This window comes from Polynucleobacter sp. MWH-Berg-3C6 (assembly GCF_018881855.1).
In the GTDB taxonomy this organism is placed as follows: domain Bacteria; phylum Pseudomonadota; class Gammaproteobacteria; order Burkholderiales; family Burkholderiaceae; genus Polynucleobacter.
Window position 1 is genome coordinate 57672 of sequence record NZ_JACVPN010000002.1, and the last position, 55995, is coordinate 113666.

Below are 55995 nucleotides of genomic sequence, written 5' to 3' on the forward strand. Positions count from 1 at the left end.
TTAGCCAAAGGCATGAGATTCATTGGGATAGCTGCATTTTGTCCAAGACCACCGCCTTGCAAGAGCAAAATTTCGTAGTTACTCGGAATATTCATCAAGGTGCGCAGATCCTGCACCACCTCTTCGTAAACTTCCATGAATTCTTTGCTGCGATGGCTAATCTCCATCACACTTGTGCCGAGTCCCCGCCAATTGAGCATTTCATCAGCAGCTTGCTTCAATACCTCTTCAGGCAAAGTAGCCGGCCCCGCAGCGAAATTAAAGATGCGGCGGTCGAAGCTCATAGTCTTAGCTCATTAATGGTGACGCCTTACGCGTCACCTGCCGCATCAGGAGTTGCATCAGTCGCTGAATCGGAAGATACGTCTCCCTCTTCTACCTCATCGCCCTCATCATCCGAATCACTCTCAGCAATTCGTTGCAAGCCAGATAAACGAGTACCTTCATCAACGTTAATCAAGGTAACACCTTGCGTTGCGCGACCCATCTCACGAATTTCGGATACACGGGTACGCACCAAGACACCACCAGTGGTGATCAACATGATTTGATCTTCTGGAGATACCAATGCAGCAGCAACTACTTTGCCATTACGCTCAGAGGTTTGAATCGCAATCATTCCTTTGGTGCCACGACCATGACGGGTGTACTCAGTAATTGGCGTACGCTTACCGTAACCATTTTCAGTTGCGGTTAAGACGCTACTTGGAATTGCAATGCCATTCGCATCAACGACTGCAGCTTCAGCGCCCTCAGCAGCTTCTGCTGGAGCAACCAACATCGCAATGACCTGATGACCATCGCCAAGATTCATACCGCGGACACCGCGTGCAGTACGGCCCATTGGACGAACATCGTTCTCATCAAAACGAACTGCTTTACCAGCATCCGAGAAAAGCATCACATCGTGCTGACCATCGGTAATCGCTGCACCAACTAGGAAGTCATTCTCATTGAGATCAACAGCAATAATGCCGGCCTTACGTGGATTAGAGAAGTCAGACAAACGGGTCTTCTTCACTGTACCCAGGCTGGTTGCCATAAAGACGTAATGATCATCTTGGTATCCCTTAATCGGGAGAATCACAGTGATCTTTTCGCCTTCAATCAATGGGAACATATTGACGATTGGCTTACCGCGTGAAGTACGACTACCTTGTGGCACTTCCCAAACTTTGAGCCAATACATGCGGCCACGGTCAGAGAAGCACAGAATCGTATCGTGCGTATTTGCTACGAATAAAGTGTCAATCCAATCTTCATCCTTAGTAGCAGCTGCTTGCTTGCCACGACCACCGCGTTTTTGCGCACGGTATTCGCTGAGCGGTTGACTCTTCATGTAACCAGTGTGAGAAAGTGTCACCACCATATCTTGCGGCGTAATCAAATCTTCCGTAAAGAGTTCAGTAGCATTCATTTCAATGAATGAGCGACGGCCACTATCACCGCCAGCTTTGCCAAACTCTGCTTGAACTTCTTTGAGCTCGCTTTCGATCACTTGAGTGACGCGCTCTGGCTTTGCTAGCAAATCTAACAAGTCAGAAATTTCTGCCATCACTTCTTTGTATTCGTTAACAATCTTGTCTTGTTCAAGACCTGTCAAACGTTGCAAACGCATTTGCAAAATTTCTTGCGCTTGACTATCGGAGAGACGATACAAGCCAGTAGTCTGCATGCCGTACTCAGGCAGTAAGCCCTCAGGGCGGTAAGCATTTCGGCCACCCGGTGTATCCGTCTCAGCACGCGCCAACATCTCACGCACCATCGAGGAATCCCAAGCCTTGCCCATCAACTCTTGCTTAGCGATCACAGGATTTGCGGCAGCTTTAATAATCGCGATGAACTCATCGATGTTTGCTAGTGCAACAGCCAAGCCTTCTAAGACGTGGCCACGCTCACGTGCTTTACGCAATTCAAAAATGGTGCGACGTGTCACTACTTCACGACGATGCTGCAAGAAGTACTCGAGCATTTGCTTCAAATTGAGCAAGCGTGGTTGGTTATCGACCAATGCCACCATGTTCATACCGAAGTTATCTTGTAGCTGAGTGCTCTTATACAAATTATTCAAAACGACTTCTGGCACTTCGCCGCGTTTCAATTCAATCACAACGCGCATACCGGATTTATCTGATTCATCACGCAAATCAGAAATGCCCTCTACTTTTTTCTCATTCACCAACTCAGCAATACGCTCGAGTAAGTTCTTTTTGTTAACTTGATATGGCAACTCATCAACGATGATCGCTTGACGCGCACCCTTGTCGATATCTTCAAAGTGAGTCTTGGCGCGCATCACAACGCGACCACGACCAGTGCGGTAGCCCTCGCGAACACCTTGAACGCCGTAAATAATGCCGGCAGTCGGGAAATCAGGCGCCGGAATGATCTCAATGAGCTCGTCAATCGAGCATTCTGGGTTGTGGAGGACGTGTAAACAGGCTGTAACTACCTCATCTAGGTTATGAGGGGGGATATTGGTCGCCATGCCTACAGCGATGCCAGAACTGCCATTAATCAGCAAATTAGGCACTTTGGCAGGCAGAATCAGGGGTTCTTTCTCGCTACCGTCGTAATTTGGCCCAAAATCGACGGTTTCCTTGTCCAAATCAGCCAGTAGCTCATGAGCTATCTTGCGCAGGCGGATTTCGGTATACCGCATTGCAGCAGCGTTATCGCCGTCTACGGAGCCAAAGTTGCCCTGGCCGTCAACAAGCATATAGCGCAGGGAGAAATCCTGGGCCATACGAACAATGGTGTCATAGACCGCAGAATCACCGTGCGGATGGTATTTACCGATTACATCGCCAACTATACGGGCAGATTTTTTGTAAGCTCGGTTCCAATCGTTGTTTAATTCATACATCGCGAATAAGACCCGGCGGTGAACCGGCTTGAGACCGTCACGCACGTCTGGCAGGGCTCTGCCGACGATCACGCTCATTGCGTAGTCCAAATAGGACCGCCGCATTTCGTCTTCGAGGGATATTGGTAGTGTTTCTTTAGCGGCTTGTTCCATCCATAAATAATATCATTTTGATGACAGGTAGCCCCTATGCTAAGATTCTGTCAGTTTGTACGAAATTGAGATGTGTCGCTTTGCGGTTTTTTGCTTCAAAGTAGGGCGAATTACATTTAAGTTTGACTTTAATTAAAAAAGAGATTTTTGAGGACTAAAAATGAACAAAACCCTAAAACTGATGCTTGCTGGTGTAATTACTGTTGCTGCTTCTGCTGCTTCTGCTCAAAACGTTGACAACTGGACCAACGGTTCTGGTACAGCATGGAAAAACGGCGACGGCACATTGTGCTGGCGTGATGCTAGCTGGACTCCTGCAACAGCTGCTAAAGGTTGCGACGGCGCATTGACTGCTGCTGCTCCTGCTGCTTCTGGCGTTAGCCAAAGCAAGATCACTTTGCAAGCTGACACACTCTATGACTTTGACAAAGCTACATTGAAGCCAGAAGGCCAAGCTACTTTGGACAAGATCGCTAGAGATTTAAGCAAGATCAAATTAGAAGTAATTATTGCTGTTGGTAACACCGACAGCGTTGGTTCAGATGCATACAACATGGCCCTCGGTCAGCGTCGTGCGCAATCCGTAAAAGCATACTTGGTAAGCAAGGGTGTTGACGGTAGCCGCATCTACACAGAATCAAAAGGCAAGAGCAATCCAGTTGCAAGCAATGCAACTGCTGAAGGCCGCGCTAAGAACCGCCGTACCGACATCGAAGTTGTTGGTACAGCTGCTAAGTAATTCTCCTTACTTGTAAAAAAGCCCGCTTCTTGCGGGCTTTTTTATTTCCGCTATATTCGTAGAATCCTTCAATAGCCTTATACAAAGTCCATCCACCATGAACGTCGACCAATCTGAAATTGCTAAATTTAGCGCCCTAGCCCATCGTTGGTGGGATCCTAATAGCGAATTCAAGCCACTTCATGCTATCAATCCATTGCGCCTCAATTGGATTAAATCCTTCGTGAATCTAGAAGGTAAAAAAGTAGTGGATATTGGTTGCGGCGGTGGCATCCTTGCCGAATCCATTTCTCAATCCGGTGCTGACACTACTGGTATCGATCTCTCTGAAAAAGCACTCAAGGTAGCTGAGTTGCATGCATTAGAAGTAGGTGCAAACCTAACTTACCGATCTATCTCTGCTGAAGAATTAGCTGAAGAACAGCCAGAGCAATACGATGTGGTCACTTGCATGGAGATGCTTGAGCATGTACCAGACCCCATGTCGGTAGTTCGTGCCTGCGCTAAGCTTTGCAAACCAGGCGGCACTCTTTTTTTCAGCACCCTAAATCGCAATCCGAAGTCCTACTTATTTGCCATTATTGGGGCGGAATATATCCTCAGGCTGCTCCCCAAAGGCACTCACGAATACGCCAAATTCATTAAGCCATCAGAACTTGTTGCTTTTACCCGCAATGCAGGTCTAGAGATGATCGGCATTAAAGGCCTTGGTTACAACCCACTTACCCAGGTCTATAGCCTCAGTGATGATGTCACCGTCAATTACATGATTGCCGTTCGGAAGTGACCCTAAGTGTGAGCAACACATCTAGCCCCTATCACGGCGTCTTTTTTGACTTAGATGGCACCTTAGCCGATACGGCACCTGATTTGGTTGCTGCCACCAATCAACTACTGGTGGCCCGCAATCTCGCGCCCAAGCCTTATGAACTTCTGCGCCCCCATGCCTCCGCTGGAGCGCGTGGTCTTCTAGAGGGTGCTTTTGGGATCACCCCTGATCACCCTGACTTCATCTCACTACGGGATGAGTTTTATGAAAACTATGAAAAAGCAATTCTTGTCCACAGCAAATTATTTGATGGAACAGAACATTTGTTAGAGCAAATGGAAAAAGCCAGCCTTCCCTGGGGAATCGTTACTAACAAAAGCGAGCGTTTCACAAATCCACTCACTGATCTGATGGGTTTGCGACAAAGAGCCGTTTCAACGGTTTCTGGCGATACAACACCACATTCAAAACCACATCCAGAACCAATTTTGCACGCCGCCAGAATTGCTAATATTGATCCCACAAAATCAGTTTATGTAGGCGATGACATTCGCGATGTGCTTGCAGGCAAAGCTGCGGGCATGCTCACAGTTGCTGCCGCATACGGTTATTGCGGCTGTAAAGAGCCTCCTGCGCTCTGGGGAGCGGATTACATCATTAACCATCCTCTCGATTTATTGCAAATCATCTTCCCCAATAGGGGATAACAACACTTCCAAAAGATATTGGGCAATTTAAGGCTGGCGGCTTTAAAATAGAGATTCCTATGCATGAACTCCGGGGTCGACATGGTTTCGACGTGGATTACAAAGCATCAAGGGCATACCGAGGACCCGTTATCTCGTAAATCAATGGGAATGTAATAACTGCTAACGACGAACGTTACGCACTAGCCGCTTAATTGCGGTTGCCCCTGAACTGATTCTCTCTTGGGTCAGGTAGCGCAAGCTACATCAGGGTCATATACAAGAGATAAGACTATTTCGTGTCACGAGGGATAGTACGAAAACTTAGTGAATCGTCAGCGAGGAACGTGTCAATCTGTGCCTAACTGATTAAATTAAATGATATGACTAAGTATGTAGAACTTGTTGTGGAGGATTTGCGGACGCGGGTTCGATTCCCGCCGACTCCACCATATAAAGCAAACCCCTCTGAATTTTGGAGGGGTTTTGTTTTTGATCTTTTGCTTTTGATCTTTTATTACTTCATTTTATTTGGCGCTCAAACGCCACAGTGAGGTAGTTTCTTTCGATCTCGCAGCATAGAGCGCATCCGCTTTATCAAACACTTTTTTGTGCTGCGGCTTGGTATCCAAACGAGCAATAACTTTTAAGTCAGCAGCTTCAAACCAGGAGAGTAATTCTTCTCTCGATCTCAAGCCTAAATGTTCAGCTAAATCTGAAAGAATGAGCCAGCCTTCACCGCCAGGCAATAAATGATCTTTTAATTTACTCAGAAATCCTTTCAGCATCTGGCTTTCTGGGTCATATACCGCATGCTCGAGAGAGGAGCTAGGCCTAGCTGGTAACCAGGGTGGGTTACAAACAATCAGCGCTGCTTTTTCTGCTGGGAATAAATTGGTTTTCTGAATTTCAATCTGATCACTTAAGCGCAGCCGCTCAATGTTTTCTTTAGCACAAGCAATCGCACGATCATCCTGATCGGTTGCAATAATCTTTTTGATTTCTCGCATTGCTAGCACCACTGAGAGTACGCCAGTACCGACACCAATATCAAACGCCATTGAATTTTTCTGGATAGCGGTAGGTAGTGGCGCCTTGAGAACTAGCTCAATATATTCTCCACGAATTGGCGAGAACACACCGTAATGCGGATGAATACGAATCTCCTCCTCATCTCTTGCAAGAACTGGTACACCCTTCTTGCGCCACTCATGAGCACTGATAACACCAAGTAATTCCCTTAAGGAGACAAGATACGGTTCAGTCTGCTCCCCATAAGCCTCAAAACATGCCTTGGCAACATCAGGTGCACGTCTTAATGAAATGCTGTGATCAGCGTTAATCGGAATCAGTACCATGCCTAAAATACGTGCTCTTTGAGATTGCGCTAAACGATGCAAATTGAAAATATCTAAGGGGGTTTTAGTTTTCTCTTTTGCGACTCTATCGGCTCGAGTAGATTTCTTCGATGGCTTATCAACCCTTCTCACCAAAGCTTGTAAAAGCTGCCTAGCATTCTGAAAGTCGCCCTTGTACAGCATTGCAGTGCCTTCACAAGCTAAACGATAAGCAATGTCAGCGGTTAAGGTGTCGTCAGCGATTTGGATCTTTTGATGTGGTGCGATGCCATTTTCTGAATGCCACTTTGCTAAGTGGATTTGACCACCATCATCCCATTGGATCATCACTTGAGTGGCACCTAGGCAAATACAAAGCGATTATTTTGATAATCACTGATCGCCTGTTCAATCTCAGCGCGGGTGTTCATCACAAAAGGGCCGTATTGCACAATCGGTTCGTGCAAAGGCAATGCTGCTAGTACGATAAATTCAGCGCCCGAATCTCCCGCCTTGGCTTTGAAGCGATCCCCATCACCAAGAACAATGGCTGCTTGCTTGGGAACCATCTGTATAGGTTCACCCACCTCAAGATCGCCTTCATACACATAGACAAATGCATTGAGCTCTTGAGGAATGCGATGCTCGAACTCTGCATTTGGGGGTAGATGGACATCCAGGAATAATGGTGCAGTTGTAATCCCCTGAATTGGGCCGTGAACTTCGTTGCCTTCATGTTCATAAGAGCCTGCAATCACTTTGACAGATCCACTATTAGCCAAAGATACGCTGGGAATATCTTCTACTTGGATATCTTTGTATCCAGCAGGCTTCATCTTTTCTACTGCGGGTAAATTAATCCACAACTGAAAGCCACGCATTGCACCGCTCACTTGTTGCGGCATCTCTGAATGAATAATGCCGCGTCCGGCTGTCATCCACTGCACGCCACCCGTTTTTAAATGGCCTTGATTGCCTAAATGATCCTCATGCAGCATATGGCCTTCCAGCATATAGGTCACAGTCTCAAACCCACGATGTGGATGAGCCGGAAAGCCCGCAACATAGTCATTTGGATCATTAGATGAAAACTCATCGAGCATCAAAAATGGATCTAATCTGACTTGTTGCTGACCACCCAGACTGCGGCGCAGTTTAACGCCTGCGCCATCTGAAGTGGCAACACCAGGAATAATGGTTTGAATGTTACGGATCATCTCTTAGATATTCAATTAAGCAGGAGGATGGCCTTCAGGATTAACATCTAATGCAATCAAGAAACGTGAGACCATGTTGTAAGCGGCAATTACTGTTACCAACTCAACCGTATCAGTGCTTCCCAATTCTTTTTGCAGACGTTTCATTAATTCAGAATCCACTTTGATATTGCGAGTCATCTGAAAAGTTAAATCAGCAGCATCATTTTCAACTTGGGTAAACAGATTTCTGGGGAAGCTTGCTTGACCAATCAGTCGAAGTCCTTGTACTTGCTCTTCGGTACCGCCAGCCTTCTTAAAAGGAGGTGCATGATGAAAGAACTCGTACTCAGCGCCATTGAGAACGGCTACACCACACATTGCTAGCTCTCGCAGCTTAGGGTCCAATGAAAGGTTGTTGCGAATTTCACCAATGAAATGATTCCAACCCTCTGCAATTGGAACGCTATGAAGAAGCATTCGGTCCAAATTAATAAACTGGCCGCCACGTCTTTTGCGAATAGCAGCAACCAGCTCAGCCGGCTCTGCTAAATCCATTGGTTGATAAGGAATTAAACGTTCAGACATATCTTCTTTCTACTGAGCAGTTTCTTTAATGTTGTTCTCAATCACGAACTTGCCCCAGATACCAATTTGTTTGCCGATAAATTCACGGGCAGTTTCAGGAGTGCCGCCAATAATCTCAATCCCTTGGGATTTAAATTTCTCAGCAACTGCTGGGGTTTTCAAAGCTTTGTTTAAAGCCTTATTCATCGCATCCACAATTGCAGTTGGCGTTTTTCCTGGTGCTAATACTGCCCACCATGCTGGTGCGCTAAAGCCTGGGAAGCCACTTTCAGAAACCGTAGGCACATTAGGTAAGCCCGGTACTCGCTTGGCTGTAGTGATTACCAAGGGAATCACACCGCCACTATCCACATGGGGCTTAACCAAAAACTCTGAACCAACTGCTAACTGTACTTGTCCGCCTAAAGCATCTTGCATCAAAGGGCCGCCGCCACGATAAGGAATGTGATTCCAGTCAAAGCCTGCTTGCTTGGCAAGACGCGCCATTGATAAATGGCCTAAGCTACCAATACCAATCGAGCCATAACTAAATGGCTTACCCGCCTTAGACATCTCTGTGAGCTGTTTGAAACTGGTGATGCCTGAGTTTTTACTTGCCACTAAAACCATTGGTGAAGTGCCCACCAAAATAACAGGCGCGATATCTTTAATCGTATCGTAGGGAAGCTTATCTTTCAGACTTGGATTAACGCCGTGCGTATCAAATACCACGGCAAAGGTATAACCATCTGCATCAGCCCTTGTCAAAGCTGCTGTCCCAATGACCCCAGAAGCGCCACCAATATTTTCCACAATGACGTTTTGTTTTAATTCAGCTTGCAAAGCTGGAGCTAACACACGAGCCACTTGGTCAACCGAACCACCGGGCGGGAATACTGCAATCATCCGAATGGGTTTTTGGGTAGGCCAAGACCCCACTCCGGTCGTCTGGGCAACTGCTACGCTGACCGCCCCCAAGGCGAAGAAGGCTGAAAATAGGGCTCTTTTGGCCATTTTGGCTAGATACAGCATGGGTTGTCTCCTTTGAATAAGGCCTCAAGATTACCACCCCTAAGGCCTATTTGCTCGATAATATCGGGGTAGCTTGAAGAGAGAAAAAATGAAGTTGATTTTGAATATTGCCGCATATTTATTTGTCAGCCTTGATGGCCTGCCAGACTTGCGCACCAAAATGCTGAACGAATGCAACAGCCGTGGGCTGAAAGGCACCATTTTGCTTACGGGCGAGGGTATCAATATGTTTCTAGCCGGCAAAGAGATGGAGTTGCGTGGCTTTTTGGATTGGTTACGTGAAGATCCACGCTTTCAACCGCTTCAAGCAAAAGAAAGTTGGTCAGATGAGCAGCCGTTTAAAAAGATGCTGATCAAGCTGAAGAATGAAATTATTCGGATGAACCACCCTGCGATTCGTCCTGAAGAAGGTCGCGCCAATTTCATTACCCCAAAGAAACTACAAGAGTGGTTAGATCGCGGTACTGATGACCTGGGGCGTCCGGTGGTAATGGTCGACACTCGCAATGCATTTGAAGTTGACTATGGCACCTTTGAAAATGCACTGCACTTCAATATTGAAAAGTTCACAGAGTTTCCGCAAGCAATTGCGGCCCACAAAGATGAGCTTGCAGATAAAACCTTAGTGAGTTTTTGTACTGGCGGAATTCGTTGTGAAAAGTCAGGACTTTATATGCGTGAGATTGGTATGGAACATAGTTACCAACTCGAAGGCGGCATTCTCAAATATTTTGAGGAAGTTGGCTCCGCGCACTACCAAGGAAGTTGCTTTGTCTTTGATGAACGCGAAGCCCTTGAGCCTAACCTAGACTCTATCCCCATCGAGCACTCGGTCAGGAAGAAGCTAAAAGTAGGCTAAATAACCTAAGCTGACTTTCCAACCAAAGTCATATGTTCGACATGGGGTGGCTTAGCAAAGTAGGGACCAACAATGGCGCGCCAATCAGCGAAGGCTGCAGACCCCCGAAAATCCACTGTATGGTTCTCCAGAGTGTCCCAATAAATCATTAACAAGTAGCGGGATGGGGTTTCTATGCTGTGATTTACTTTATAGCCCTGAAAGCCCTTTGCCTTCGAAATCACGGTCTCCACTCCCCGCACAATGGCTTCCTCGAAGTCTTTCTGCTTGGATGGGTCAATTTCTAGGTCGCAATGCTCCAAAATCATATGGTTTCCTTCATAAAAGAGATGTCTTATCAATAGTAAACTTACTCCATCAGATTGTATTCATACGCAACAATAATCCGGATTTAAGACATGTCTAACGCTATTAATCGGCCAATGCCGATTTTTTTATCCTTCATTACCGCCATTGTGGGCTTGTGTATATGCCTGGGGGCTCAAGCACAAAGCGCTACTGCCTACCCTGTTAAACCGATCAAGCTCATTGCTCCTGTTGCAGCTGGCGGAGGACTGGATAACATTGCACGAGCTGTAGCAGAAAAACTCTCTCGCTCACTTGGTCAGACTGTCGTAGTGGAAAACATGGGTGGCGGTGGTGGCTCGATCGCATCTCAGGCAACTGCTAAAGCGCCGGCCGATGGTTACACACTGATGATCGCCTACGTCGGCACCCATGGAACTAACCCTGCAGTTCGCAGACTCCCTTACGACGCTCTTAAAGACTTCACGCCAATTGGCATGATTGGCGCAACCCCTAATGTCTTGATCATTAACCCAGAGCTAGCGATCAAAAACTTTAAAGAGTTCGTGGATTACGCCAAGAAGAATCCCACTAAATTAAGTTACGGTTCAGCAGGTCCTGGCACTCTCACCCATCTAGGTATGGAACAGTTGAAACTCGCCGCAGGAATATTTATGGTTCACGTACCCTACCGTGGTGTAGGTCCTGCCTATACTGATTTACTTGCAGGTCAAACTCAAGCGATGTTCCCCACCCTATTTGCAGCGCTACCTTATATCAATACCAATCGAGTTAGAGGCCTGGCAATTACTGGCTCTAAGCGTAGTTCAGCGGCACCAACGATTCCAACCTTTAAGGAGTTAGGCTATAACGGCTTTGATGGTCAACAATGGTATGGCTTAGTTGGTCCAGCGAATCTACCGCCTGCAATCGTCGCAAAATTAAATACCGAACTCAATCAGGTACTCGCTTTACCTGACTTCTCAGAAAAAATGACGAGTGAGGCAATGACATTAATGCCAATGACTCCTTCGCAGTTTGGAAATTACATCAAAGAGGATATCGCGCGCTGGGCCAAAGTGGCTAAAGATCGCCATATTGAAATTGACTAATTCGATACATACCCAATCAATCTCACTATTTATAGGAAATAATATGTCTCACGCTATTGCTGCTGCAGCTGATCTCAATGCACCGCCAGTTACTAAAATTCTGGCGGAATTTGTTACCTCTCATCCAAGCCAAGGGTGGACGCCTGAAGTTGATCATGAGGCACATCGCACTTTCTTGAACTGGTTAGGTTGCGCTATTGGTGCCGCAAACCATGAGAGCGTCGAATCCTCTTTAGCAGCTATTCGAGAATTTCAGCCGGCTGCACAAGCAAGCATCTTAGGGCGCAAGGACAAGGTAGATATGGGCGGTGCCGCTTTAATTAACGGCATTAGTTCCCATACCTTTGACTTTGATGACACTCACCTCAAGACGGTGATTCATCCTGCAGGTCCAGTCGCTTCTGCGATCTTGGCATTGGGTGAGCATATCAATGCCAATGGCCGCCAGATCATTGATTCGCTTGTCCTAGGTATTGACGTTGCCTGCCGCGTTGGCAATGCAATGTATCCAGATCACTACCATCGTGGTTGGCACATCACCGGCTCTACCGGAATGTTGGGCTCTGCAGCAGCATGTTCACGCCTGCTGGGCTTAGACGCTCATAAAACTACTATGGCCCTCGGTATCGCTGCTTCACAACCGGTTGGTATGCGTGAACAATTTGGCACTATGACCAAACCCTTTCACCCAGGTGGCGCTGCGCGTGCAGGTCAACTCTCCGCACTATTAGCCAAGCACGGCTTTACTGCCAGTCCAAAAGCACTCGAAGCAGGTCGCGGCTATATGCAAACCGTTTCCACTAAATGTGACTGGGCAGAAATTGATCGCGCATTAGGCAAATCCTTTGAGATTTCATTAAATACCTATAAACCTTTTGCTTGCGGTATCGTGATTCACCCAGCAATTGATGCTTGCGCACAATTACGTGCTCAAGGGGTTAAAGCAGAAGATGTAGAGCGCATTGAATTACGTGCCCATCCACTCGTATTAGAGTTAACTGGCAAGAAAACACCTAAGGATGGCCTAGAAGGTAAGTTCAGTGTGTACCACGGTTGCGCCGTTGGTTTGATCTTTGGTCAAGCTGGTGAAGGTGAGTATGCTGACGACATCGTCAATCGCGCTGATGTTGTGGCCTTGCGTGCCAAGGTCAACGCCACTACAGATACTTCAATCGACGAAGCTTCTGTTGATGTCAAGGCTTTCCTGAAGAACGGAAAAGAAGTGCATATCTTTGTGAAGAATGCGATTGGTTCAGTAGAGAACCCAATGACCGATGAAAATTTAGAGCAGAAGTTCACAAGCCTTGCTGAGCCAGTCATTGGCGCAGAAAAGACTCGTCAACTTATTTCTGCACTCTGGAAATTAGGTCAAACATCCGATCTCAAGCAGATTATCAATCTCTGCACCCCAAATTAATTCACCAGAAAGCATTGCTATGGCTTCATTACCAAATATTGTCATCCTAGGAGATTACGAACGCGCCCTGCGTCGCTTTTCAAGCTGGGATCATCTGGAACAAAAAGCAAAGTTGACCATTCATCATGAACCTATGCGTGAAGAGGCTTTGTATGAAGTGATTAAAGATGCGGATGCAATTGCGATTGTGCGCGATCGCGCGCCAATCAATGAAGCCATGATTGCGCGCCTACCAAAGCTTAAATTTTTAATGTTTACTGGGGAGCGCAATGGCACGCTTGATGCAGCTGCCCTGGTATCTCGCAATATTCCGATGGCTTGTACACCAGGCGGCCCTTCTAAAGAAACCACTGCAGAACTTACTTGGGGTTTAATTTTGGGAGCCTCTAAACGTCTAATTGAACAAAACAAACTCATCGCCTCTGGCGGTTGGCGCGATTCACTCTCAGTACTACCGATGCTTTCTGGAGAGCGATTGGGCGTCATGGGGCTTGGTGCGATTGGTAGTCGTGTAGCTCGCGTAGGTGCAGCCTTTGGCATGGAAGTGGTTACCTGGAGTCCACGTATGACAGCAGAACGCGCTGCTGTCGAGAATGCTAAATCCGTCAGCATGGAAGAGTTACTTAAAACTTCCAAAGTTGTCACCATGCACTTGGTAGCAGGGCCCGGAACTAAAGGCTTGATCAGCGCCGATCAATTGGCCCTAATGCGTCCAGATTCTATCCTGGTAAATACATCACGCTCCGCACTCATCAATATGACAGATTTACAAAAAGCTCTTGCCGCAGGTAGACCTGGCCAGGCTGCAGTAGATGTATTTGATATTGAGCCGTTGCCTGAAAAAGATCCACTGCGCAACACACCCAACTTACTCGTGACGCCGCACCTCGGTTTTATCGCTGAGCCTATTTTTGCCGCCTTCTCTAAAGGGATTACTGAAACTTTAGAGGCATGGTTAGAACAAAAACCAGTGCCTCATCCATTTAAGCCTCAGTAAACTTCGCTCATTTTGAAAACACTCACGCCCAAACAGCTTTTCATCAGCTTTAGCAAGATCGGAATGTCTGGCTTTGGGGGCGTCCTTCCCTGGGCTAGACGAACTTTAGTAGAGCGCGACAAAGTTCTAACCTCTGAAGAATTCAGTGCAATTTTAGGAATATGCCAAATTGTTCCAGGACCAAACATCATGAATCTAGCGGTGTGTGTTGGATCTAGATTTGCTGGTGCAAGAGGTGCCTTAGCCGCCACTCTCGGCCTATCTTTAGGACCTATTGCAATCGTATTATGTTTAGCAGCCCTCTATGAGCACTTCAGTTACCTCGAATCCGTTAAAGGACTCCTGCGCGGTATTTCAGCGGTAGGAGTTGGCTTAATAGCCTCGACTGGCTTCAAGATGCTACGGGATGAATTCCGTTACCCAGCAATGCTGCTGGTTGTGATCCTCACCATCATTGCGGCCACAGTATTTCATCTTGGTTTGGGTTATGTTGTCCTGCTGGTTTCCCCCATTGCTATCTTCTTGGCGAGAAAAAGGGCTCAAGCCCTATGAGTATCTTGCTAAGCCTTTTCCTAAAACTATCCGCCTTTTCGCTAGTTGCCTTTGGTGGCGTCAATGCTTTATTGCCCGTCTTATTTAATCTGGCTGTTAAGCAGGAGCAATGGATTGATGTCCAGACATTTTCTGACTACTTTGCGATAGCCCAGGCTGCACCAGGCCCCAACTTTATGACTGTCACCCTCATTGGTTGGCATGTTGATGGCGTGATTGGGGCGCTTATTGCTACAGTTGCAATAGCCTGGCCATCATCAATTCTGATTTTTTTCTTACAACGCTTCATCATGGGAATGAAAAACCCATTAAGTAAAAAAACGATTCAATATGCTGCAGCAGCGCTTGCAATTGGCCTAGTCCTCTCTTCCGCATGGGAAATTTCTTTACAAATTCACCAGGGTCTGACAGCGTACCTATTGACGATCAGTACAATCGCCATTACCTTCTTTACACGTTGGCATCCGCTATATCTAATTGCACTTGGTGGAGCACTCGGAGTTTTAGACTTTATTTAAATTTGAATTGGGATATACGTATGCGATTCATTCAAAAACTTTTTGTTTACGCGCTCAGTCTTGGAGCACTTTTCGCCTCAGCTGCTTTTGCGCAGAATAACTATCCAAGTAAACCAATTAATTTCATTGTGCCTTACGGCGCTGGTGGAAGTGCAGACTCTCGTAGCCGACAGATCGCGCAAAAAATGAGCCTCATCCTCAAGCAGCCGATCGTGATTGATAACAAGCCTGGTGCAGGCGGCAATATCGGAACTGAGTTTATTGCCCGTGCAACCCCAGATGGTTACACGATTGGTATGGGTAACTTTGCGCCAATGGCAGTGAATAAAACACTATTTGGTAATTTACGTTATGACCCTGAGACTGATTTGAGCCCTGTCATGCTAATTGAAAAGGGTCCACTGGTATTGGTAGTCAACCCCAACTCCTCATACAAAACGATTGGCGACATAGTGGCTGCAGCCAAAGCGAAGCCTGGCACACTCACATTCTCCTCCGGCGGTATCGGTGGAAGCCACCAGCTTTCTGCTGAACTCTTTGAGCTCAATGCTGGCATCAGTATGATTCATGTTCCGTATAAAAGCGGCTCTGCTGCCTTAACGGATTTGATGGCTGGCAATGTCGACCTCATGTTTGATCAAATGTATTCTGCTGTACCGAGCATCAAAGCGGATAAGCTTCGTCCAATTGCGATTACCAGTAAAAAACGTTCTCCACTGTTGCCAAATGTGCCTAGTTTTTCAGAGCTTGGCTACCCCAAGGTCGAGGTGCTCAATTGGCAAGGACTCATTGCTCCTAAAGGAACACCTAAGGCGATTATTGATAAATTAAATGCTGCTGCAAATGAAGCCCTGAAAGATCCAGGAATACGGGAGATCATGCTCTCTCAAGGAAATGAAATTGGTGGTGGCAGTCCAGCAGAGTTTGCTGCACTGATTAAATCAGAATCTACAAAATGGGGGGCTGTAGTTAAGGCGGCCAACATCAAGCCGGAGTAAATGCAATAAATCTTTACTTGAGAGCTTGATAGGTCAGAATACCTAAGAAGGTTAAAACCAGAGATCCAACTAAATGAAGGAGCGCTGTACCTAGCGCCCAGGTTATTTCTCCGCGCTGCATCAGAGTAACGACTTCAGCAGAAAAACTTGAGAAGGTAGTTAAGCCACCAAGAAAGCCGGTGATCACAAACAGTCTCCACTCAGGAGAGAGATTTGGATTGTTGCCAAAGAAGGCAATCGCAATACCAATCAGATAGCCACCAACCATATTTGATAGCAAGGTACCTAAAGGAATGATGGATGCCGAACCTACAGTTAAGAAATTAAATCCTGCCCTTAGCAAGGCGCCAAAGCCTGCACCGAAGAAAATCGCAAAGATAGATAGCCACATAGTCGGTATTTATTGAATTGAAAAACCCAGCATGCTGATAGAACTCATCTCGATGCCGTCGATATAGACTTTGGCATGCTCGCCCTGTTCTTGTAAAGCTAAAGTGTATAGTGCGGGCCAGTAATGCTCTGCAGTGGGAATAGACATATGAGCAGCTTCACCATACTTTTCCCAATCGACTAGGGAATCATGATGATTAGCCTGAATCCCTGAGACAAAAAAATCATTAAAGTCTTTAGCCCACGGATAAGGTTGTGCATCCGCTTGCCAATGAATGGTCCGCAAGTTATGAACCACGTTACCACTAGCAATAATCAGAATATTTTCATCCCGCAAAGGCCGCAGTTGCTTTGCTAATTCATAGTGCTCACGAGCTGATTTGGAACCGTCTAGACTTAACTGCACTACCGGCACATCTGCATTTGGATACATGTATTTGAGAACCGACCAGGCACCGTGATCAATACCCCATTCATTCTCTTCCATGACAATCGGCACGTTCAGCAACTCTTGAATACGATCCGCTAGGGCAGGACTTCCTGGAGCGGGATACTCAATCTCAAATAACTCTTGCGGAAAGCCACCAAAGTCGTGAATGGTTTTGGGTTTAGGCATTGCGGTAACCCAAACCCCTCGAGTTACCCAATGCGCCGAGATCACTAAGATTGCGTCTGGGCGTTTTAATGTTTTACCGAGAGATGCCCATGCTGTTGTGTAGCGATTGGGCTCAATGGCATACATCGGACTGCCATGGCCAGCAAATACTGCAGGTTGGCGATGGCTAGTCATTAATACCGGTTAACCGAATACGTAACCAGTATGAGCAGCAACCAATGCAAACAAGATCGCCAAGCTAGTAGCCGCGGCCAACATCACAACCAAAGTAATGATCTTTTTGTTAACTTCTTCTTTCGATTCGTTATGCCATTCGTTCATGCTAAATCCTCTGTAAATACATTAATTAGTGGTGCAATTATCCACTATCGCCCGCGGCCGGCCTTACGCATCATGCCTTTTCCACCTCCAAAGCCTGCTTGAGGCCTTCCCGCTGGGCCGGATGGGCCTTTAGGTACCGGTGGACGTGCTGGCGGCTTTGCAATTACAGGCTTTGCCGGGGTTTTTGGGTCGGGTTTCTTATCGTCAGTCACTTTTAGCTCCTATAGATATCATATTGCCATGATTACTGACTATTCTATCCAAGCCGTCGCCATTAATGCGATTCCCCTCATTTTTGCCATCACCATCCATGAGGCAGCCCATGGCTACGCTGCCCGTAAATTTGGTGATAACACAGCCTATCTGATGGGCAGAGTCAGTCTTAATCCCGCAAAACACATCGATCCCGTAGGCACAATCTTGATTCCCCTCTTGCTAATACTCACCGGATCCCCGTTTTTGGTGGGATACGCCAAACCCGTGCCGGTGAACTTTGGGCGCCTGCGAAACCCCAGAATTGATTCAATCTGGGTTGCTCTGGCAGGACCAGGGTCGAACTTTATCCAAGCATTGATCTGGGCAAGCTTGCTGATTGTTCTCCTGGGATTTGGGATCGATGAAAAGTTTTTAATCTCGATGTCTCAAGCCGGCATTCTCTGGAATATTGGATTGTTAGTTTTCAATCTCTTTCCACTTCCCCCTCTTGATGGCGGTCGCATTCTTTCCAGCTTGCTTCCTGCTCGGCAATCGATTGCACTTGGAAAATTAGAGTCCTGGGGCTTTTTCATTGTGCTTGCCTTAGTCTTTACCGGAATCATCGGCAACTTATGGATGGAGCCCTTAATGGCTTTCTTCAAATCAGTGGTCTACTTTCTGACTCTCCCCCTACAAATGCTCTTTTAGGTCAAATACTCGCTAAGTCAAACAAAAGACATCATTCTGGAGTATGCTGATTTCTTAGTATTCAACGATCCAATAACCCTTACTCAACTATTCATGAGAGGTTTGATATGAAATTACAGAAGATTGTTTTAGCAAGCACTGCAACAGTTTTAGCTATCAGCACAGGCTTTGCATTTGCCCAATTCCAAAAACCTGAAGATGCTATTAAGTATCGTCAGAGCGCATTTACAGTAATGGCTAACTCCTTTTCAAAAATTGGCGCAATAGTGAAAGGTGAGGCTCCCTATAACAAAGATGAGGTTGCCAAAAACGCTGCTGTAGTTGCTATGATTTCTACTCTGCCATGGCAAGCATTTGGTCCTGGCACTGAAGGTGGTAAGGCACAATCTGACATATGGTCCGATAATGCTAAATTCAAAGCAGCGTCAGACAAGATGCAATTGGCTGCCATTGATCTCAATAAAGCCGCTCAATCAGGCGACCTTGACAGCATCAAGAAAGCCTTTGGTGCAGTAGGTACAACTTGCAAAGGTTGTCATGATGATTTCAGGAAAAAATAATTCTTGAAAGAGCTCCTTACTTAGTAATGAGGTAGCCCACCACTACTGCGATTAGACTCAAAAGCACGAGAGCGATACCGCGCTGTAGAGCTCCATCCTTGGATGCACGACCCAAGTCAGAAGGCAAATAATTTGCTTCCTCACTTGGGTCAATTTCTTTATCGCCACTGATCATTGGCTTAATCAGATCCTCGCCCTTCATTTTTTTGTAGTAGATGATGGCGGCAATATGAATAGCAATTAAGGTGTAGATCACCACTTGATTGCCTTCATGAATCTCGGACAAAAAAGAGACTACCCAGTTTGGTACGTATTTCGCTAACGGCCCCTGGAAGGCAATCTCATCATCAACAAACAAACCCGTGATGACTTGCACACTCAAAACAAACAACAGAGCAAATACAGAGAGCGCCCCCACTGGGTTATGGCCCAGTACTTTTGGCGCATTGCCTTGAAGATAATTCAGAATCTTGTCACGATTTGGAAAGAATGATGTAAAGCGGGCATGTGTAGAGCCTACAAAACCCCAAGTAATTCGGAATATGAGCAAGGTCAACACGCTGTAACCAAAGTAGGCGTGCCATTCAATTGCATTGCCACCAAGATTGACGCTGATGATGCTACCGATAATGCAAAGCACTAATAACCAGTGAAATACACGAACCGGCAAATCCCAGACACGAATAATTTTCTTCATGCCCTTAGGATAAGCCATAAAAATTCCGTTTATTTGATCTGGGGCAAGTCTTTTTGGATTATTTTCAATCCTGCTCGTAAAGCCTCTTGATAGCGCTCTCGTTCAGCCTTAATCGTTTCCGCAGTCCAAGGGAAAAAGCCCTCTCCAGTCTTCATGCCAAACTTTCCACTAGCGACACGATCACTCAAGCACTTGGCAATATTGGGAGAGTTATTTAAACTTGGATAAATCTTTGCTCCTCCAGCAGCATGAACCTCTAGACCTGCGTGATCCCGTTGCATGGCAGGGCCAGCGGCAATGTAACGAAACCCAAAGCCAAAACGCACCGCCTTATCAATATCCTCAAGACTACAAACACCTTCATCAACCATTGAAAAAGCTTCGCGTGATAAAGCATGTTGCAGGCGATTTGCCAAAAATCCTGGTAAATCTTTTTTAACAGTCACCGGAACCATGCCGCACGCCGTCATCAATCTGGATAAGCTATCACCGACCATTGAAGAAGTCTTTGCTCCATAAACTACTTCCACACAAGGAACTAAATGAGCAGGCATAAAAAAATGGAGGCCAATCATGCGGGCTGCTGTTTTTAAACCCTCTGCAATCTCACTAATTGGATAGCTAGTACTATTACTAGCCAATACCGCCTCAGGCTTTGCATATTTTTCTAGCTTTGCAAATAATTCTCGCTTGATATCCAAGCGTTCTGGTACGCACTCAATCACCAAATCAATCTCAGACCAATCCACTTCTTCAAGAGAGCCTGCTACGGTTAATAAGTGAATGCGATTTTCATAACCAAGCTCAGTCATGGTGTTGATAAAGTAGTCCGGCAAAAGAGCTCGGCGCTCTGTGGTTGGCTCTACCACTTGGACAGCGCAGCCACCCCGAGCACAGACCGCAGCAACATCCGCACCCATCGTGCCACCTCCGACGATCACTACCTTGGTTTCAGCTGGGGTAAACAACATCACATATTCTCCTAAAGGGGCAGACTTTTCATCCAAAATCCACATACAATGGGGTCATTATTTCAATAAAAAACATAGTGAGACATGATCCCCGTCAATTCGGTGCTGCAGGTCGGCCATTTCCCTGAGTTAATGCAGGCGGAAATAGATCGACGCTTTACTCCTACTTACCATCCAGACCCCCAAGCTCCTGCCCCTGCCGGAGACTTTGAGGCTATTTTGATTCGTTCGAATACCAAGCTGCCTGAGGCCTTGGTCAAACAAATTCCCAGCATTAGGATGGTTGCCACCTGCGGGGTTGGCTACGACAACCTACCATTGGCATACCTCAAGCAGCATGGCATCAAGGCCACAAACACCCCAGGGGTGTTGAATGACGCCGTCTGTGAGCTTGCCATTGGCATGATGCTTGGGCTGATGCGCCGTATCCCTGAATCTGAGGCCTATGTCAAAAGCGGCGCCTGGACAAAAGCTCCTTTTAAGTTAACAACCACTCTGGCTGGAAAGCGCGTAGGTATTGCCGGCATGGGACGAATAGGCCAAGATTTAGCCAAGCGCCTTGAGCCTTTTAAGGTTGAGATTGCCTATACCGGCCCTAGCCAAAAGCCGGTGCCATACACCTTCCACCGGAATGTCAAAGATTTGGCCCAGAATTGCGATGTTTTGTTTCTGGCATGCCCAGCCACCCCTGAGACCGACAAAATGGTGAATGCTCAGGTTCTAGAGGCTTTAGGGCCCACTGGTTTTCTAGTCAATATTGCTCGCGGTAGCGTGGTGGACGAGAGCGACCTTTTATATGCACTGCAACATAAAAAGATCGCTGGGGCCGCTCTAGATGTTTTTGAAAATGAACCAAATCCCAATAAGGTCTTTTTAAATCTAGATAATGTTTTACTTACACCCCATATTGGTAGCGCCACCACAGAAACACGGATAGCCATGACCAATTTAGCTGTAGATAATTTAGAGGCATTTTTTGCAAAACAACCACTTCTGTCAGAAGTACATAATTAAAACGGAGTCAGCATGACCATTTCTTTACATCCCTCAACCTTGCCAGCGGTGTTGTCACCAGTATTGACACCCTTTAAAGCGGATGGTTATCCAGATGAACAAAAATTACTCAAGCAATGCAAATGGTTAGAGTCTAGTGGCGTTGGTCAAGCAATTTTTGGCACAAACTCCGAAGCGAACTCGATGTCTGCCACGCAAAAAATGAATACGCTTACCGCGCTGATTGAAGGCGGCTTAAATCCAAAGCACATGATGCCGGGTACTGGCTCTACTTCCATCGAGAGTACATATCGGATGACTGCTCATGCCTTGAGTCATCAATGTGCTGGCGTATTGATGTTGCCACCTTTCTACTATAAAGATATTACCGATGATGGCCTATTCGCTTACTTTTCTGAAGTGATTCAGAAAATAGGCAACCCAGCATTACAAATTTATATTTACAACATTCCTCCTGTCACGAAAATCAACTTAAGCCTTTCATTGTTAGAGCGTTTGATCAAAGAGTATCCAAAAACTGTAGTGGGTATGAAAGATAGCTCTGGTGATTGGGAGTACACAGAGTCTGTCATCAAGTTATTAGCGCCACATGGCTTCCGAGTCTACGCAGGCAGTGAAGTGTTCTTGATGCGTGCGCTTCGTGCTGGCGGTGTTGGCTGCATCTCCGCTACCGCAAACGTTAATCCAAAAGCAATCGCTGAATTAGCAGCCCATTGGAAAGAATCCGATGCTGATGAACGTCAAGCAGGCCTAGATAAAGTACGCAGCATCTTTGCTAAATACCAAATGATTGCTGGTATGAAAACAGCAGTAGCCCATTACAGTAAAGATCCAGAGTGGTTAAGGGTACGTCCACCACTCATGCAATTAAGCGCTGATCAACAGGCTCAATTGTTGAGTGAACTCAAAGCAATTAATTTCAGCATGCCAGGCCTTTAATTCATAACAGTACAAAATTATTAGGAGACAAAATGAAACTACTTAAAGTTGTTGCACTATCACTTAGCTTCTTATGGGTGAGCGCTCAAGCGCAAAATATTTCCATTGCAACAGGTGGTACTGGTGGTGTTTACTACCCAATGGGTGGCGGTCTTGCTGCTGTTCTCTCAAGCAAGGTGCCTGGAATGTCAGCTACTGCTGAAGTGACCGGTGGATCTGTTGATAACCTCAAGTTGGTAGGCACTGGTAAGCCATATGTTGGCTTTTCAATGGCTGACGCCGCTAAAGATGCATCCGTTGGTGACGATAAATTTAAAGACAAGCCAGTAGATTTGCGCACCCTGCTCATCCTGTATCCAAACCTCATGCACGTTGCTACCGTTGAATCAACCGGTATTAAAACGATGAAGGATTTAAAAGGCAAGCGCATCAGCACAGGTGCACCCGGAAGCGCTACTGAAGTGATGGCATTCCGCTTGCTCGAGGCTGCAGGCCTTGATAAGGACAAAGATGTTAAGCGTGAACGCTTAAGCGTTGCCGAATCTGTGAATGCCGTAAAAGACCGCAAGATTGATGCATTCTTCTGGGTTGGTGGTTTACCAACTGCAGCAGTAACCGATTTAGCTAACAGCCCAGGCATGAAAATTGTCATGATTGATACATCTGCTGAAGTACCTGCAATGAATAAGAAATACGGTAACTTGTATTTCCCTTCTGTAATTACAAAGCAGACTTATAGCGGTATGGCTAAAGACAATAACGTTGCCGCTGTTGCAAACTTATTAGTAGTTAACGCCACCATGTCTGATGCTGAGGCATACAAGATTGTGAAAGCCATCTTTGACAATCAACTAGAACTTGTTCGCTCACATGCTGAATATAGAAATGTGAAGCTAGAGGCTCAGAAAGCGAATGCGACACCAGTCGCCTACCATCCTGGAGCTCTCAAGTACTTCAAGGAAAAAGGGATCAAAGTAAACTAAGCTACATCGGGGTGAGTTAATCTCACCCCTTCTGCTTTAATGCGGTACATAAATATAAATAAAACAGGTTGAGAGATGAATCAGAACGCCATTGACAGTGAAACCCAAGAAAAATTAGATGCCTTCATTAAGCAGGAAGAAGGTGACTCTAATGACTACAAGGGCTTACTAGCCAAATTCATTACCTTAGTTGCCGTTGGTATGTCTTTATTTCATCTCTATGCCGCTTATTCGATTGTTCCTACACAGCAACTACGTGTAGTCCACGTTGCCCTGGTTTTGTTTTTAGTCTTCTTAAGCTTTCCGATTGCTGCACGCTTTAAAAACAAGTTGATGATTTGGGATGTACTGTTTGCAATAGGGTCCGTTGCCATTGCGTATCACATTCTTTCCGGTGGCGATGATTTCATGGACAGAAATACTGCTCCAAACTCGACCGATGTGATGATTGGGATTGGCCTCATCCTACTCATTCTTGAAAGTGTTAGAAGAACTAATGGCATGGTCTTAGTGACCGTCACGGTGCTCTTCTTGCTTTATGCCCTCTTTGGTAACTACCTGCCAGCGCCATGGACACATAAAGGCTATGGACTAGACCGCTTAGTTGGTTACATGTATATGACGCTTGAAGGGGTCTACGGCACAGCAGTTGATGTCTCGGCAACCCTCATTATTTTGTTCACGATCTTTGGCGCTTTCTTGCAATTTACCGGTGCCGGTAAATTCTTTATCGACTTCTCTTTTGCCGCAATGGGTGGCAAGTCTTCGGGTGTCGGTAGAACCATTGTGCTGTCTTCATTCCTCATGGGCGGCCCCTCTGGCTCGGGCGTTGCTACCACTGTGACTGTAGGCTCAGTTGCCGCACCCATGCTTGATAAGGTTGGCTATGAAAAGAATGCTGCTGGAGGTCTCTTAGCTGCCGGAGGTCTTGGCGCCATTATTTCTCCGCCTGTTTTAGGTGCGGCGGCATTCTTGATTGCTGACTTTCTAAAGATTTCTTATTTAGATGTGTTGCTCATGGCAACTATCCCAACTATCTTGTTTTATCTTGGCTTATTTGTCATGGTTGAGATTGATGTGCGCAAATATGGCATGAAGAACATTCATTTTGAATCTGCCGAGAGCGCATGGTCACTCACTAAAAAGTACTGGTTCCATTTCTTCTCGCTGATTTCTATCGTAGTGTTCATGATGTTCGGCTTCTCACCTGTGATGTCCGTCTTTTGGGCTACGGTAGTGTCAGCCTTCTCTAGCATGTTGCGTGAAGATACTGCGATCATTCCTTGGGCCTGGTTCAAGGGCAAGGAACCGATTTTGTCAGGGCTCTACAACTCCAATCTCACTAAAGCCCTTGCTTCAGGATCCACTGGTGTTTTAGCGATTGCTGCAACTTGTGCTGGCGCTGGCTTAATTGTTGGCACAGTTACCCTCACTGGCCTTGGATTGAAATTTAGCTCTATCGTGATTCAGTATGCAGGTGGCTCACTCCTGCTTACTGCGATCTTTACCGCCTTAATTGTTTGGATTGTGGGTCTTGCTGTTCCAGTTACGGCTTCATACATTATCTGCGCAGTGATTGCAGCGCCAGCCCTCATTAATTTAGGGGTGCCAGCATTTGCAGCCCACATGTTTATCTTTTATTACGCCGTTCTTTCCGAAGTATCGCCTCCAACCGCTCTCTCTCCTTTTGCAGCTGCTGCGATTTGTAAAGGAAATCCGTATAAGACAACCTTACAAACTTGGAAATATGTAGCGCCTGCGATTTTGGTGCCATTTATGTTTGTGCTGGATAAGTCTGGAGTTAGCCTCCTCTTGATGGGATCTAGCAGCGCTCTAGAACAAGCAGATTGGATGCAGATTGCCTGGATCTCCTTTACTGCAGTGATTGGAATCATCTGCTTAGCTGGGGGCCTTCAAGGCTGGTTTATTGAGAAAACTAAAATCTTTGAGCGTGTCATCATGATCGTGTCAGGCGTTGCCTTAGCCTATCCATCCACTGAGGCTGACCTCATTGGTTTCATTGGTTTTGGCCTTGTATTGATTACCCAATCATTGACGTATTTCAAACTCAATCGTAAGGCTTCTTAAGGCAAGGACCCTTTACAAAATAGTCGCTAGTGCGATACCAATAATAAAGCCCGCAAATGCGGGCTTTATTATTTTGCTAACTGGTATTGCTTTGCTTAAGCAATCTTGGTCCAAGCCGCCTTACCGGCGTACTTTTTGACTGCAGTCTCGTCAAACTCAAAACCCAATCCTGGTGTTTTGTGCAAGATAAGATCGCCATTCTTGAAAGTCAATTGCTTATTAATTAATCTACGGAAATTTAGCACCTGATCATCTAAGAAGAATTCTACAAAGCGCGCATTTGGGGTTGCAGCAACCAATGGCGCATGCAGATCATGCATCCAATGAGGGCAAACAATAACCCCTTTTAGATCTGCGTATGCCGAAATCCTGCGCCATTCTGTAATACCGCCACAGACCGCAGCATCCGATTGCAAAATCATTGCGCCACCTGCATCAATCAATTCTCTAAAACGCCAGCGACCCGCTTCCATCTCGCCGGTAGCAACGTTAATTGTCGTCAAGCGAGCAAGGGCTGCATGCAAATCAATTGCATCTGGTGAAAACGGCTCCTCAATCCAATAAGGGTTGTAGGCTTCAAAGCGGCGCACATACTCTAGTGCGGTAGGTAAGTCGCGCCAAGCATTATTAGCATCCAGAGTCAGCAAAATATCATCACCAATCGCCTTGCGAGCTGCTGCCACGCGAGCTTCTTCTTCAGCAGGCGATAGACGACCCACCTTCATCTTGACGGCCTTGAATCCCTGCTTAACGTAAGACTCCATTTCCTTACCAAGCTTGGCTGGAGTTTTACCTTCAAGGTAATAGCCGCCACTTGCATATGCAGGGACTCGATCGTCTACTACAGAGCCCAGATACTGGTGCAAAGGCAGGCCCACAGAACGCGCATTAAGATCCCAAAGGGCAGTATCTAAAATTGAGATGCCACGCATGACTGCGCCAGTACGCCCCTGCAAAATGGATTCGTTATACATCTCCATCCACAGACCTTCACTGCGATGACTGTTTTGGCCAATCAGCTTTGGTGCCAAGAGCTGCTCGACAGCAATTTTGGCAATATCTCCACCAGCACTACCGACATAACAAAAACCAATACCCTCATTGCCATCCTTACCACGCACTTTGACCAGGCAATAGTGGCGCTCAGAAACAGTACGGGTGGAAAAAGAGGTAACTTTATCTAGCGGAACGGCTACTGAAGCAACCTGAATGGATTCAATAATCGGCATCTGGACTCCCTATTTGAAAAAATGATTGTATCGATAATTTAATTGCTTGGTATCGCCCTGAATAGGGAATAATTCAACTATTACGAAACTAACTGGTGAGTGGGCTATGGGTAAAGTGGTTGTCATTGGAACAGGGACTATGGGCGTAGGCATAGCAGCAGGATTTTTAGCTTATGGGACTGATACTGTCATTCTGGGGCGGACCCCAGAGAAAGCTGAAAAGTGCTTTGAGGCAATTCGGGCTTGCGCTAACTCAATTAATGCTCAATGGGAAAAGCTTGGAGCAAGCCTATTCGCCGGCAGTATTGCCGAATGGAGTGACTGGCAAGATACTGAATTAGTGATTGAGACCATTTCCGAACGTCTAGATCTTAAAAAGGCAATTTTTTCTGATCTTGATCAACGCGTACCATCACATGTACCAATTGGTAGCAATAGCTCTGGCTTTCCAATTAGTGAAATTGCGATAGATCTCAAGACTGCCCATCGTATGCTCAATACCCACTATTTTATGCCGGCACATATCGTGCCCTTAGTAGAAATTGTATTGGGGAAAGACTCTGATCCAGAGATCGCAAATCAAGTTTGTGAATTCTACCGAGCGCATGGTAAAAAACCAGTGCTAGTTAAAAAGGATATTCCGGGATTCCTGGCCAATCGTATTCAACACGCTTTGATGCGTGAAGCACTTTCTCTAGTGCAAGATGGAATTGCAACGCCAGAGGATATCGATACTGCTGTTCGTTATAGCTTTGGCTTTCGCTATGCCGCTGTCGGACCAATGACACAAAAAGAAATTTCTGGATGGGAAGGCATGACTCTGGCTGCAGAGCTGATATACCCATCCCTATCCAATATCACCGCGCCCCCATCTTGCGTCACCAACTTGGTCAAAAATGGCAAAACTGGCATTAAAAAGGGTGAGGGCTTTCGGCGCTGGAGTCCCGAAGAGGCGGCAATCTTGAAGCAGAATTACGAAGAGCGCCTCAAAGCTGCATTTGCAGTGCTCAAGATTGCTCCAGATCAGGACTAAGTCGAATTTGCTGCACCACAACATCATTATCGAAGTACTGGCTCACATTATTAGATAATTACGTGGTGAACAAAAAAGTAACTTGCAGCTCACTCCTGTCGAGAGGGGCACTCATTCTGATTGGATATACCTGCCTAAGCCTGCTGCCCGGGTTTATATCTTCAGCTAACGCGCAATCAAACCAAAGCAACAAAAAGGTTACCGTCCAAAATACAAAACCTGTTGGATTTAAAGATAGTGCTGCGAGAGGATCTTCAAAAACAAACAGTCTTAATCCTGCTTTATTTCAACGCAAAGATCCAAATGAAGCAGACCTGGATAGTGCCAGCAACCTTGACTATCGAGTCATCCAGGGTTGTCTACGACGTAATTTGAATGAAGATAATTTGCCCGCTAGTATCGGCATCAATAACCAAGCATTTTCAGAGTTTTTCAAAAATCAAACTAAGACCTTCTTTGATCGGATGCGCGGAGACTGCATTCCGTATGCCGCCGCATTTGGAAGTCGCAATCGCTTTGACTCCCTCAGCATTATGAATGGCCCCATTCAGGACAACAAAACCGAAGTATGGACATTCACTCCGTCGGCTTTTGGAGGATTCTTAGTTCAACAGGACTATCTGAGGAATGAATCAAAAAATCTCACTGAGATACGGATTCCATTGCGAGATGTTTTGTATGATCCGCGTAAAGTTGGGGACATTCTTCCGGTCGAGTTAGTTTGGGAATTAAATTCTCTCATTAAACAGATCTACCCCGAAGAAAATAGCTCACTAGAAAATACTAATAGCGTAGTGCGCTTAATTGTTGATTTTGGTGATCGCGAGCGATGGGCGCAAATCTGGGCCGCTGAGATTATTGACCCTACAAATAAAGAAGTATTTGCAAGCGCCTACTGGGTCGACCGCAATGACATCCCCGGAGGATTCTTTACCGGCAGTGGTGAATCATTAGAGAGATCTTTTTGGACTAATCCACTGAGCTATCGCCGAATTTCACGGGGCGTTGGCAGTGTACGCGCATCAAGCAAGCGCCCAAATAATAAAACTGCTACGGCCCAAGCAGCCCCTCCTAAACAACGCTACCGCACTCATATGGGCATTGATTATGCAGCCCCTACTGGTACGCCTATCTTTAGCGTAGCCAATGGGAAAGTTGTCCATCTTGGCTATAGCGGTGCTTTTGGAAATTTAATTATCTTAGAGCACCCTGGCAACTATCACACCTACTATGCTCACTTAAGCAACTACAACGTTGAGCTTCAAGTGGGCAATGAAGTGCGTCGTGGTTTAGAGATTGGTTATGTTGGATCTACTGGAAGATCTACTGGTCCACATCTTCATTTTGAGCTCAGAAAAAATGGTGTGTACATTGATCCATACGGATTAAAGACTCAGCTAGATTTATGGTCTATGCGTGATAACGAGAGCGGTCAACTCACGAGAGAAATTCTATTGCTGGGAAGCCCCATCAAACATAATTAATCAGAAATAAAAAGGGTCCACATGGACCCTTTCTCTTTAATGCCACCTCAGTGACTGAATTAACCCAGCACTAATACCGGTAACTTAGAATGCACAATCACCTCATGTGTTTCACTACCAAGCAAAATTCCCTTAATGCCCGTGCGCTTGTGGGAAGCCATCACAATGACATCCGCTTTCGCTTTTTTAGCGCCATTCAAAATGCCTTCAGATAAATTGCTATCGGAAATATGCAATGTTTTTGGCTTGATACCCGCTCCAAGTGCAGTAGCAGCTTTTTTAAACACATCTTTTGCGTAAGCCTCGCATACTTTCTGATGATCTTTTTGGGTAATGCCATAACCCATAGTGCTATCGGAGTACACCATTGGAGGCAAAGGGTCAGATACGTAAACCAAGGTTACTGCCGCACCGTCAGCCTTTGCAAGCTCAGCCACCTTCTTTAAAGACTTTTTGCTGACATCCGATCCATCAACTGGCACCAATAAATGCTTAAACATATTCGACCTCCTTTAAATTGAACTTCTGATCTACACTTTCCATCATAATGCTTATTATTAGGCTATAACAGCTTGAAAGGGTAACTTAATTGCTCAAGTATTTCGCTATCTACGGTTCATTTTTATTCACCATGCTTGCCATTGATCTCATATGGCTTCTAGGGATTGCTAAAAGCCTCTATCGAGATGAAATGGGCGACTTGATGGCCAGTGAACCCAAACTCATCGCAGGACTTGCCTTTTACCTACTCTATGCATTGGGTGCGACTATTTTTGTCACCCTTCCAGCTCTATCAAAACAATCATTGGTATATGCGCTGCAATATGGCGCTTTGTTTGGTCTGTTTTGCTACATGACTTACGACCTCACTAATCTTGCTGTCATTAGAGACTTTCCAACACGATTAGCATTTATTGATATTGCTTGGGGAAGTTTTGTTACTGCGCTATCTGCTGGGATTGCATATTGGATTGGCAACCGCCTGTCCTAAATAGTGCGCAGCGAACATCACCATGTTCATTCAACCTAAGATCCTGACAGCCTTTGCTGGGTATAACAAAACGCTATTTGCAAAAGATGTATTAGCAGGAATTACTGTCGGTATCGTGGCGCTGCCTTTGGCAATGGCATTTGCTATCGCCAGCGGACTCAAACCAGAAGCCGGTATTTTTACCGCCATTATTGCCGGTGGACTTATTTCTCTTCTAGGTGGCAGTCGAGTTCAAATCGGCGGCCCAGCAGGCGCATTCATTGTGATTGTGTACGGCATTGTTGAGCGCTATGGCGTCTCTAATTTATTGCTAGCGACAGTCATGTCCGGAGTGTTTCTGGTGTTGATGGGTGCTTTCCGCTTGGGAACGCTGGTACGCTTTATCCCTGTCGCCGTCATTATTGGTTTTACCAATGGGATTGCTTTTTTGATTGGCTTATCGCAAATCAAGGATTTCTTCGGCCTCAGTATTGAAAAAATGCCTGCGCAATTTTTCCCGGCCCTACAAACACTTTATCAAGCAGCGGATACCTTCAATCCCATTGCGCTTACCATTGCCCTCGGTAGCCTTGCCATCATTATTTTTTGGAAACTGCTTCGAAAATACTTGGGCCATTTACGCCACATTCCAGGCACCGTTATTGCAATGGTAGCGGCAACCATCATCACTACGCTATTTGATTTACCTATCGATACGATTGGCAGTCGCTTTGGTGGCATCCCTTCTGAACTCCCCAGCTTTGAATGGATCCCAATTAGCTGGGATAACGCTCAGTTCATGCTTGCCCCAGCACTTACCCTTGCCTTACTTGGCGCAATTGAGTCTCTACTATGCGCTCGTATTGCTGATAGCTTGATTCATGATCGCCATAACTCCAATCAAGAACTAATGGCGCAAGGCCTTGCTAATCTAGTGACCCCTTTCTTTGGCGGCATGCCCGCCACAGGAACTATTGCAAGGACTGTCACTAATATTGAAAGTGGTGCGAGTACCCCGATTGCTGGAATCGTACATGCACTCACCTTACTCATGATTGTTTTATTTGCAGCACCCCTGGCAAAAAATATTCCTTTAGCAGGCCTTGCTGCGATCTTGATGTATGTTGCCTGGAATATGGGTGAATGGAAAAAATTCATAGAACTAAACCAATTCCGTCTACCCTATCGCATCACGATCTTGAGTGTTTTTCTATTAACAGTAGTAATGGATCTGACTGTGGCCGTTCAAGTCGGCCTATTATTCGCATTCATCACCTTTATTTACAGAATCTCTAGCCTTTCTCGCTGCGAAATTGCGGAAGCTAAAAATTTTCCCACACTTGAGAACCAGCAAGGTCGTATTGATGCCTATCGCATCTATGGAGCAATCTTCTTTGGAGCGGTCAAACTCTTAGAGAAGATTGAGGAAAACTTACCGTCTCAAACTCTGCTACTAGATCTCAAGAACGTGATTTATGTTGATACCTCGGGCATGGATACGATTTCTGAATTAGCGCATCTTTGTAAAGTACGTAATATCCGCATCATTATTTGTGGTCTTGATCATCAGCCATATGAAATGGCGCAGCGTAGTGGCTTTATTGAGAAACTACCACAGGGATCTCTCTACCCCGACTTGATTTCTGGAATAGAAGCAGCATTACATTCTTAAGCGCTCTACTCAAGAAATACAGAAGCCATCTTTTAATAAAGCTTCTGGCAAAGTCCAGGCGCGGTACAAACCAAATCCTCCGGCAGCAAATAGCAATCCAGCTGCGCAATAGCGCACCCAAATATATTGACCAAACTGCGTGAGAGCTGCAGAAAATTTAGAGATCAATAATAAGTTGGGTAGCGTTCCCAAACCAAATGCAAGCATCAAGGCTGCACCCGTTGTCACATCACCAGAGAGAAATGCCAGTGGTAAAACACTGTAGACCAGACCGCAGGGAACTAAGCCCCAAAGCATGCCGCTAAACCACCGTGAAGGTCCGCTTGCCATTTGCCCTAAATACTTTGCCCAATAAGCTGCAATTTTGGTGCTTAACCACTTAGCGCCCAAAAGCCCTTCTGACTTACCTAAACGGAAGAGACGTAAGCCCATCCAGATCAAGATGAGAGAAGTAAAAGCGAATAAAGGGCGCTGAATCGGAATGATGTTTTGTTGCCAAACCACAACCCCTACCCACGCAGCAATCGCCCCCAAAATGACGTAGGTTGTTACGCGTCCTAGATGCATGACTAGCTGTAGATAAAAAAGCTCAGATTTTGACCTTAATGGGCTCTCTAAGGCAATCGGTCGCTCAATGGCAGCCGCGATACCTCCGCACATCAAAGCGCAATGCCAGCCACTAACTAAGGCCCCTAGGAAGACTGCCAAAAGAAGGCTGGTAGTTAGCATCGATTCCAGTAAGAGTAGGTGAAAGTGCTGATTTTCATATTAATAGAATAAACTGCTTGATAATTAGCTCCAAGATGAATTACAAACCCACTGACTCCCCAACCAGCAAATGCTCAGTCTGCGTACTGGGTCAGTTTTGTCTTCCCGTTGGACTCAGTAGCAGCGATGTTTCTAAAGTAGATAGCTTGATCAAAGAGCGTGTCCACCTCCAAAAAGGGGAAAGTCTCTACCGGCATGGCGAAACCTTAAGCTCAGTCTACAGCGTACGCTTTGGCACACTCAAAACAGAATACTCCCTTCAAGATGGTCGTCAGCAAGTGATCGGCTTTCATCTTCCTGGCGAAATCCTGGGCTTAGATGGTATCGGCGAGGGTCACTATCAATCAGATGCGATTGCATTAGAGGAAAGTGAAGTCTGCATTATTCGCTATGATGCTTTTGAAGATTTAGCCCGTCAGATTCCAATACTACAAAATCAGTTTCATAAGATCATGAGTCGCGAGCTGACCCAAGATCAACGCCATTTACTTTCTCTTGGCACCATGAGAGCCGAAGAAAGATTGGCAGCATTTTTACTTAGCCTCTCACAACGTTTAGCGGCACGCGGTTACCTCAATAATGAATTTGATTTACGTATGAGTCGTGTTGAGATTGGCAGCTATCTTGGCATTCAAATTGAAACTGTGAGTCGGATGCTCTCGCGTTTTGCCGAATCTGGCTTGATTCAAATTAAGCAACGTCACATTAAACTCATTGATATGGATGGCTTGTACGAATTAGCCGGCGTTCCGAATCCTGATAGGCAAAGCTGCCACACCGAGGCTCCTCTTAAGCAGGTTTAAAGCAAGCCGCGATCAATTCCTTTAGTATCAGGTGCCTCAATACCAGGCAGAATGTAAGCGGTTAAACCGCTAGAAACTGCACAGAATAGCCAGATCGCAAAAAATCCAATGGTGTAAATACCTTCATCCGAGATTTCTGGATGATGCCCAAAGAATAAAAGGTCTTGTGGATGAATCACTGTAAATAACAGACCCTCTGCCATCCCAGCCACTAAAAAGGATGGCCACAAGATCCAGATCAGCAAGCGGTACTTCATTTGTTTACCTGCGCGTCTTTAAGTTGCTCCACCTTTAAGCCTTGCTTCACTACACCATCGCGCAATGGTTTATCGCTATACATATTGACTGCAAGCCAAATAGTAATAATGCAACCAACCATTGCTACTGCTGGTCCACTAATGAGTAACCAAGGCCACAACTGCTTCCACCAAGGTTTTGTAGTTTGCTGTTCTGTCATATGCATCCTCTCCATTGCCTCTATGCTTAACGGGGAATAATAAAAGTAGACTTCTCTTCGCGAGTTCTGGTGATTGCCTTATCACCTGAAAGTTCTTTTGCTACTACATCAAAATGAATGGGGTAATTACCAGCATTATTCCGACCAATTGTGCTGCTAACCTTCACTGGGAGCAACTGATTGCTAGCTGGGCCCACATTAATCTCGGTGATTTCTTTGCCTTGAGAGTTCAAAATTCGTAAATCATCTAAGCCTGTCGCCTTGATCTGAACTTTCATGGGATGCTCGGAGGCATTCATGATCTGAATACGGTAAATATTCTCAATCCTTACACCTTCAACTTCTCGAGCTAAGGCGCCACGATCCCGCATCACATCAACCCTCAAGGGATTACGTGTCACTAGAGAAATTAAGAATGCAGAAGCAAGAACGGTTATGAAGGCGGTATAGATCAAAACCCTTGGGCGCAAGATATGCTTGATTGCACTCTGATTGGATTCTTGATCTTCAATCGCACGTTCAGTCGTATAGCGGATCAACCCCTTTGGATAATCCACTTTATCCATCACTTGATCACAAGCGTCAATACAAGCACCACAACCGATGCACATGTATTGCATACCATCACGAATATCAATTCCAGTTGGACAAACTTGCACACAAATACTGCAGTCCACACAATCACCTAAGCCCATAGAGCCGTGATCGGCCGATTTATTCCGACTACCTCTCGGCTCGCCACGCACCTTGTCGTAGGTAACTAAGAAAGTGTCTTTATCTACCATCACGCTTTGGAAACGTGCATATGGACACATGTATTTGCAGACTTGCTCACGCATAAAGCCTGCATTGCCCCAGGTAGCAAAGCTATAAAAACAGAGCCAGAAGGTTTGCCATGGGCCAAGTGATAAATGCACTAAAGCAGACCCTAAGGTTTCAATGGGTGTGAAGTAACCAATAAAGGTAAAGCCAGTCCAGAATGCGATGATCAACCAAAGAAAATGTTTAGTGAGCTTCAGACGCCATTTTCTCAACCCCCAAGGCCACTCTTCGCCATCTAAACGAATGCGCGCAAAACGATCGCCCTCAACCTTACGCTCGATCCACATAAAGATCTCGGTATAAACCGTTTGCGGACAAGCGTAGCCGCAGAATAGACGGCCAGCCACTGCAGTAAAGAGAAATAAAGCTAGTGCAGATAGAATTAATAAGAGCGTGAGGTAGATCACGTCTTGCGGCCAAAGCACCAGGCCAAATATATAAAACTTGCGCTGAATTAAATCAAAGAGAACCGCTTGGCGATCATTCCAACTAAGCCATGGCAAACCATAAAACAGTAATTGCGTAGCAATCACTAGAATGAGGCGCCAACGTGCAAATAGTCCGCTTACCGAGCGTGGGTAAATCTTTCGCCGGACCTCATAAAGAGATTCCTCAATCACTTCAATCGGAATAGGCTTTCCACCCGGCGTATTACTTGGCACCACTTACTTTGAGTCTGCTGGTTGCTTATTGTTGGATAAGCCCCAAACGTAGGCCGTCAGCAAGTGAATCTTCTCAGGACTCAACACTTTATCCTGAGCAGGCATCATCGCCATACGACCCTTAGTAACCGTTTCAATAATGGTTGCTTCTGAACCGCCATATAACCAAGTCTTATCGGTTAAGTTTGGCGCACCTAAAACAATATTGCCCTTACCATCAGCACCATGACAAGCTGCGCAGTTTGATTTAAATAGCTCTGCCCCGCTAGCTGCTTTGAGATCATTGGCTGGCAATCCAGAAAGACTGCGAACGTAATTAGCTACATCCTCAATCTGCTTACTGTCTAGCTGTGGGAATGGAGGCATTACACCGCCACGACCATTCACAATCGTAGCCTTAATGTTTTCTGGTGAGCCACCATACAGCCAATCACGATCTGTCAAATTGGGGAAGCCCTTTGAGCCACCAGCATCAGAGCCATGACACTGTGCGCAAGAGTTCAAGAACAAGCGCTGACCCATCTCGCGCGCTTTGGGATCGGCGGCAACTTGCTCAACGTCCATCTTCATATACTTTGCGTAGACAGGCTTCAGCTCATCGTTTGCTGTTGTCATTGACTGCATCAAAGCACCATCTGTGCTGTAACCCAAAACACCAGGGTAAGAGCCTAAGCCTGGATACAGCACAAGATAAACCAATGCAAAGATGCAGGATAGTAGGAACATCCACATCCACCAGCGTGGTAATGGATTATTTAACTCACGAAGGTCATCATCCCAAACATGCCCGGTGTCAGCTACTGCACCGTCAGCTGTGTGAATAACCTTGGCCTTACGTTGAGAAAATAATAGCCAAACGCACCAAATAATACCGACCAGCGTTACTAAGGCGATATAGGCACTCCAACCGGCACCAAGAAAGTCACTCATGATTTATCCTTACTGAATTCATCGGGAAGATCGAACGGAAGTTCGGCAGATTCTTGATTAGCAGGCTGTCTTTTTGCAGACCAAGCCCACCAAATGATTCCTATAAAAAATACCAAGCCAAGCACGGTAGAGATTGCTGAGAGATAGGGGGCGATATTTTGCATAATTTCTTCCTTACTAAGAATTACTTAGCAACTACCTCGTCAACAATGATGTATCTACGATTAACACCAAGGCCCTGCAGGTAGGCAATCAAAGCATCTTCTTCGGTTTTACCCTCTAACTCTTTCGGAGCATTTGCGATCTGCTCATCAGTGTATGGAACGCCTAAGCGACGCATTGCAGTCATATGATCGGCAATAGTGTCGGCAGCAGCTGGCTTTTGCAAATATGGATAAGCCGGCATATTGGACTCAGGCACCACGTCGCGTGGATTACGCAAGTGGATACGATGCCAGTCATCAGAATAACGACCCCCCACACGAGCTAAATCTGGTCCAGTACGCTTACTACCCCACAAAAATGGATGGTCAAATACTGACTCACCAGCCAAAGAGTAAGGGCCATAACGCTCTACCTCTGAACGTAGCGTACGAATCTGCTGTGAATGGCAACCTAAGCAACCTTCGCGCTGATAGATATCGCGACCCGCTAAACGCAATGCTGAGTAAGGCTCGATTCCAGGGCTTGGCTCAGTAGTGGAGTGTTGGAAAAATAATGGAACGATCTGCACCAAACCAGCAACCGAGATTGCCGCAATGGTGGCGATAATCAACCAGCCAACATTGCGCTCAAGCGTATCGTGGGAAAAAAATCGACGTTGTTCTGACATGTTCTTATCCTTAATGAGCAGCTATAGACGCTTGAGGAATTACAGCATCAATAAATTTCTTACCAGCCACTGTCTTATAGACGTTGTAGGCCATGAGCAACATGCCGCTTAAGTAGCACAAGCCGCCCAACAAACGAATGACATAGAAGGGATAGGTGGCTTTAACTGATTCAACAAAGCTATAAGTCAAAGTTCCGTCCGGTTCAAAGGCTCTCCACATTAAACCTTGCATCACGCCAGCAATCCACATAGCAGCGATGTAAATCACCACACCAATGGTTGCAATCCAGAAATGCACTTCGATTAACTTAGTACTATACATATTCCGTTGGCCCACTAAACGCGGAATCAAGTAGTACAAAGAGCCAATGGTGATCATGGCGACCCAACCAAGAGCGCCAGAGTGTACGTGACCAATAGTCCAGTCTGTGTAGTGGGATAGGCTGTTGACAGTCTTAATCGACATCATCGAACCCTCAAAGGTAGACATGCCGTAGAAGGACAAGGCCACTACTAAGAACTTCAAGATGGGATCGCGACGTAATTTATACCAAGCGCCTGACAGGGTCATGATGCCGTTGATCATGCCGCCCCATGATGGAGCCAATAAAATCAGTGAGAACACCATACCTAACGACTGAGTCCAGTCTGGCAACGAAGTGTGCTGTAGATGATGAGGGCCTGCCCACATATAGGTAAAGTTCAAAGCCCAGAAGTGAACGATAGATAGGCGATAGGAGTAGATTGGACGCTCTGCTTGCTTCGGAATGAAGTAGTACATCATGCCTAAGAAGCTAGTGGTCAAGAAGAAGCCCACTGCATTATGTCCATACCACCACTGAATCATGGCATCTTGCGCACCCGCATATGCTGAATAAGACTTGAATAGGCTTGCTGGCATCTCGATATTGTTCACAATATGCAAAACAGCAATTGTCAAAATGTATGCGCCGAAGAACCAGTTTGAAACGTAAATATGTTTAGTCTTACGCTTAAGGATCGTACCAAAGAACACGATTGCATAGGCAACCCAAACTACCGTAATTAATAAGTCAATTGGCCACTCAAGTTCTGCGTACTCTTTAGAGCTCGTAATACCCAATGGCAAAGTGATGGCTGCAGCAACGATGACCGCTTGCCAACCCCAAAAGGTAAATGCCGCCAACTTGTCACTGAACAGCCTCACCTGACAAGTACGCTGTACGATGTAGTAGGAAGTTGCAAATAAGGCGGAACCACCAAAGGCGAAAATCACTGCATTGGTATGCAAAGGACGCAAACGACCATAGCTAAGCCATGGAATATTAAAAGTGATTTCAGGCCAGATCAGCTGAGCTGCGAGGATGACCCCCACGAGCATGCCAACAATTCCCCAGAGCACAGTAACAATGGCAAATTGGCTGACAACCTTGTAATTGAAGGTATCTTGATTGCTCCCCACGGTAAGTCCCATGGTTTCTCCTTTTTTGTGACCAAACAGCGACATAATCCAAATAGACTGGATTGATTATCAAAGTAAGGCTTTAAGGGGGTTTTGATCTATATCAAAAAGGATGGGTCAAAATACTGACCAACCGAAGAACAGATTGGAGAATGCAGGGAGATTGAATTTCTATATCGCTATTTTGGAGAGTTTTCACTAACTTTATGATGCCCTGGAGCGTCATCATCCATCAAAATAGACTGTCCCGGACCATCTAAATCATCAAACTGACCACTCTTGATAGACCAGTGCAGAATCCACGCCAAGAGACCTACCAAAACCAAGGACAAGGGGATTAAAAGAAATAAGCTTTCCATCTCTATAGTCTAAGCTTTTCGCAAACGCCAGGCATTTAAAGTGACCGCAAGTGAAGATAGAGACATTCCAATGCCGGCTACCCACGGATTGACTAAGCCCAGCATCGCAGCCGGAATAGCAAGCAAGTTATAAATGAGTGCCCACAATAAATTTTGCTTGATGATCGCTTGAGTCTTATCAGCTAATCGCAAGATTTTTGCTAAAGACTCCAAAGAGACAGCTGTCAGAATGGCATCTGCACCAGCAGCAGCTAAAGGAGCGCCGGCACCAACCGCAATTGAAATATCAGCGCGTGCTAATAGCGGTGCATCGTTCACGCCATCGCCAATTGCCCACACAAAATGATTATCTTTTTGCAAGCGCTCGATATAGTCATACTTGTCCTCAGGAGTACAAACACCTTGATAATTTTCAATGCCAACATGATGTGCCCACCAAGCCACTGTTGTCGGATCATCTCCGGATACTAAGTGCACGGTAATCTTTCGAGTTTTGACAGTCTTAAGAAATTGTTCCAGTCCCGGTCTAGGTGTATCCAAGAAAATAAAGCTCGCAATCAGTCCTTGCTCATCCACTAAATGCACTTGGCCGTATTGCCCTACACTTCCATCCAGTCTTACTCCGAGCCAAGCCGCACTCCCCAAGCGATATGGGCCTGAACTCAAACCCTTACCCAATTGATTCGTCACAGGATCATTCAAGCTTGGCAGTACCAAGCTCTCCAGCTGGGCTGCACGCAATAAAGACAGGGCTAGAGGATGTCTTTGACCCGCTTCTAATGCCGCTGCTAGAGCAAGGGCATCTTCACGACGATAACCAACTCGTAAATGAATAATTTCTTGTAGCTCTGGCTGACCCATAGTTAAAGTGCCAGTCTTATCTAATACAAGATCGGTCGCCTTAACTAGGCCCTCAAGAACATGGGCACGCACAATCAGTAAACCCTGCTTCGTCACTGCGCCTTGTGCCGATGCCATAGCAGTTGGAATAGCTAGCGATAGAGCGCAGGGGCAACTTGCTACTAAGAAAGAAACCAATACGGTCCAAGCTTGGCTCGGATCAAAATATAGCCAAATTGCTGACGAGATAAATGCACTTAGTAACAAGAAGGCAACAAAGTATGCTGCCCACTTTTCAGCCAGGCTTACCATGACTGGCTTAGCAAGTAATGCTTGATCTAATAATGATGCAATGCCTGCAATACGGGTAGATTGTCCAACCGCATCGATTCTCATAAACAAAGGATTGAGAATGTTATGTGTGCCAGCATATAGGTGATCGCCAATCTTTTTCTCTACTGGCTTAGATTCTCCAGTGAGTAAAGATTCATCTAGGGCACTTGGGTGATCGATCAAAATTCCATCGGCAGGGACCACTTCACCAGGTGATACACGCAGTACTTCACCAGGCTTACAGTTGACTACCGGCACCACTTCGATTTCTTGGGATACTGGAAAATTAATCAAACGCTCACAAGTTGCAGGCAATTGTTTAGCGAGTGCTTCAGCACCACCTTGGGCATCTTGTCTTGCTAGCAACTCAACATAGCGCGCGGCCAAAATGAATGCTACAAACATAGTGATTGAATCAAAATAGCTCTGGCCAGAACCTGTAATTAAATTGAGTGTGCCCGCTGTAAATGCCAAGGCTAACGCAATAGCAATAGGCACATCCATACCCAACAGATGCGTTTGCGCAAATGACCGCACGCTGCGCCATGCAGCCTGAAAGATAGGTCCTGCGGAATACACTATCACTGGCACTGTGAGAGCCCAACTTGTCCAACCTAATAACAAGTCAAACTCTGGTGTTATATCTGCGCCAACATACGTAGGCCAGGCATACATCATGACTTGCATCATACCCAGCATGGCCACACCCAGACGGGTCAACAGTTGACGCCTCTCTTGTTTTGCCCGGTCCAAAACTAAAGAAGGTTCAAAAGGCCAGGCTTCATAACCCACTCGCTCGATTTCAAAAAGCAATCTTGCTAGGCTCGTTTTACCTGGTGAGAATCGCACAATCACTTTTTGTGTGACGTAATTAATTTGTACATCGTTCACACCATCGAGACGTCGTAAGTGTTGCTCGCACAACCAGACGCATGCTGCACACCGAATTTTCTCTAATCGTAGAGTTGTTTCTAGATCGCCTGTATCGCCATCAGGTCTCGTAAAGCGCCCTAGCAAAGAAGGATCATCGTAAGGCTTGAGCTTTTTTGGGATTTCATTAAGAGCAAGATACGCGGCAGGCTTTTCACTAGATTGCACACGCCTTGCATAAAAAACTTCCAAGCCTTCACCATGAATTGTTTGGGCAATTGCCATGCAGCCAGGGCAACAAAACGCACGACGCACGCCAGCTAAATCTGATTCTATTAATTCGCTAGACGAAATTGTGCTGGAGCAGTGATAACAAGTAAGTGTCTTACTCATTGAGCTGTTTTGCCCACCCAACCATTGCGACGCTCATACAAAACAAATAGAACGCCCCATATCACTATAGCAACGTAAGCCCAAACCCATGCAGCCTGTGATGAACGTGAGCCAGAAATATCCAATACAAAACCAAAAATTGCGGGGCCCAACATACCTCCACCAAAGCCCATGAGGGAATGTAGGCCCATAGCAGCGCCTTTGATATTTTCTTTGGCGCTAATGACTAAGCCCGCAGTTAAGGTCGCAGAGTCAGCCATGATAAAGATGGCATGCCCAACAGCCAAAGCAACAATCAGCCACCAAGATTGACCTGTCGAGCACGCTAGCGCAATTCCCAAAACTGCACTACTTAGCATCACAATACATACCCACTTTTGACGTCCAATTCGAAGAGCAATCTCATTACCTAGAATAGAGGCAGGCACGCCAAAGAAATTAATGACGCCCGCCAGTGTTGTTGCGCCCAATAGAAATGGCTCTCCCGATACCGCAGCACAAAATACAAAGAAGGCTACGAGCCAGCTTCTAGATGCAAATAGCTCTAAGGAATGCGCGGTATAGCCAAAAATAAATCCAGATGCTTTTTTGTCTTGTAATACTAATTTCCACTTCTCAACTGGAAAAATATCATGCAAACGAATTTGGATTGACCTCTTCCACTTCTCATGCTGCAGCGGAGGAATGAGAAGCAATACAATTAAAAATGCTGTAAAAGGTCCAAGGGCAATGATGCCAAAGACATAATGCCAACCAAGTCCACTTAAAATCCAACCTGAACATAAATAAGAAAATCCAGTGCCAATGCCAAAGAAGGCGGTATAGAAGGCAATGTGACGCGTCAGTTCACCGGACTGAATTCGGTCCGACAAAATTTTGAGGCCAGGCATATAAGTACCAGCAAGACCAGCACCATTGATTGCCATGAAAAATAATGCAGTCCAAAAATTGAATGCCAATAGACTCATACCTAAGAGTCCAAAGGTTGCAGAGAGGCCGCCGATTAAATAAATCTTACGAGCATCGACTCGATCAGTTATTGCAGTAGCTAAAGGCACTGCCAACATATAGCCAAAGAAAAATGCACTAGCAATTAACCCAGATTCTAGATTGCTTAAATGCCACTCCTCCTGCAAAGTAGTCAGAACTACTGCGTAGCATGCAAAGCCCAATAAAGCACAGGTTTGTGCCATGAGCATGAGAGGGGTATAGCCAACCGATCGAAAGCGCATAAAGTATCAGTAAAAACGTGAATCCATTCTACTCGCCCTAAGAGCAAAGACCCGCTACACTAAGAAAAAACAGATGGAGACAGCATGAAAAATAATCGTATTTTGGCTAATTTAATCAAACTGGGAACCGCACTAACCATTAGCCTTGCTAGCGCCTTAGTGCTGGCAGATAACTACCCTTCAAAGCCTATTAAGGCCATTGTTCCATTTGCTCCAGGTAGCACCACCGATCAGATTGGCCGAGCTTTTGCAGCCAAGATGTCTGAACTCTTAGGTCAGCCAGTAGTCATTGAGAATCGCCCTGGAGCCAATGGACTCATTGGCGCTGATTTTGTTGCTAAAGCTCCAGCAGATGGCTACACCATTCTGATTGGAACTAATAGCACCAATGCTGCACTCAAAAGCTTAGTCAAAAATCTACCCTATAACCAAGATACTGCTTTTACTCCTATTGGATTCTTTGGTTCAGCACCACTCATCATTGCTATCAATAATGATGTGCCTGCTAAATCACTGAATGGATTTGTATCGCTTGCTAAAGCGAATCCCGGAAAAATGACCTTTGCCTATGCAAGCACATCGCAAAGGGTATCCTCAGAAATGCTGGCAACTGCCGCTGATATCAAAATGACTGGCGTATCTTATAAGAGCGGTCCGAATGCCATGACAGATGTCATAGGTGGCCAAGTCAATATGTTTACCTCTGACTTTGGAGTGAGCTTACCGCAAGTACAAGCAGGAAAAATCCGCGGCTTAGCAGTGACATCTCTTAAACGCTCACCCGCCATTCCAGAGTTACCTACAGTCAATGAAGCTTTAGGGATCAAAGGCTATGAACTCATTTCTTTCTTTGCTGCATTCGGCCCAGCCGATATGCCAAAAGATGCCGTCCTCAAACTGAATAAAGCGATTAACGAGGCATCGAAGTCAAAAGAGGTTACTGAGCGATTTTCTGCAATGGGTTTTGAAACTCAAGCAATAACACCAGAAGCCCTGGGTCAGAAAATTAAAATTGAGACTGCAAAATGGGGCAAGGCCATCAGAGAAGCGGGTATTCAACCAGAATAAGGACTTCTTTACTGCTGGCTTCGATTTGGTGAATCCTGAAAGCCGTTAGATCTAAAGGTGAGCACTAAGGTGTCACGATAGCCGTAATCCCCAAGCGGCTGAATCGGGGTTGATTCATGAATCATCCGCTCATCATTCATGAGCAACACCGACCAAGGTTGAGCTAAGGTAAAGCGTAAGCCAGCAGAACCAGAGGTATCAAAAATTCTGGTTTCTCCACCTTTAATGCCCACACGGTTTAACAAAAATACTGCTACAAAATCGACGCCGTCGCGGTGCGCACCCTCAGGTGTTGGTCGACCAATACCGTCAGTAGTATCAATCCGAAATTGATGCGCTTCTACAAACCAAGTTTTAGCTGGCTTTAATCCACTCAAGACCTGAGCAAGACCTAGTAAAAGAGACTGCCAAGCAGGGTCATTTAATAGCGTTGCTTGAACAGGCTCAAACCAGCGCTCAATACCACCATGCAAAGCGTTGTAATTGACAGACTGCCAATGGGCACGATGCGGCACTAAGTTGAGATGATCGCCTTTAATCTCATAACTTGCATGACGACGAAAACGATAACGGCCGCCATCCTTTAAATATGGATCGCGAGGCAAACCTTCCCAGTACTGGCCTAAGTTCAGCAAATTCGCTAGCGTGACCTTGCTCATTTCAGCAACGGTTTCGGCTGACGCCACCACATATCCCTGGGAGCGTAAAGCCTGAGCAAGCTCTTTGGCCGAAGTCAGTTCTGGCGCTAGAGTGGCATTAGTCATAGGTCTATTTTATGGCAATCATCAAAATAGCATCAATCCAACTGCGCGCCGGATGCTTTCACAATTTTTGCCCATTTAGCCAACTCATCCTTGAGCAAAGTTCCTAGCTTTGCAGAGGGAACTGGATTGAGATCTAAACCCTGAGCAGTTAACTTCTCACGCACGTCTGCTCTTGCCATCACCTTTTCCATTGCAACTTGATTTTTCTTAATGACATCAGCGCTCACACCGATTGGAGCAAAGGTCGCAACCCAAACCTCACCCACACAATCAGGATAGGTTTCTGCAATCGCTGGGATTTCTGGTGCTGCGCTAGAACGCTTAGCAGAGCTAATAGCAATCGCCTGCAGCTTACCCGCCTTGATGTAATTAATTGCTGAGGGCAGACTCGCAAAAGCAAGTGGTACTTGTCCGCCTAATACATCATTAATTGCAGGAGCAACGCCTTTGTAAGGGATATGCTGCATTTCAATACCAGCGCTGGTGTTCAGCATGGCACCCAGCAGATGGCTGATTGTGCCGTTCCCAGCAGACGCATATGAAAGTTCACCAGGCTTCTTTTTCGCTGCTGCAACTACATCAGCAAGCGTTTTATAAGGAGATCCTGGTGGTGAAACCAATACATATGGTGTGGCGCCGATGTAATACAGGGGCACAAAGTCATTAACAGGATCAAATCCTGGGTTCTTATATAGAGAAGGATTAATTGCTTGTGCGCTATTAATTGTTAACAGTAGGGTGTAGCCATCTTTAGGAGAGCGCGCCACACTTTGCGTGCCAATATTGCCGCCTGCACCAGGTCTATTTTCAACGACGATAGAGCTACCAATTGCTTCGCCATAAGCAGGTGCAATCAAGCGAGCAACAATATCATTGGTTCCGCCCGCCGCCTGGGGGACTACCAGGGATATTGGCTTATTAGGATAAGGCTGAGCCAGTACCGATACAGAAATGCTTAATCCAAAAATGAATGTCAGTAGCGCGCATATTTTTTTATACATTTTGTCTCCAATTAACTATATAGATTTAAGCGTGTTCTAACATCACCTATATGACCCTTAAGGTCATACCACTCTTTAGCATCCATCATTGAAACCTTCATAGCCCCAACCCGATTTTCGATTGACTCTAGGTCTCTTAAATTCTTCTCCTTGAGCTCAGGATTTAAGGCATTTTTCTCAATCACTTTGAGCTCTTCATACACCTGCGCAAGCTTGAGTTTTAAGAAAAAGTTTTTTACCGCTGGAACATAGGTAAATAAAGGAATAAAAATCACCAAAAGCGGAATCACGATTTTTACAAAGCGCCCTATCCAAACTGCAGTCCAGAACGGTAGATGACGGTGCAAGAAAGAAGGTCCATCTTTTAAATAAATCTCTGCATCCACATGCAAAGGAAAATCCAATCCAACACTAGAGGGGAACTCACCTACTTTTTGCAGGCGTGAGTACGACTTCAGAATATCGTATGAAGCACCTAGCAAAAGGGAAACCAAGGCAGGGCTGATATCCTCCCGGGCAACTAGTGTGGCCGTAGGTGCAATGACCTGTATATCCTGGCGCGGTAAGTCATGCTCAATACTTAGCAAACCTCTAGGGACATTAACCTTGGAAAGGTATGGCAGGTTCCGTGTGTAAGCGTCTGCTTGTTCAAAGTTCATTAACCGAATACCAGGAACTTCATAGAATTTTTTAATAACAGGTGCTTCAGCAGCCACCACAATGAATGCCACATCCAATTCACCACGATTGAGCTTTTCTACAGCCTGATCAGGTTTTAGCTTTTCTGCACGTAATTCACTCTCGGATATGCCGCTGATTTTCAGTAAAGCATTGCTAAGCGCTAAAGTACCGCTGCCCTCATTACCAAGTGAAACACGTTTGCCCTTTAATTGCTTCAGAACCCTCAGTCCGCCCTCGCTCTTAAATGCTTCCTCTCGATACCAGACCCAGATTGGTTCATAAAACATGCCAGCAATCGAAACAAGTTTAGGGTATTGGGAAATCTCAGCAACACCACCTTGCACGATTGCAAAATCTACCTCTGACTTTGAATCTCCCAGCAACTTCAGATTGTCAACTGTCCCACCAGTTTCTATGACATCAAGCTTGATTCTGTCCTCCACAAGCTCGGCCTTTAGACGCTCTCCAAACTGGTAATAAAGCCCAGTCGGCAATCCGGCCGCCATCTCTATGACCTTTGGCGGAGGTGGAATGAGGATCCACAAAACACTGAAAATGGCGACCATCGCCACAAGAAAGGATGCCAATACGGTAACGGGATTGAAAAGATGTTTTTTGAGGGATTTCATAGAAGTCTCTAATGTTTTTTGCATTATGCCCCGCTGATAAAAATAGGCAAATGTCTGCCTAATTGGGGGGCTAACTAGGACTTACTGGCGCACCTGGTCAATGACTAGCCGCACATTGCCCGCCCCGACCTTCACCGTTTGCGGGGAAGACATCAAATCTCCTATCTCGGGTTTAGCCATCCCCGTTTTAGAGATTCTGACCTCAATGGAGGCTTCCGCAATTTGAGAGAGTGGTGCATTTGGATTCATCGCCAAAGCATCCGTTAAAGCAAAATTCATCGGAAACTCTGAGATAGAAGTCTTCAGCACTGCAACTGGCATACGTTCGCCTGGCTTACGTGCAATGACCATCACAATATCGCTAGATTTCACTTTCGATTTCAGATCAGCAGAAATCTCAATCTTGCCGCTGATTCCTTTATTACTGACAACAGCCTTAGATGAGAGGCCGCCCTTAGTACGCGCATCAGCAATAGACTCGGCAATGGAGCGCGCTTCTTCAGAGCCTGGTGGTAACTGTTGCGCAAGCTTCTCCCAAGTTTGTACAGCCGCTTTGTAATTTCCAGTGGTGTAGGAAGCAGTCCCGGAGAGCCATAGCGCCATGAGATTATTGGGATCTAAGCTGAGTGCTTGATTAATGAGTTTGAGAGGTTTACCGGCAAAGTTGCCATTTGCATTAGCGGCCAGCACATCAGCATAATCAGCTAAGAGCTGGGGGTCAGTATCAATAAAATTTCCTGCGCGCTCATATGCTTTTGCAGCATCCTCATTGCGACCCAAGATGCGATACGAACGAGCCAGCATTACCCAACCCTTCAAATTCGTTGGGTCCTTTTCCATCTTTGCAGCAAATTCAGTAACCATTTTCTCAACACCTTCTTGAGTCATAGGCTGCTGAGTACCCTGCTCGGCAATACGAGTAGCATCTCCTAATGAGAAATAAAAGCCTGCCGAAAGCACCGATACGAATATACATAGACCAATGACCGTGATCTTGCTTGAACCCATTACAGAGCGATCATCCTCTTCGTTCGTATCCTGATAGAGGCGCTGACGCATTTCGGCATGGGCAATTTCATAATCAGCGCCATTGATAGAGCCTGCACTACGCTCTGCCTCTAGTTTTTCAAGCTCTTCACGATAAATTGCGGCATTCATTTGACGGCGAGAGGTTGCTTCTACTTTTGCCGGAAATATAAATGGACGCAATAACAGGAGCAGCACTAGAACTAATAATAGAAAAGCGGCAATCAGAAAACTGGTCATAGCAGCCCCTTCTCATCTTTGGCATTGAGCAAGGCGTCAATTCTCTTATTGTCATCATCTGACAAGGTGATGGTAGTAACAGCATTATTTCTGCGGCGCAAATAAGTAAATAGCACCGCTATACCAATTAATAAAATAATGAAGGGGCCAATCCAAAGCAGCCAGGTAATTGGCTTAACAGGTGGCCGATAGAGCACAAAGTCCCCATAGCGCTCGACCATGAAGTTTCTAATTTGATCGTCGCTCTTACCTTCTTTAATTAGGGTCCGAATTTCTCGCCGCAGGTCATTGGCTAAATCAGAGCGTGATCCAGCTAATGATTCATTTTGACAAACCAGGCAACGCATTTCTTCAGAGATACTGATTAAGCGTTGCTCAGTCACAGGATCATCCGCCAAAGGGGTGGCATCTTTAGCGAATGGCGAGCTAAAGCTGAGCACACAGAGAATCATGAGTAAAAATATCTTCATGATTTCTGTAGCTCACTGATTAATGGATAAATCTTTTTATTGAGTAAATCCATCGTGATCGGGCCAATATGCTTAAAGCGGATGATGCCGGCCTTATCAATCACATAGGTTTCAGGCACGCCATAGACCCCGTAATCAATCCCAACCCGCCCATTGGAATCAAAAGCGGATAGTTGGTAAGGGTTACCTTGCTTAGCTAGCATTGCGAGAGCGTCCTCACGCTTATCTTTGTAGTCCAAACCAATGATGGGTGCTATCTTTGACTTGCCAAGCTCCACCAATACTGGGTGCTCTTCACGACAAGCTACACACCAAGACGCCCAAACATTCAATACCCAGACCTGGCCCTTCATGCTGGCAGGTGAAAAAGATTGATTGGACTCTGATAGTTGTGGAATCTCAAATGCTGGTGCCAGCTTATTGATTAATGGCGACGGCACTTCATGTGGATCCCGATTGAGGCCAATCGCCAGAAAAACTGCCAAGACCAAAAATAGCACTAGAGGAATTAGAAACTTAGCTTTCATGAAACTTGTCTTTTCAATTTCATGCGATAGCGCTTATCAGAGATTGCCAGAACCCCGCCAAGAGCCATCAACAAACAGCCGCCCCAGATCCAATCCACAAAAGGCTTGTAATACACACGTACCGCCCAGGATTTATCAGGCAACTCTTCACCAAGCGAAACATAGATGTCTCGTGTCAAACCAACATCAATCGCAGCTTCGGTCATTGGCATGGTTGAGGAGAAATAATTCCGCTTCTCTGGATACAAGGAAGTCTGGGAACCTCCATTCTTACTGAGTAAGAAAGTTCCACGCATGGCTTGATAGTTTGGCCCTGGCACGAGATTGACGCCTTGCAACTGAATTTGATATCCACCTACCGAAACCGTCTCCCCGGCAGACATACGAACATCTTTTTCTTCTTGATACGCGCCAACCATAGTGACGCCAATCACAAATACCGCAATTCCAAGGTGGGCTAGCTGCATACCAATAAATGAACGCGTTGGCTTGCCTGCTTTGGCCTGACGAATAATCTGCAAACACCCAGAAGCAATTACCCAGAAGGCCAATAAGAAACCGATACCAGCAAGCCAAGTGAACTCGCCCATCATCAGAGGAATAGTAATGCCAGCAACAACAGCGACCAATCCTGCAATCCACAAGCGCTTAATTACTGCTGGCAGATCTGAATTTTTCCAGCTTGTCCAAGGGCCAATACCCATTAGGACCAACAAAGGAATCATGATGGGCACAAACACGCTATTGAAATAAGGAGGTCCTACTGAAATCTTTCCTAAGTGAAGAGCATCTATTAACAAAGGATATAAGGTCCCAAGCAGAACAGAGCCAGCAGATACAACCAAGAAGACGTTTCCTAAGAGAATAAAAGTCTCTCTGGAGCTAAAGCTAAATTTACCGCCTAGGGAGCTCTTTGGTGCACGCCATGCATAGAGAGTTAAAGAAGAGCCAACTACGACAACTAAGAAAATGAGAATGAAAATGCCGCGCCTAGGGTCAGTGGCAAAGGCATGCACTGATGTCAGCACGCCTGAGCGAACCAAGAAAGTTCCCAATAAAGATAGTGAGAATGCAGTAATTGCCAAGAGCACGGTCCAACTCTTAAAGCCACCGCGCTTTTCTGTAACTGCCAATGAATGTAATAGAGCAGTGCCGACTAGCCAAGGGATAAAGGATGCATTCTCTACTGGATCCCAGAACCACCATCCACCCCAGCCTAGCTCGTAGTAAGCCCACCAAGAACCCAGAGCAATACCAAGAGTCAGAAATACCCAAGCAGCGGTTGTCCAAGGACGCGACCAGCGCGCCCAAGCAGCATCTAATCTTCCAGAAAGCAAGGATGCGATTGCAAAAGCAAAAGCGACTGAGAAACCAACATACCCCATATACAACATCGGTGGATGAAACACCAAACCAGGATCTTGTAAGAGTGGATTTAAAGAGCGGCCATCTTGCGCTGCAGGAAGCAAACGCATAAATGGATTTGAGGTTGTGAGTACAAAAAGCAGGAGTCCACTTGTCACCAAACCTAAAACACCAATCACTCTAGCAACCATAAACTCATCTAAAGCCTTAGAGAGCTGAGCCACCAAAATCGTCCAGGTGCTTAATAAGAAAACCCACAAGAGCAATGAACCTTCATGTCCGCCCCAGACAGCACCCAAGCGATACATCACAGGCATCAGAGAATTAGAGTGCTCAGCGACATAGAGTACTGAAAAATCATTGCTATAAAAACTCCAGGCTAAGATTACAAAGGCAATAGCCAGAAGTAAGAAGACGGTTTGAGCGGCAGGTCTTGCTAACACTAACCACTCGCTACGACCTTGGTGCGCACCAACAAGCGGAAGCACCCCTTGAATCAGGGCCACACAAAGCGCGAGAATTAATGCGTAATGGCCAAACTCAGGAATCATTTATTGTTTCCATTTTTTTGAGCTTGCTCTAGAGCATGTTTGGCTTCAGGCGGCATATAGTTTTCATCATGCTTAGCTAAAACCTCGCTAGCAATAAATTCTCCGCTTGCATTCATGCGACCTTGAATCACGGCGCCCTTACCTTCTTTAAACAAATCGGGAAGAATGCCTGTGTAAGCTACTGGAATATCTTTTGCAAGATCAGTAATCACAAAATGGACTGTCAAGCCATCACGCTTTACAGAGCCATCTTTAACCATCCCGCCAATACGAAAGGCTTGACCCTGTGGTGCCTTACCCGCAGCAACTTCACTAGGGGTCACATATAAAGCGATATTGCTATTGAGTGCATTGAGAATCAATAGCGCAGCAACTCCAATGACTACTAGAGCAGCAATAATGATTAACGCACGTTTATGTCTAGGCTTCACTGACTACCTTCTCTATCAAACTGCTCAGCTAAATGTTCTTGCTTGAGTCTTTTTACAATCACCTTAAAACGAGCACGCACTGCCAAGGGCTCAAGCAATAAAACCAGGGCACAGGCACCAAAGCTGCTCCACACATATAGTGCATAGCCACCCATTGCAAAGAATTCTGCTGGACTATTCCACATTAGTTCTTGACCTCGCTCAATTGTCTCACCCAATCAGTATGAGCCTCACGCTCCAAAATGATTGCTCGTACCCGCATCAAACCTACGGCAATGGAATACATCCAGAAACACAGGGCCATTAAAAGCATGCCCCATAACATCGTCTGTGCCATTGCAGGCGCTTTTGTTAAAGAAACCGAAGCACCCTGATGCAAGGTATTCCACCATTTGACTGAGAAATAAATAATCGGCACATTTACCACCCCTACTAAAGCCAAAATAGCACCCGCTTTATCAGCACGGCGGGGATTATCAATAGATGCCTGCAAGGCAATAAAGCCCAAATATAAAAACAGTAGGATTAATTCGGAAGTCAGGCGCGCATCCCAAACCCACCAAGCGCCCCACATTGGCTTACCCCAAAATGCTCCGGTCCATAAAGATAGGAACGCCATCCATGCTCCAATCGGAGCTAAAGCTTGGGCCATCATGGCGGATAAGCGGGTATTAAAAATTAAGCCGAGTCCAGCCCATGCAGCCATGACAAGATATAAAAACATGGACATCCACGAAGCCGGTACATGGACAAAAATAATGCGATAACCCTGACCTTGAACTGCATCTACTGGGGCAACAAAAAAGCTGATCCACAAACCAGCCAATCCGAAGATGGCAGCAAGCGCCCAAAAAATAGGAATCAATTTTCCGGCGAGCGGATAAAAAGTACTAGGGCTTGATAACTTAAACCAATTCATCAAGCGGCTATTAGAAAAAGAAGAATTATTTACCTGATTCATTCAATCGCAATCTTTACGGCAGCGGCACTAACCCAAGGTACAAATGCTAAAGCCAAAATCAATAAAGCGCTGAGCAAGGAAAAATGGCCAGATGTATCCAAACCAACGCTATTTGCATAGACCGCACCAGCACCGAAAATTAATACCGGAATATACAAAGGCAAAATTAACAAGCTCATCAATACGCTGCCTCCCCGGACCCCCAGGGTTAATGCCGCGCCAATAGAACCCAACAAAGATAGTACTGGAGTTCCAAGCAAGAGGGTGGCCATCAATACAGATAAAGAATTGGCATCCAAATCAAACTGAATACCAATAATTGGAGCCAAAAGCACCAAGGGCAAGCCACATACCAGCCAGTGTGCAATAATTTTTCCCGCAACCAATAGCACCATAGGTTGCGGTGATAAAGCCATCTGCTCTAAAGCGCCATCCTGATAGTCAGCAGCGAACATACGATGCAAGCCTAATAAGGTAGCCAGTAAAGCTGCCACCCAGATTACACCTGGAGCAATTTTTCGCAATAAAGCGGCATCAGCACCAATGCCCAGTGGAAATAAGCTTGTCACTACTACAAAGAAAAATAATGCAGTAAGGACTTCACTCTTTCGGCGCATCACCAAAAGTAAGTCACGGCGAATGATGGCCAGAAGAGCTCTCATAACTCTAGAACCTGTACATTCGGGATATTGACTTCTTGATGGCTTGTTAATACAACAAGGCCCCCGCCAGAGATGTGCTCAGCAATCAGATTCTCAAGCTCATGAACTGCTTGCATATCCAAGGCATTAAAGGGCTCATCCAAAATCCACAGCTTCGCTTGGCGCGTTAGCATGCGAGCCATCAGAACACGTCGCTTTTGCCCTGCAGATAAACAGTTGACGGATAAATTTTCTCGGCCTCGCAAACCAAACCGCCATAAAGCAGCTAAGGCTTGTTCTTGAGAAAGAGAAACATCATCAAGTGCCGCGTACATTTGTAAATTTTCTAAGGCGGTGAGATCTTCTTTTAAAGCATCTCGATGGCCCAGAAATAAGAGCTCGCGATGATAAGCACTTGGCTCAAGAGCAATTGAATGATCGCCCCAAAGAACTTCACCAGAATCTGGTTTTGATAAACCCGTTAAGAGTCGCAACAGGCTTGTTTTGCCTATGCCATTCTCACCGCGTACATGCAAACAATTTCCGGATGTAATCCGAACATTGAGATCTGCAAATAATTGCTTTTCACCTCGGATACATCGAAGTCCACGGCCTTCAAGCACTAGGGTATTTTTACTAGAAGTTGTGGAAATATTGGCTGTCATGTGAGGTTGCGGCTCGAATCAAACCACCGCATGCATTGTCCAAGAGCCCAGAGTGGCTGTCAAACCAGCAGAAATGGATTTTTAGGAATAATCCCTTTTAATTCAGATGCTTAGGGAATTATAAAGGAGTTGCAAGAACAAAGACATTGCGTCTTTAGGGTTAATAAGATGCTCAGGCCAAGCACCGTGAATTTTTCGAGCTCCAAAAATGAAAAAGCCCCGTACTAGCGGGGCTTTCATCGACAAAACTTGCAATACTAAGGAATCATCACAATGGCGCCAGAGACCTTTCTGCCCTCAGCAGCACGGTGCGCATCAGCAGCCTGCTCCAAAGGAAACTTCGCACCGATTTGCACTTTAACGTAGCCCTTAGCAATAGCATCAAACACCGCCTTTGCATTCTCTTGCAACAATGCATGCGTTGCATTATGAGGAAACACAGAAGGTCTAGTTAAAAATAGGCAGCCCTTCTTATTCAAAATCTCTGGCTGAATTTCAGGAGCAGGTCCTGAAGCAGCGCCAAATAAAGCCAATGTTCCAAAAGGCGCAACGCAATCTAATGAACCCATAAAAGTTGTTTTAGCAACAGAGTCATAAACCACATTTGCCTTCTTGCCACCTGTCGCTTTCAATATCTCTTCAACCCAGTTTGGCTGGGAGTAGTCGACTACCGCATCACATCCAGCCTCTTTGGCTGCAGCCATCTTCGCCTGTGAACCAACCGTACCCACTACAAATGCGCCAAGCGCTTTTGCCCAACCCGCCAAAATTTGACCAACACCACCAGCAGCAGCATGAACTACAACAATATCGCCTGCTTTAACTTTGTAGGTTTTTTGAATAAGGTACTGAGCGGTCATTGCTTTAAAAAATACTGCGGCTGCAACCTCGTCAGATACGTTGCTTGGTACAGGTACCAGCTTATCTGCGGCGACGTTTCGAGCGCTTGCATATGCGCCGATACCAGCATTCATATACATCACACGGTCACCCACTTTGAGGCCCGTCACACCATCGCCCAAGGCCTCCACCACACCCACTGCCTCATGACCGAGGCCTGTAGGAAGATCGAGCGGATAGTAGCCAGAACGCTGATACACATCAATGAAGTTAAAACCAATGGCGGTCTGACGAATTTGGACCTCACCTTTGGCTGGAGGAGGCAACTCTTTATCAATCACCTTGATTACCTCGGCACCACCTAGTTCAGAAAGACTAACAACACGAGCTTTTGTCACGTTTCACCTTATTTATTATTGTTCAACAGAAAATCATACAGTAAGAGCATCTTCTTCAATCACGGCCCAGGTACTGTCACCTAACTTCTTCACGGCCATTGAATAAGTCCAGCCATCTGGAATGCCACAGCTCCACTCTTTAGGACCATTCTGAATCAGTACGTTGACTGCATTTCTGCTGTCGTAATACAAGTGATAAATTTTTCCATGAATGGGATTGAAGCTAAATTTTGCGCTGTGGACCATCTCGGTAGCATCGAGTCTTGCTTGCAAAGCACGCGCCTGCTTCATTAAAACTTCTGCCTGCTCCATAATGCGGTCGTACTCTAGCTTTGCATTTTGGCGTGCAACATTAACCGCTTTATCTTTTTCTTCAACTACCTTGATAGGGGCAAATACAGGGGCTCCAACTTCCATTGGATATTCAATCCCAGCATGTCTTGCTGGATCAGCATCTTCTATTCTCATTAAAACCCCTGCTTATCCCTAGGTGATGATTTACTTGATCAAGCCACAAGCAATGCGTGGCCCTGAATTTCCTGCTGGCTGAGACTTATAGTCATCTGGATCGCGATGCACTACAACTGAACGACCCACAACTCCAGTCGGACCTGTGTTGACTGCAAAACCATGCATTGTTGCTGAGTAAGTTGCGTTGCCGTTTGCGTCAGACTTGATATTGGGCATATCACCAGCATGATTCATACCACTATTAGGCATGCCATGAGCTTTAGTTTCTGGATTAAAGTGGCCGCCTGCACTTGTAGCATCTGGCGCAGAACAATCCCCTTTTTCATGAACATGAAAGCCTTGCTCAGAATTTGGCTTCAAGCCAGAAAATTTGCCGTTGACCAAAACATTGCTGCCTTGCCAGGTAAAAGTAACTTCACCCTTTGTATTCGATCCAGATCTGGACTCTAAATTTGCAGTTGCTTTTTGACCCGTACCTTGTTCCATTGATTGGCAGGCAACCAAAGTCAACATTCCCGCTACCGATAAACCGATCGCCACTAGTTTTAATTTTGTATTCATCATTTTCTCC

At 45.9% G+C, this 55995-nt stretch carries 63 protein-coding genes and 1 other RNA gene (1 of these 64 cut by a window edge); 23 read left to right on the forward strand and 41 right to left on the reverse strand.

From position 1 onward, the window contains the following. Nucleotides 1–284 carry the 5' end (the start) of a 3-phosphoserine/phosphohydroxythreonine transaminase gene (serC, locus tag ICN13_RS05250; protein WP_216139358.1) on the reverse strand. Its footprint begins 814 nt before the window's first position, so only the first 284 of its 1098 coding nucleotides appear in the window; its start codon is at nt 282–284; the stop codon falls past the left edge of the window. A gap of 26 nt (nt 285–310) precedes the next feature. Continuing rightward, a complete protein-coding gene (gene gyrA, locus ICN13_RS05255; RefSeq protein ID WP_216139359.1) occupies nt 311–3019 on the reverse strand; it encodes a DNA gyrase subunit A in 2709 nt (902 codons plus the stop codon). A 160-nt stretch (nt 3020–3179) separates the two neighbouring features. On the opposite strand from gyrA, the gene ompA reads away from it, so the two are divergent. The 4 genes from ompA to ssrA all read left to right on the forward strand — a co-directional run bounded on the left by ompA (nt 3180) and on the right by ssrA (nt 5665). Beyond that, a complete protein-coding gene (gene ompA / locus ICN13_RS05260) occupies nt 3180–3758 on the forward strand; it encodes an outer membrane protein OmpA (RefSeq protein ID WP_216139360.1) in 579 nt (192 codons plus the stop codon). A 97-nt stretch (nt 3759–3855) separates the two neighbouring features. Next, on the forward strand, nt 3856–4545 hold the full coding sequence (gene ubiG / locus ICN13_RS05265; RefSeq protein ID WP_216139361.1) for a bifunctional 2-polyprenyl-6-hydroxyphenol methylase/3-demethylubiquinol 3-O-methyltransferase UbiG: 690 nt from the start codon (nt 3856–3858) through the stop codon (nt 4543–4545). Nucleotides 4546–4553: 8 nt separating this feature from the next. After that, entirely contained in the window at nt 4554–5234 is a 681-nt protein-coding gene (locus ICN13_RS05270; RefSeq protein WP_216139362.1) for an HAD-IA family hydrolase, read from the forward strand. A 72-nt stretch (nt 5235–5306) separates the two neighbouring features. After that, nucleotides 5307–5665, forward strand: a transfer-messenger RNA (tmRNA) gene (ssrA, locus tag ICN13_RS05275). 75 nt (nt 5666–5740) lie between these two features. Here ssrA and ICN13_RS05280 read toward each other — a convergent pair. The 4 genes from ICN13_RS05280 to ICN13_RS05295 are packed head-to-tail and all read right to left on the reverse strand — an operon-like array spanning nt 5741 to nt 9345. Next, nucleotides 5741–6898, reverse strand: a complete 1158-nt coding sequence (locus ICN13_RS05280) for a class I SAM-dependent methyltransferase (protein WP_216139363.1) — start codon at nt 6896–6898, stop codon at nt 5741–5743. A 14-nt stretch (nt 6899–6912) separates the two neighbouring features. Further along, entirely contained in the window at nt 6913–7767 is an 855-nt protein-coding gene (locus ICN13_RS05285) for a pirin family protein (RefSeq protein WP_216139364.1), read from the reverse strand. A 15-nt stretch (nt 7768–7782) separates the two neighbouring features. Then, complete coding sequence (locus ICN13_RS05290) at nt 7783–8334, reverse strand: carboxymuconolactone decarboxylase family protein (RefSeq protein ID WP_216139365.1); 552 nt, start codon at nt 8332–8334, stop codon at nt 7783–7785. A gap of 9 nt (nt 8335–8343) precedes the next feature. Then, nucleotides 8344–9345, reverse strand: coding sequence for a tripartite tricarboxylate transporter substrate binding protein (locus tag ICN13_RS05295; protein ID WP_216139366.1), 1002 nt, complete (start codon nt 9343–9345; stop codon nt 8344–8346). A gap of 88 nt (nt 9346–9433) precedes the next feature. On the opposite strand from ICN13_RS05295, the gene ICN13_RS05300 reads away from it, so the two are divergent. Beyond that, nucleotides 9434–10204, forward strand: coding sequence for a sulfurtransferase (locus ICN13_RS05300; protein ID WP_216139367.1), 771 nt, complete (start codon nt 9434–9436; stop codon nt 10202–10204). 5 nt (nt 10205–10209) lie between these two features. Here ICN13_RS05300 and ICN13_RS05305 read toward each other — a convergent pair whose 3' ends face one another. Continuing rightward, entirely contained in the window at nt 10210–10512 is a 303-nt protein-coding gene (locus ICN13_RS05305) for an antibiotic biosynthesis monooxygenase (protein WP_216139368.1), read from the reverse strand. 90 nt (nt 10513–10602) lie between these two features. On the opposite strand from ICN13_RS05305, the gene ICN13_RS05310 reads away from it, so the two are divergent. From ICN13_RS05310 to ICN13_RS05335, 6 genes are read left to right on the forward strand one after another with little or no spacing between them, the layout of a single operon-like run. Then, nucleotides 10603–11601, forward strand: coding sequence for a tripartite tricarboxylate transporter substrate binding protein (locus tag ICN13_RS05310; protein WP_216139369.1), 999 nt, complete (start codon nt 10603–10605; stop codon nt 11599–11601). Between the two features lie 43 nt (nt 11602–11644). Next, complete coding sequence (locus tag ICN13_RS05315; RefSeq protein WP_216139370.1) at nt 11645–13018, forward strand: MmgE/PrpD family protein; 1374 nt, start codon at nt 11645–11647, stop codon at nt 13016–13018. A gap of 19 nt (nt 13019–13037) precedes the next feature. Then, on the forward strand, nt 13038–14015 hold the full coding sequence (locus tag ICN13_RS05320; RefSeq protein WP_216139371.1) for a D-2-hydroxyacid dehydrogenase family protein: 978 nt from the start codon (nt 13038–13040) through the stop codon (nt 14013–14015). Nucleotides 14016–14027: 12 nt separating this feature from the next. Further along, nucleotides 14028–14567 (forward strand): chromate transporter, encoded by a 540-nt coding sequence (locus tag ICN13_RS05325; protein ID WP_216139372.1) that lies wholly within the window; start codon nt 14028–14030, stop codon nt 14565–14567. After that, the gene (locus ICN13_RS05330; RefSeq protein ID WP_216139373.1) at nt 14564–15085 is read left to right on the forward strand and encodes a chromate transporter; all 522 of its coding nucleotides are present in this window, start codon (nt 14564–14566) and stop codon (nt 15083–15085) included. The genes ICN13_RS05325 and ICN13_RS05330 overlap by 4 nt, the downstream gene beginning before the upstream one ends. 20 nt (nt 15086–15105) lie before the next feature. After that, nucleotides 15106–16083 carry a tripartite tricarboxylate transporter substrate binding protein gene (locus ICN13_RS05335; protein WP_216139374.1) on the forward strand — a complete coding sequence of 326 codons (978 nt, stop codon included), beginning with the start codon at nt 15106–15108 and terminating at the stop codon, nt 16081–16083. A 13-nt stretch (nt 16084–16096) separates the two neighbouring features. Here the strand turns inward: ICN13_RS05335 and crcB are convergent, their stop codons facing one another. From crcB to ICN13_RS05355, 4 genes are read right to left on the reverse strand one after another with little or no spacing between them, the layout of a single operon-like run. Further along, nucleotides 16097–16474: a fluoride efflux transporter CrcB gene (gene crcB, locus ICN13_RS05340; protein ID WP_216139375.1), complete on the reverse strand. Its 378-nt coding sequence runs from the start codon at nt 16472–16474 to the stop codon at nt 16097–16099. Between the two features lie 9 nt (nt 16475–16483). Beyond that, entirely contained in the window at nt 16484–17263 is a 780-nt protein-coding gene (gene ygiD, locus ICN13_RS05345) for a 4,5-DOPA dioxygenase extradiol (RefSeq protein ID WP_216139376.1), read from the reverse strand. Between the two features lie 9 nt (nt 17264–17272). Continuing rightward, the gene (locus ICN13_RS05350; protein ID WP_216139377.1) at nt 17273–17410 is read right to left on the reverse strand and encodes a hypothetical protein; all 138 of its coding nucleotides are present in this window, start codon (nt 17408–17410) and stop codon (nt 17273–17275) included. Between the two features lie 44 nt (nt 17411–17454). Then, a complete protein-coding gene (locus ICN13_RS05355; RefSeq protein WP_216139378.1) occupies nt 17455–17622 on the reverse strand; it encodes a hypothetical protein in 168 nt (55 codons plus the stop codon). A gap of 28 nt (nt 17623–17650) precedes the next feature. Between ICN13_RS05355 and ICN13_RS05360 the strand changes: the two genes are divergently transcribed. Together ICN13_RS05360 and ICN13_RS05365 are read left to right on the forward strand one after the other, a co-directional pair. Beyond that, nucleotides 17651–18313, forward strand: coding sequence for a site-2 protease family protein (locus ICN13_RS05360; RefSeq protein ID WP_216139379.1), 663 nt, complete (start codon nt 17651–17653; stop codon nt 18311–18313). A gap of 107 nt (nt 18314–18420) precedes the next feature. Continuing rightward, the gene (locus tag ICN13_RS05365) at nt 18421–18873 is read left to right on the forward strand and encodes a cytochrome c (protein ID WP_216139380.1); all 453 of its coding nucleotides are present in this window, start codon (nt 18421–18423) and stop codon (nt 18871–18873) included. Between the two features lie 16 nt (nt 18874–18889). Here the strand turns inward: ICN13_RS05365 and ICN13_RS05370 are convergent, their stop codons facing one another. Together ICN13_RS05370 and ICN13_RS05375 are read right to left on the reverse strand one after the other, a co-directional pair. Next, entirely contained in the window at nt 18890–19588 is a 699-nt protein-coding gene (locus ICN13_RS05370; RefSeq protein ID WP_255534058.1) for a cytochrome b/b6 domain-containing protein, read from the reverse strand. An 11-nt stretch (nt 19589–19599) separates the two neighbouring features. Further along, complete coding sequence (locus tag ICN13_RS05375) at nt 19600–20541, reverse strand: 3-hydroxyacyl-CoA dehydrogenase family protein (protein WP_216139381.1); 942 nt, start codon at nt 20539–20541, stop codon at nt 19600–19602. A gap of 84 nt (nt 20542–20625) precedes the next feature. Between ICN13_RS05375 and ICN13_RS05380 the strand changes: the two genes are divergently transcribed. From ICN13_RS05380 to ICN13_RS05395, 4 genes are all read left to right on the forward strand, one after another. Further along, nucleotides 20626–21555 carry a 2-hydroxyacid dehydrogenase gene (locus tag ICN13_RS05380; protein WP_216139382.1) on the forward strand — a complete coding sequence of 310 codons (930 nt, stop codon included), beginning with the start codon at nt 20626–20628 and terminating at the stop codon, nt 21553–21555. A gap of 12 nt (nt 21556–21567) precedes the next feature. Further along, complete coding sequence (locus ICN13_RS05385) at nt 21568–22494, forward strand: dihydrodipicolinate synthase family protein (RefSeq protein ID WP_216139383.1); 927 nt, start codon at nt 21568–21570, stop codon at nt 22492–22494. 32 nt (nt 22495–22526) lie between these two features. After that, on the forward strand, nt 22527–23477 hold the full coding sequence (locus ICN13_RS05390) for a TAXI family TRAP transporter solute-binding subunit (protein WP_216139384.1): 951 nt from the start codon (nt 22527–22529) through the stop codon (nt 23475–23477). Between the two features lie 75 nt (nt 23478–23552). Further along, nucleotides 23553–25565 carry a TRAP transporter fused permease subunit gene (locus ICN13_RS05395; RefSeq protein ID WP_216139385.1) on the forward strand — a complete coding sequence of 671 codons (2013 nt, stop codon included), beginning with the start codon at nt 23553–23555 and terminating at the stop codon, nt 25563–25565. Between the two features lie 95 nt (nt 25566–25660). Here ICN13_RS05395 and ICN13_RS05400 read toward each other — a convergent pair whose 3' ends face one another. Then, on the reverse strand, nt 25661–26794 hold the full coding sequence (locus ICN13_RS05400; RefSeq protein ID WP_216139386.1) for a mandelate racemase/muconate lactonizing enzyme family protein: 1134 nt from the start codon (nt 26792–26794) through the stop codon (nt 25661–25663). Between the two features lie 106 nt (nt 26795–26900). Here ICN13_RS05400 and ICN13_RS05405 point away from each other — a divergent pair, with 106 nt between their 5' ends. Further along, a complete protein-coding gene (locus ICN13_RS05405; protein ID WP_216139387.1) occupies nt 26901–27827 on the forward strand; it encodes a 3-hydroxyacyl-CoA dehydrogenase family protein in 927 nt (308 codons plus the stop codon). A 65-nt stretch (nt 27828–27892) separates the two neighbouring features. After that, nucleotides 27893–29311: a M23 family metallopeptidase gene (locus ICN13_RS05410; RefSeq protein ID WP_370622958.1), complete on the forward strand. Its 1419-nt coding sequence runs from the start codon at nt 27893–27895 to the stop codon at nt 29309–29311. 59 nt (nt 29312–29370) lie between these two features. On the opposite strand, the gene ICN13_RS05415 is transcribed toward ICN13_RS05410, so the two are convergent. Continuing rightward, entirely contained in the window at nt 29371–29811 is a 441-nt protein-coding gene (locus ICN13_RS05415; RefSeq protein WP_216139388.1) for a universal stress protein, read from the reverse strand. 89 nt (nt 29812–29900) lie between these two features. Between ICN13_RS05415 and ICN13_RS05420 the strand changes: the two genes are divergently transcribed. Then, nucleotides 29901–30302 (forward strand): DUF2177 family protein, encoded by a 402-nt coding sequence (locus ICN13_RS05420; protein ID WP_216139389.1) that lies wholly within the window; start codon nt 29901–29903, stop codon nt 30300–30302. Between the two features lie 22 nt (nt 30303–30324). Then, nucleotides 30325–31953: a SulP family inorganic anion transporter gene (locus ICN13_RS05425; RefSeq protein ID WP_216139390.1), complete on the forward strand. Its 1629-nt coding sequence runs from the start codon at nt 30325–30327 to the stop codon at nt 31951–31953. A 9-nt stretch (nt 31954–31962) separates the two neighbouring features. Here the strand turns inward: ICN13_RS05425 and ICN13_RS05430 are convergent, their stop codons facing one another. Further along, entirely contained in the window at nt 31963–32682 is a 720-nt protein-coding gene (locus ICN13_RS05430) for a sulfite exporter TauE/SafE family protein (protein ID WP_216139391.1), read from the reverse strand. Nucleotides 32683–32756: 74 nt separating this feature from the next. Here ICN13_RS05430 and fnr point away from each other — a divergent pair, with 74 nt between their 5' ends. Further along, nucleotides 32757–33524, forward strand: coding sequence for a fumarate/nitrate reduction transcriptional regulator Fnr (fnr, locus tag ICN13_RS05435; RefSeq protein WP_216139392.1), 768 nt, complete (start codon nt 32757–32759; stop codon nt 33522–33524). Here fnr and ICN13_RS05440 read toward each other — a convergent pair. The 10 genes from ICN13_RS05440 to ICN13_RS05485 all read right to left on the reverse strand — a co-directional run bounded on the left by ICN13_RS05440 (nt 33521) and on the right by ICN13_RS05485 (nt 42656). Further along, nucleotides 33521–33781 carry a hypothetical protein gene (locus ICN13_RS05440; protein ID WP_216139393.1) on the reverse strand — a complete coding sequence of 87 codons (261 nt, stop codon included), beginning with the start codon at nt 33779–33781 and terminating at the stop codon, nt 33521–33523. The two genes, fnr and ICN13_RS05440, sit on opposite strands and share 4 nt — an antisense overlap. Next, entirely contained in the window at nt 33778–33981 is a 204-nt protein-coding gene (locus ICN13_RS05445; RefSeq protein ID WP_216139394.1) for a FixH family protein, read from the reverse strand. The genes ICN13_RS05440 and ICN13_RS05445 overlap by 4 nt, the downstream gene beginning before the upstream one ends. 26 nt (nt 33982–34007) lie before the next feature. Next, a complete protein-coding gene (ccoG, locus tag ICN13_RS05450) occupies nt 34008–35465 on the reverse strand; it encodes a cytochrome c oxidase accessory protein CcoG (RefSeq protein ID WP_216139395.1) in 1458 nt (485 codons plus the stop codon). Between the two features lie 3 nt (nt 35466–35468). After that, nucleotides 35469–36395, reverse strand: coding sequence for a cytochrome-c oxidase, cbb3-type subunit III (ccoP, locus tag ICN13_RS05455; protein ID WP_216139396.1), 927 nt, complete (start codon nt 36393–36395; stop codon nt 35469–35471). After that, nucleotides 36392–36559 (reverse strand): CcoQ/FixQ family Cbb3-type cytochrome c oxidase assembly chaperone, encoded by a 168-nt coding sequence (locus ICN13_RS05460; protein WP_216139397.1) that lies wholly within the window; start codon nt 36557–36559, stop codon nt 36392–36394. Before ICN13_RS05460 ends, ccoP begins: the two co-directional genes overlap by 4 nt. A 20-nt stretch (nt 36560–36579) precedes the next feature. Next, the gene (ccoO, locus tag ICN13_RS05465; RefSeq protein ID WP_216139398.1) at nt 36580–37227 is read right to left on the reverse strand and encodes a cytochrome-c oxidase, cbb3-type subunit II; all 648 of its coding nucleotides are present in this window, start codon (nt 37225–37227) and stop codon (nt 36580–36582) included. 10 nt (nt 37228–37237) lie between these two features. Further along, nucleotides 37238–38680: a cytochrome-c oxidase, cbb3-type subunit I gene (gene ccoN / locus ICN13_RS05470; protein WP_216139399.1), complete on the reverse strand. Its 1443-nt coding sequence runs from the start codon at nt 38678–38680 to the stop codon at nt 37238–37240. A gap of 167 nt (nt 38681–38847) precedes the next feature. Next, nucleotides 38848–39027 (reverse strand): cbb3-type cytochrome oxidase assembly protein CcoS, encoded by a 180-nt coding sequence (ccoS, locus tag ICN13_RS05475; RefSeq protein WP_216139400.1) that lies wholly within the window; start codon nt 39025–39027, stop codon nt 38848–38850. 9 nt (nt 39028–39036) lie between these two features. Beyond that, on the reverse strand, nt 39037–41463 hold the full coding sequence (locus ICN13_RS05480; RefSeq protein WP_216139401.1) for a heavy metal translocating P-type ATPase: 2427 nt from the start codon (nt 41461–41463) through the stop codon (nt 39037–39039). Then, the gene (locus tag ICN13_RS05485; protein WP_255534059.1) at nt 41460–42656 is read right to left on the reverse strand and encodes an MFS transporter; all 1197 of its coding nucleotides are present in this window, start codon (nt 42654–42656) and stop codon (nt 41460–41462) included. Before ICN13_RS05485 ends, ICN13_RS05480 begins: the two co-directional genes overlap by 4 nt. Nucleotides 42657–42779: 123 nt before the next feature. Here ICN13_RS05485 and ICN13_RS05490 point away from each other — a divergent pair, with 123 nt between their 5' ends. Continuing rightward, nucleotides 42780–43763 carry a tripartite tricarboxylate transporter substrate binding protein gene (locus tag ICN13_RS05490; RefSeq protein WP_216139403.1) on the forward strand — a complete coding sequence of 328 codons (984 nt, stop codon included), beginning with the start codon at nt 42780–42782 and terminating at the stop codon, nt 43761–43763. Between the two features lie 8 nt (nt 43764–43771). On the opposite strand, the gene ICN13_RS05495 is transcribed toward ICN13_RS05490, so the two are convergent. From ICN13_RS05495 to ICN13_RS05565, 15 genes are all read right to left on the reverse strand, one after another. Further along, complete coding sequence (locus tag ICN13_RS05495; RefSeq protein WP_216139404.1) at nt 43772–44527, reverse strand: 2OG-Fe dioxygenase family protein; 756 nt, start codon at nt 44525–44527, stop codon at nt 43772–43774. Nucleotides 44528–44559: 32 nt separating this feature from the next. Continuing rightward, nucleotides 44560–45528, reverse strand: coding sequence for a tripartite tricarboxylate transporter substrate binding protein (locus tag ICN13_RS05500; RefSeq protein ID WP_216139405.1), 969 nt, complete (start codon nt 45526–45528; stop codon nt 44560–44562). 11 nt (nt 45529–45539) lie between these two features. After that, complete coding sequence (locus ICN13_RS05505) at nt 45540–46838, reverse strand: TAXI family TRAP transporter solute-binding subunit (RefSeq protein ID WP_216139406.1); 1299 nt, start codon at nt 46836–46838, stop codon at nt 45540–45542. Nucleotides 46839–46919: 81 nt separating this feature from the next. After that, nucleotides 46920–48104 (reverse strand): c-type cytochrome biogenesis protein CcmI, encoded by a 1185-nt coding sequence (gene ccmI, locus ICN13_RS05510; RefSeq protein WP_216139407.1) that lies wholly within the window; start codon nt 48102–48104, stop codon nt 46920–46922. Then, entirely contained in the window at nt 48101–48574 is a 474-nt protein-coding gene (locus ICN13_RS05515; RefSeq protein WP_216139408.1) for a cytochrome c-type biogenesis protein, read from the reverse strand. Before ICN13_RS05515 ends, ccmI begins: the two co-directional genes overlap by 4 nt. Next, nucleotides 48571–49101: a DsbE family thiol:disulfide interchange protein gene (locus ICN13_RS05520; protein ID WP_216139409.1), complete on the reverse strand. Its 531-nt coding sequence runs from the start codon at nt 49099–49101 to the stop codon at nt 48571–48573. Before ICN13_RS05520 ends, ICN13_RS05515 begins: the two co-directional genes overlap by 4 nt. Then, nucleotides 49098–51017, reverse strand: a complete 1920-nt coding sequence (locus tag ICN13_RS05525; RefSeq protein ID WP_216139410.1) for a heme lyase CcmF/NrfE family subunit — start codon at nt 51015–51017, stop codon at nt 49098–49100. Before ICN13_RS05525 ends, ICN13_RS05520 begins: the two co-directional genes overlap by 4 nt. Beyond that, nucleotides 51014–51448, reverse strand: coding sequence for a cytochrome c maturation protein CcmE (gene ccmE, locus ICN13_RS05530; protein ID WP_216139411.1), 435 nt, complete (start codon nt 51446–51448; stop codon nt 51014–51016). The genes ICN13_RS05525 and ccmE overlap by 4 nt, the downstream gene beginning before the upstream one ends. Beyond that, on the reverse strand, nt 51445–51633 hold the full coding sequence (gene ccmD, locus ICN13_RS05535; RefSeq protein ID WP_216139412.1) for a heme exporter protein CcmD: 189 nt from the start codon (nt 51631–51633) through the stop codon (nt 51445–51447). The genes ccmE and ccmD overlap by 4 nt, the downstream gene beginning before the upstream one ends. Further along, on the reverse strand, nt 51633–52409 hold the full coding sequence (gene ccmC / locus ICN13_RS05540; RefSeq protein ID WP_216139413.1) for a heme ABC transporter permease CcmC: 777 nt from the start codon (nt 52407–52409) through the stop codon (nt 51633–51635). Before ccmC ends, ccmD begins: the two co-directional genes overlap by 1 nt. Beyond that, nucleotides 52406–53071: a heme exporter protein CcmB gene (ccmB, locus tag ICN13_RS05545; RefSeq protein ID WP_216139414.1), complete on the reverse strand. Its 666-nt coding sequence runs from the start codon at nt 53069–53071 to the stop codon at nt 52406–52408. The genes ccmC and ccmB overlap by 4 nt, the downstream gene beginning before the upstream one ends. Next, nucleotides 53068–53715 (reverse strand): cytochrome c biogenesis heme-transporting ATPase CcmA, encoded by a 648-nt coding sequence (ccmA, locus tag ICN13_RS05550; RefSeq protein ID WP_216139415.1) that lies wholly within the window; start codon nt 53713–53715, stop codon nt 53068–53070. Before ccmA ends, ccmB begins: the two co-directional genes overlap by 4 nt. 257 nt (nt 53716–53972) lie before the next feature. Then, complete coding sequence (locus ICN13_RS05555) at nt 53973–54953, reverse strand: zinc-binding dehydrogenase (protein WP_216139416.1); 981 nt, start codon at nt 54951–54953, stop codon at nt 53973–53975. Between the two features lie 33 nt (nt 54954–54986). Continuing rightward, nucleotides 54987–55421 carry a DUF2452 domain-containing protein gene (locus tag ICN13_RS05560; RefSeq protein ID WP_216139417.1) on the reverse strand — a complete coding sequence of 145 codons (435 nt, stop codon included), beginning with the start codon at nt 55419–55421 and terminating at the stop codon, nt 54987–54989. 30 nt (nt 55422–55451) lie between these two features. Further along, nucleotides 55452–55985: a superoxide dismutase family protein gene (locus tag ICN13_RS05565; protein WP_255534060.1), complete on the reverse strand. Its 534-nt coding sequence runs from the start codon at nt 55983–55985 to the stop codon at nt 55452–55454. Between the last annotated feature and the right edge of the window lie 10 nt (nt 55986–55995).

Bases quoted from the DNA above. Each gene is read 5' to 3' on its own strand.
- gyrA (WP_216139359.1), bottom strand. From the start codon at position 3,019: ATGGAACAAGCCGCTAAAGAAACACTACCAATATCCCTCGAAGACGAA.
- ompA (WP_216139360.1), top strand. From the start codon at position 3,180: ATGAACAAAACCCTAAAACTGATGCTTGCTGGTGTAATTACTGTTGCT.
- ubiG (WP_216139361.1), top strand. From the start codon at position 3,856: ATGAACGTCGACCAATCTGAAATTGCTAAATTTAGCGCCCTAGCCCAT.
- ICN13_RS05280 (WP_216139363.1), bottom strand. From the start codon at position 6,898: ATGATCCAATGGGATGATGGTGGTCAAATCCACTTAGCAAAGTGGCAT.
- ICN13_RS05285 (WP_216139364.1), bottom strand. From the start codon at position 7,767: ATGATCCGTAACATTCAAACCATTATTCCTGGTGTTGCCACTTCAGAT.
- ICN13_RS05290 (WP_216139365.1), bottom strand. From the start codon at position 8,334: ATGTCTGAACGTTTAATTCCTTATCAACCAATGGATTTAGCAGAGCCG.
- ICN13_RS05295 (WP_216139366.1), bottom strand. From the start codon at position 9,345: ATGCTGTATCTAGCCAAAATGGCCAAAAGAGCCCTATTTTCAGCCTTC.
- ICN13_RS05300 (WP_216139367.1), top strand. From the start codon at position 9,434: ATGAAGTTGATTTTGAATATTGCCGCATATTTATTTGTCAGCCTTGAT.
- ICN13_RS05305 (WP_216139368.1), bottom strand. From the start codon at position 10,512: ATGATTTTGGAGCATTGCGACCTAGAAATTGACCCATCCAAGCAGAAA.
- ICN13_RS05310 (WP_216139369.1), top strand. From the start codon at position 10,603: ATGTCTAACGCTATTAATCGGCCAATGCCGATTTTTTTATCCTTCATT.
- ICN13_RS05315 (WP_216139370.1), top strand. From the start codon at position 11,645: ATGTCTCACGCTATTGCTGCTGCAGCTGATCTCAATGCACCGCCAGTT.
- ICN13_RS05320 (WP_216139371.1), top strand. From the start codon at position 13,038: ATGGCTTCATTACCAAATATTGTCATCCTAGGAGATTACGAACGCGCC.
- ICN13_RS05330 (WP_216139373.1), top strand. From the start codon at position 14,564: ATGAGTATCTTGCTAAGCCTTTTCCTAAAACTATCCGCCTTTTCGCTA.
- ICN13_RS05335 (WP_216139374.1), top strand. From the start codon at position 15,106: ATGCGATTCATTCAAAAACTTTTTGTTTACGCGCTCAGTCTTGGAGCA.
- crcB (WP_216139375.1), bottom strand. From the start codon at position 16,474: ATGTGGCTATCTATCTTTGCGATTTTCTTCGGTGCAGGCTTTGGCGCC.
- ygiD (WP_216139376.1), bottom strand. From the start codon at position 17,263: ATGACTAGCCATCGCCAACCTGCAGTATTTGCTGGCCATGGCAGTCCG.
- ICN13_RS05350 (WP_216139377.1), bottom strand. From the start codon at position 17,410: ATGAACGAATGGCATAACGAATCGAAAGAAGAAGTTAACAAAAAGATC.
- ICN13_RS05360 (WP_216139379.1), top strand. From the start codon at position 17,651: ATGATTACTGACTATTCTATCCAAGCCGTCGCCATTAATGCGATTCCC.
- ICN13_RS05365 (WP_216139380.1), top strand. From the start codon at position 18,421: ATGAAATTACAGAAGATTGTTTTAGCAAGCACTGCAACAGTTTTAGCT.
- ICN13_RS05370 (WP_255534058.1), bottom strand. From the start codon at position 19,588: ATGGCTTATCCTAAGGGCATGAAGAAAATTATTCGTGTCTGGGATTTG.
- ICN13_RS05375 (WP_216139381.1), bottom strand. From the start codon at position 20,541: ATGTTGTTTACCCCAGCTGAAACCAAGGTAGTGATCGTCGGAGGTGGC.
- ICN13_RS05380 (WP_216139382.1), top strand. From the start codon at position 20,626: ATGATCCCCGTCAATTCGGTGCTGCAGGTCGGCCATTTCCCTGAGTTA.
- ICN13_RS05385 (WP_216139383.1), top strand. From the start codon at position 21,568: ATGACCATTTCTTTACATCCCTCAACCTTGCCAGCGGTGTTGTCACCA.
- ICN13_RS05390 (WP_216139384.1), top strand. From the start codon at position 22,527: ATGAAACTACTTAAAGTTGTTGCACTATCACTTAGCTTCTTATGGGTG.
- ICN13_RS05395 (WP_216139385.1), top strand. From the start codon at position 23,553: ATGAATCAGAACGCCATTGACAGTGAAACCCAAGAAAAATTAGATGCC.
- ICN13_RS05400 (WP_216139386.1), bottom strand. From the start codon at position 26,794: ATGCCGATTATTGAATCCATTCAGGTTGCTTCAGTAGCCGTTCCGCTA.
- ICN13_RS05405 (WP_216139387.1), top strand. From the start codon at position 26,901: ATGGGTAAAGTGGTTGTCATTGGAACAGGGACTATGGGCGTAGGCATA.
- ICN13_RS05415 (WP_216139388.1), bottom strand. From the start codon at position 29,811: ATGTTTAAGCATTTATTGGTGCCAGTTGATGGATCGGATGTCAGCAAA.
- ICN13_RS05425 (WP_216139390.1), top strand. From the start codon at position 30,325: ATGTTCATTCAACCTAAGATCCTGACAGCCTTTGCTGGGTATAACAAA.
- ICN13_RS05430 (WP_216139391.1), bottom strand. From the start codon at position 32,682: ATGCTAACTACCAGCCTTCTTTTGGCAGTCTTCCTAGGGGCCTTAGTT.
- fnr (WP_216139392.1), top strand. From the start codon at position 32,757: ATGAATTACAAACCCACTGACTCCCCAACCAGCAAATGCTCAGTCTGC.
- ICN13_RS05440 (WP_216139393.1), bottom strand. From the start codon at position 33,781: ATGAAGTACCGCTTGCTGATCTGGATCTTGTGGCCATCCTTTTTAGTG.
- ICN13_RS05445 (WP_216139394.1), bottom strand. From the start codon at position 33,981: ATGACAGAACAGCAAACTACAAAACCTTGGTGGAAGCAGTTGTGGCCT.
- ccoP (WP_216139396.1), bottom strand. From the start codon at position 36,395: ATGAGTGACTTTCTTGGTGCCGGTTGGAGTGCCTATATCGCCTTAGTA.
- ICN13_RS05460 (WP_216139397.1), bottom strand. From the start codon at position 36,559: ATGCAAAATATCGCCCCCTATCTCTCAGCAATCTCTACCGTGCTTGGC.
- ccoO (WP_216139398.1), bottom strand. From the start codon at position 37,227: ATGTCAGAACAACGTCGATTTTTTTCCCACGATACGCTTGAGCGCAAT.
- ccoN (WP_216139399.1), bottom strand. From the start codon at position 38,680: ATGGGACTTACCGTGGGGAGCAATCAAGATACCTTCAATTACAAGGTT.
- ccoS (WP_216139400.1), bottom strand. From the start codon at position 39,027: ATGGAAAGCTTATTTCTTTTAATCCCCTTGTCCTTGGTTTTGGTAGGT.
- ICN13_RS05480 (WP_216139401.1), bottom strand. From the start codon at position 41,463: ATGAGTAAGACACTTACTTGTTATCACTGCTCCAGCACAATTTCGTCT.
- ICN13_RS05485 (WP_255534059.1), bottom strand. From the start codon at position 42,656: ATGGCACAAACCTGTGCTTTATTGGGCTTTGCATGCTACGCAGTAGTT.
- ICN13_RS05490 (WP_216139403.1), top strand. From the start codon at position 42,780: ATGAAAAATAATCGTATTTTGGCTAATTTAATCAAACTGGGAACCGCA.
- ICN13_RS05495 (WP_216139404.1), bottom strand. From the start codon at position 44,527: ATGACTAATGCCACTCTAGCGCCAGAACTGACTTCGGCCAAAGAGCTT.
- ICN13_RS05500 (WP_216139405.1), bottom strand. From the start codon at position 45,528: ATGTATAAAAAAATATGCGCGCTACTGACATTCATTTTTGGATTAAGC.
- ICN13_RS05505 (WP_216139406.1), bottom strand. From the start codon at position 46,838: ATGAAATCCCTCAAAAAACATCTTTTCAATCCCGTTACCGTATTGGCA.
- ccmI (WP_216139407.1), bottom strand. From the start codon at position 48,104: ATGACCAGTTTTCTGATTGCCGCTTTTCTATTATTAGTTCTAGTGCTG.
- ICN13_RS05515 (WP_216139408.1), bottom strand. From the start codon at position 48,574: ATGAAGATATTTTTACTCATGATTCTCTGTGTGCTCAGCTTTAGCTCG.
- ICN13_RS05520 (WP_216139409.1), bottom strand. From the start codon at position 49,101: ATGAAAGCTAAGTTTCTAATTCCTCTAGTGCTATTTTTGGTCTTGGCA.
- ICN13_RS05525 (WP_216139410.1), bottom strand. From the start codon at position 51,017: ATGATTCCTGAGTTTGGCCATTACGCATTAATTCTCGCGCTTTGTGTG.
- ccmD (WP_216139412.1), bottom strand. From the start codon at position 51,633: ATGTGGAATAGTCCAGCAGAATTCTTTGCAATGGGTGGCTATGCACTA.
- ccmC (WP_216139413.1), bottom strand. From the start codon at position 52,409: ATGAATCAGGTAAATAATTCTTCTTTTTCTAATAGCCGCTTGATGAAT.
- ccmB (WP_216139414.1), bottom strand. From the start codon at position 53,071: ATGAGAGCTCTTCTGGCCATCATTCGCCGTGACTTACTTTTGGTGATG.
- ccmA (WP_216139415.1), bottom strand. From the start codon at position 53,715: ATGACAGCCAATATTTCCACAACTTCTAGTAAAAATACCCTAGTGCTT.
- ICN13_RS05560 (WP_216139417.1), bottom strand. From the start codon at position 55,421: ATGAGAATAGAAGATGCTGATCCAGCAAGACATGCTGGGATTGAATAT.
- ICN13_RS05565 (WP_255534060.1), bottom strand. From the start codon at position 55,985: ATGAATACAAAATTAAAACTAGTGGCGATCGGTTTATCGGTAGCGGGA.